Annotated in this window: 46 protein-coding genes (2 of these 46 only partly in view); 33 read left to right on the forward strand and 13 right to left on the reverse strand. The window is 49.1% G+C overall.

The window, feature by feature from the left end:
• A protein-coding gene (locus ACJJI3_RS13535) for a hypothetical protein (RefSeq protein ID WP_444918981.1) crosses the window boundary here: on the forward strand, positions 1 to 84 show its final stretch. It extends 429 nt beyond the left edge of the window; only the last 84 of its 513 coding nucleotides appear in the window; its start codon lies off the left edge, out of view; the stop codon is at positions 82 to 84.
• Positions 85 to 86: 2 nt separating this feature from the next.
• Here the strand turns inward: ACJJI3_RS13535 and ACJJI3_RS13540 are convergent, their stop codons facing one another.
• The 3 genes from ACJJI3_RS13540 to ACJJI3_RS13550 all read right to left on the reverse strand — a co-directional run bounded on the left by ACJJI3_RS13540 (position 87) and on the right by ACJJI3_RS13550 (position 3,201).
• Positions 87 to 1,115, reverse strand: coding sequence for an alpha/beta hydrolase (locus ACJJI3_RS13540; protein ID WP_444940030.1), 1,029 nt, complete (start codon positions 1,113 to 1,115; stop codon positions 87 to 89).
• A 76-nt stretch (positions 1,116 to 1,191) separates the two neighbouring features.
• Complete coding sequence (locus ACJJI3_RS13545) at positions 1,192 to 1,794, reverse strand: Yip1 family protein (RefSeq protein WP_444940031.1); 603 nt, start codon at positions 1,792 to 1,794, stop codon at positions 1,192 to 1,194.
• 342 nt (positions 1,795 to 2,136) lie between these two features.
• On the reverse strand, positions 2,137 to 3,201 hold the full coding sequence (locus ACJJI3_RS13550) for a branched-chain amino acid aminotransferase (RefSeq protein WP_413664378.1): 1,065 nt from the start codon (positions 3,199 to 3,201) through the stop codon (positions 2,137 to 2,139).
• Positions 3,202 to 3,819: 618 nt separating this feature from the next.
• Here ACJJI3_RS13550 and ACJJI3_RS13555 point away from each other — a divergent pair.
• The 16 genes from ACJJI3_RS13555 to glpQ all read left to right on the forward strand — a co-directional run bounded on the left by ACJJI3_RS13555 (position 3,820) and on the right by glpQ (position 22,899).
• Positions 3,820 to 5,118 carry a hypothetical protein gene (locus ACJJI3_RS13555; RefSeq protein WP_413664377.1) on the forward strand — a complete coding sequence of 433 codons (1,299 nt, stop codon included), beginning with the start codon at positions 3,820 to 3,822 and terminating at the stop codon, positions 5,116 to 5,118.
• 554 nt (positions 5,119 to 5,672) lie between these two features.
• Complete coding sequence (locus tag ACJJI3_RS13560) at positions 5,673 to 6,464, forward strand: hypothetical protein (RefSeq protein WP_444940032.1); 792 nt, start codon at positions 5,673 to 5,675, stop codon at positions 6,462 to 6,464.
• Positions 6,465 to 6,481: 17 nt separating this feature from the next.
• Entirely contained in the window at positions 6,482 to 7,702 is a 1,221-nt protein-coding gene (locus tag ACJJI3_RS13565) for a hypothetical protein (protein ID WP_444892784.1), read from the forward strand.
• Positions 7,703 to 7,804: 102 nt separating this feature from the next.
• Positions 7,805 to 9,361: a tetratricopeptide repeat protein gene (locus tag ACJJI3_RS13570; RefSeq protein ID WP_444940033.1), complete on the forward strand. Its 1,557-nt coding sequence runs from the start codon at positions 7,805 to 7,807 to the stop codon at positions 9,359 to 9,361.
• 273 nt (positions 9,362 to 9,634) lie between these two features.
• Entirely contained in the window at positions 9,635 to 11,725 is a 2,091-nt protein-coding gene (locus tag ACJJI3_RS13575; RefSeq protein WP_444940034.1) for a PEGA domain-containing protein, read from the forward strand.
• 9 nt (positions 11,726 to 11,734) lie between these two features.
• Positions 11,735 to 11,944 carry a hypothetical protein gene (locus ACJJI3_RS13580; RefSeq protein WP_413664372.1) on the forward strand — a complete coding sequence of 70 codons (210 nt, stop codon included), beginning with the start codon at positions 11,735 to 11,737 and terminating at the stop codon, positions 11,942 to 11,944.
• A 24-nt stretch (positions 11,945 to 11,968) separates the two neighbouring features.
• On the forward strand, positions 11,969 to 12,763 hold the full coding sequence (locus tag ACJJI3_RS13585) for a MotA/TolQ/ExbB proton channel family protein (protein ID WP_282934287.1): 795 nt from the start codon (positions 11,969 to 11,971) through the stop codon (positions 12,761 to 12,763).
• Positions 12,764 to 12,801: 38 nt separating this feature from the next.
• Entirely contained in the window at positions 12,802 to 14,106 is a 1,305-nt protein-coding gene (locus tag ACJJI3_RS13590) for a hypothetical protein (protein ID WP_444940035.1), read from the forward strand.
• Positions 14,096 to 15,178: a vWA domain-containing protein gene (locus tag ACJJI3_RS13595; protein WP_282934290.1), complete on the forward strand. Its 1,083-nt coding sequence runs from the start codon at positions 14,096 to 14,098 to the stop codon at positions 15,176 to 15,178. Before ACJJI3_RS13590 ends, ACJJI3_RS13595 begins: the two co-directional genes overlap by 11 nt.
• Positions 15,175 to 16,179: a VWA domain-containing protein gene (locus ACJJI3_RS13600; protein WP_413664370.1), complete on the forward strand. Its 1,005-nt coding sequence runs from the start codon at positions 15,175 to 15,177 to the stop codon at positions 16,177 to 16,179. The genes ACJJI3_RS13595 and ACJJI3_RS13600 overlap by 4 nt, the downstream gene beginning before the upstream one ends.
• 23 nt (positions 16,180 to 16,202) lie before the next feature.
• Positions 16,203 to 16,865: a hypothetical protein gene (locus ACJJI3_RS13605; protein ID WP_282934292.1), complete on the forward strand. Its 663-nt coding sequence runs from the start codon at positions 16,203 to 16,205 to the stop codon at positions 16,863 to 16,865.
• Positions 16,866 to 16,877: 12 nt separating this feature from the next.
• The gene (locus ACJJI3_RS13610) at positions 16,878 to 17,540 is read left to right on the forward strand and encodes a hypothetical protein (RefSeq protein WP_444940036.1); all 663 of its coding nucleotides are present in this window, start codon (positions 16,878 to 16,880) and stop codon (positions 17,538 to 17,540) included.
• Positions 17,541 to 17,570: 30 nt separating this feature from the next.
• The gene (locus ACJJI3_RS13615) at positions 17,571 to 19,034 is read left to right on the forward strand and encodes a M48 family metalloprotease (RefSeq protein ID WP_444940037.1); all 1,464 of its coding nucleotides are present in this window, start codon (positions 17,571 to 17,573) and stop codon (positions 19,032 to 19,034) included.
• 100 nt (positions 19,035 to 19,134) lie between these two features.
• A complete protein-coding gene (locus ACJJI3_RS13620) occupies positions 19,135 to 20,766 on the forward strand; it encodes a long-chain fatty acid--CoA ligase (protein WP_444940038.1) in 1,632 nt (543 codons plus the stop codon).
• 459 nt (positions 20,767 to 21,225) lie between these two features.
• Positions 21,226 to 21,645: a hypothetical protein gene (locus ACJJI3_RS13625; RefSeq protein WP_444940039.1), complete on the forward strand. Its 420-nt coding sequence runs from the start codon at positions 21,226 to 21,228 to the stop codon at positions 21,643 to 21,645.
• Between the two features lie 165 nt (positions 21,646 to 21,810).
• Positions 21,811 to 22,899 (forward strand): glycerophosphodiester phosphodiesterase, encoded by a 1,089-nt coding sequence (glpQ, locus tag ACJJI3_RS13630; RefSeq protein WP_444940040.1) that lies wholly within the window; start codon positions 21,811 to 21,813, stop codon positions 22,897 to 22,899.
• A 45-nt stretch (positions 22,900 to 22,944) separates the two neighbouring features.
• Here glpQ and ACJJI3_RS13635 read toward each other — a convergent pair whose 3' ends face one another.
• From ACJJI3_RS13635 to ACJJI3_RS13645, 3 genes are all read right to left on the reverse strand, one after another.
• Entirely contained in the window at positions 22,945 to 23,724 is a 780-nt protein-coding gene (locus ACJJI3_RS13635) for an enoyl-CoA hydratase (RefSeq protein WP_444926660.1), read from the reverse strand.
• A gap of 215 nt (positions 23,725 to 23,939) precedes the next feature.
• On the reverse strand, positions 23,940 to 24,860 hold the full coding sequence (locus ACJJI3_RS13640; protein ID WP_444914776.1) for a dimethylarginine dimethylaminohydrolase family protein: 921 nt from the start codon (positions 24,858 to 24,860) through the stop codon (positions 23,940 to 23,942).
• An 88-nt stretch (positions 24,861 to 24,948) separates the two neighbouring features.
• A complete protein-coding gene (locus tag ACJJI3_RS13645; protein WP_444940041.1) occupies positions 24,949 to 26,196 on the reverse strand; it encodes a Zn-dependent hydrolase in 1,248 nt (415 codons plus the stop codon).
• 129 nt (positions 26,197 to 26,325) lie between these two features.
• Here ACJJI3_RS13645 and ACJJI3_RS13650 point away from each other — a divergent pair, with 129 nt between their 5' ends.
• Positions 26,326 to 27,108: a tryptophan 2,3-dioxygenase gene (locus tag ACJJI3_RS13650; RefSeq protein WP_413664361.1), complete on the forward strand. Its 783-nt coding sequence runs from the start codon at positions 26,326 to 26,328 to the stop codon at positions 27,106 to 27,108.
• 125 nt (positions 27,109 to 27,233) lie between these two features.
• Here ACJJI3_RS13650 and ACJJI3_RS13655 read toward each other — a convergent pair whose 3' ends face one another.
• The gene (locus tag ACJJI3_RS13655; RefSeq protein ID WP_413664360.1) at positions 27,234 to 27,659 is read right to left on the reverse strand and encodes an ExbD/TolR family protein; all 426 of its coding nucleotides are present in this window, start codon (positions 27,657 to 27,659) and stop codon (positions 27,234 to 27,236) included.
• Between the two features lie 185 nt (positions 27,660 to 27,844).
• Positions 27,845 to 28,297 (reverse strand): methylglyoxal synthase, encoded by a 453-nt coding sequence (locus ACJJI3_RS13660; RefSeq protein WP_444940042.1) that lies wholly within the window; start codon positions 28,295 to 28,297, stop codon positions 27,845 to 27,847.
• Positions 28,298 to 28,569: 272 nt separating this feature from the next.
• On the opposite strand from ACJJI3_RS13660, the gene ACJJI3_RS13665 reads away from it, so the two are divergent.
• Entirely contained in the window at positions 28,570 to 28,974 is a 405-nt protein-coding gene (locus ACJJI3_RS13665; RefSeq protein ID WP_444940043.1) for a hypothetical protein, read from the forward strand.
• A gap of 1,184 nt (positions 28,975 to 30,158) precedes the next feature.
• Positions 30,159 to 31,076 (forward strand): hypothetical protein, encoded by a 918-nt coding sequence (locus ACJJI3_RS13670; protein WP_413664357.1) that lies wholly within the window; start codon positions 30,159 to 30,161, stop codon positions 31,074 to 31,076.
• Positions 31,077 to 31,146: 70 nt separating this feature from the next.
• Here the strand turns inward: ACJJI3_RS13670 and ACJJI3_RS13675 are convergent, their stop codons facing one another.
• From ACJJI3_RS13675 to ACJJI3_RS13690, 4 genes are all read right to left on the reverse strand, one after another.
• Positions 31,147 to 32,067, reverse strand: a complete 921-nt coding sequence (locus tag ACJJI3_RS13675; RefSeq protein WP_444940044.1) for a phosphoribulokinase — start codon at positions 32,065 to 32,067, stop codon at positions 31,147 to 31,149.
• Between the two features lie 83 nt (positions 32,068 to 32,150).
• Positions 32,151 to 35,300, reverse strand: coding sequence for an efflux RND transporter permease subunit (locus ACJJI3_RS13680; protein WP_444940045.1), 3,150 nt, complete (start codon positions 35,298 to 35,300; stop codon positions 32,151 to 32,153).
• The gene (locus ACJJI3_RS13685) at positions 35,297 to 36,460 is read right to left on the reverse strand and encodes an efflux RND transporter periplasmic adaptor subunit (RefSeq protein WP_444940046.1); all 1,164 of its coding nucleotides are present in this window, start codon (positions 36,458 to 36,460) and stop codon (positions 35,297 to 35,299) included. Before ACJJI3_RS13685 ends, ACJJI3_RS13680 begins: the two co-directional genes overlap by 4 nt.
• 383 nt (positions 36,461 to 36,843) lie before the next feature.
• Positions 36,844 to 37,554: a Crp/Fnr family transcriptional regulator gene (locus ACJJI3_RS13690; protein ID WP_444940047.1), complete on the reverse strand. Its 711-nt coding sequence runs from the start codon at positions 37,552 to 37,554 to the stop codon at positions 36,844 to 36,846.
• A 345-nt stretch (positions 37,555 to 37,899) separates the two neighbouring features.
• Here ACJJI3_RS13690 and ACJJI3_RS13695 point away from each other — a divergent pair, with 345 nt between their 5' ends.
• The 4 genes from ACJJI3_RS13695 to ACJJI3_RS13710 all read left to right on the forward strand — a co-directional run bounded on the left by ACJJI3_RS13695 (position 37,900) and on the right by ACJJI3_RS13710 (position 45,386).
• Positions 37,900 to 39,114 carry a TonB family protein gene (locus tag ACJJI3_RS13695; RefSeq protein WP_444906431.1) on the forward strand — a complete coding sequence of 405 codons (1,215 nt, stop codon included), beginning with the start codon at positions 37,900 to 37,902 and terminating at the stop codon, positions 39,112 to 39,114.
• A gap of 154 nt (positions 39,115 to 39,268) precedes the next feature.
• Entirely contained in the window at positions 39,269 to 41,332 is a 2,064-nt protein-coding gene (locus ACJJI3_RS13700) for a M13 family metallopeptidase (RefSeq protein ID WP_444940048.1), read from the forward strand.
• A 170-nt stretch (positions 41,333 to 41,502) separates the two neighbouring features.
• On the forward strand, positions 41,503 to 43,389 hold the full coding sequence (locus ACJJI3_RS13705; RefSeq protein WP_444940049.1) for an MFS transporter: 1,887 nt from the start codon (positions 41,503 to 41,505) through the stop codon (positions 43,387 to 43,389).
• 173 nt (positions 43,390 to 43,562) lie between these two features.
• Complete coding sequence (locus ACJJI3_RS13710) at positions 43,563 to 45,386, forward strand: MFS transporter (protein WP_444940050.1); 1,824 nt, start codon at positions 43,563 to 43,565, stop codon at positions 45,384 to 45,386.
• Between the two features lie 57 nt (positions 45,387 to 45,443).
• Here the strand turns inward: ACJJI3_RS13710 and ACJJI3_RS13715 are convergent, their stop codons facing one another.
• Positions 45,444 to 47,375 (reverse strand): cytochrome c/FTR1 family iron permease, encoded by a 1,932-nt coding sequence (locus ACJJI3_RS13715; RefSeq protein ID WP_444940051.1) that lies wholly within the window; start codon positions 47,373 to 47,375, stop codon positions 45,444 to 45,446.
• Positions 47,376 to 47,546: 171 nt separating this feature from the next.
• On the opposite strand from ACJJI3_RS13715, the gene ACJJI3_RS13720 reads away from it, so the two are divergent.
• The 9 genes from ACJJI3_RS13720 to ACJJI3_RS13760 form a co-directional block, all read left to right on the forward strand.
• A complete protein-coding gene (locus ACJJI3_RS13720; protein WP_282934317.1) occupies positions 47,547 to 48,026 on the forward strand; it encodes a glutathione peroxidase in 480 nt (159 codons plus the stop codon).
• Positions 48,026 to 48,505, forward strand: a complete 480-nt coding sequence (locus tag ACJJI3_RS13725; protein WP_444934857.1) for a MarR family winged helix-turn-helix transcriptional regulator — start codon at positions 48,026 to 48,028, stop codon at positions 48,503 to 48,505. The genes ACJJI3_RS13720 and ACJJI3_RS13725 overlap by 1 nt, the downstream gene beginning before the upstream one ends.
• 382 nt (positions 48,506 to 48,887) lie before the next feature.
• The gene (locus ACJJI3_RS13730) at positions 48,888 to 50,423 is read left to right on the forward strand and encodes a 2-isopropylmalate synthase (RefSeq protein WP_444940052.1); all 1,536 of its coding nucleotides are present in this window, start codon (positions 48,888 to 48,890) and stop codon (positions 50,421 to 50,423) included.
• Entirely contained in the window at positions 50,424 to 51,212 is a 789-nt protein-coding gene (locus ACJJI3_RS13735) for a uracil-DNA glycosylase family protein (RefSeq protein WP_444940053.1), read from the forward strand.
• A complete protein-coding gene (rimI, locus tag ACJJI3_RS13740) occupies positions 51,209 to 51,685 on the forward strand; it encodes a ribosomal protein S18-alanine N-acetyltransferase (protein ID WP_444940054.1) in 477 nt (158 codons plus the stop codon). Before ACJJI3_RS13735 ends, rimI begins: the two co-directional genes overlap by 4 nt.
• Positions 51,686 to 51,808: 123 nt before the next feature.
• Complete coding sequence (locus ACJJI3_RS13745; RefSeq protein WP_444940055.1) at positions 51,809 to 53,191, forward strand: MATE family efflux transporter; 1,383 nt, start codon at positions 51,809 to 51,811, stop codon at positions 53,189 to 53,191.
• 202 nt (positions 53,192 to 53,393) lie between these two features.
• A complete protein-coding gene (locus ACJJI3_RS13750) occupies positions 53,394 to 54,704 on the forward strand; it encodes a YHYH protein (protein ID WP_444940056.1) in 1,311 nt (436 codons plus the stop codon).
• Positions 54,705 to 55,145: 441 nt separating this feature from the next.
• Positions 55,146 to 56,510 (forward strand): YHYH protein, encoded by a 1,365-nt coding sequence (locus ACJJI3_RS13755; RefSeq protein WP_444940057.1) that lies wholly within the window; start codon positions 55,146 to 55,148, stop codon positions 56,508 to 56,510.
• A 30-nt stretch (positions 56,511 to 56,540) separates the two neighbouring features.
• Positions 56,541 to 57,671, forward strand: the 5' portion of a protein-coding gene (locus ACJJI3_RS13760) for a YHYH protein (protein ID WP_444940058.1). The gene runs 417 nt beyond the window's last position; only the first 1,131 of its 1,548 coding nucleotides appear in the window; the start codon lies at positions 56,541 to 56,543; its stop codon lies off the right edge, out of view.

The raw sequence follows: 57,671 nt of genomic DNA on the forward strand, positions 1-57,671 counted from the left end.
TCAATAAATTCAGAAGAAATACTAGAGTTTGATAACGGGTATAAATTATCTTACCAGTACTCAATTACAAAAGGAAAGCCGTAAGTTTAGTCATTCAGGAAACTATTCATGCCGGCATAAACTTTTGCGCACTCCCCTTTCACCAAGTCTTCAAGAATCAAAAATGGATGAATCATATCGGAAAAGTGAACATTTTCAGATCTAACACCCACCTCTTCCACTTTCCGGTAGTAAATATCCCCAGTATCCCGGTGCGGGCAAAACTCCACGGTAAAAACTAAGGTTTCAGGAAGAGCTGCCGTAAAATCCATAAAAAGAGGGGATGCTTTTTTTCTACACTGCCCCTCAGCAAAATATTGCCCCAAGTACCAAATTGATTTTCGTGCCTCTAAAAAATAGCCTACCGCATTCTCTTCATGGGACCGTAAATGCATGGTGTAATCGAGAACCGGATAAATTAAAACCTGCTTTTTAATCTTAACGCTGTAGTCAAATTGAGCCAGGTGAGACATTGTGGCGGCCAGAGCGCCACCTGCAGAGTCCCCAGCGACCGACAAACTCGGTTGATAATATAAGCCCAATCTATCCAGTGCCGCCCAAACCCCAACAACTGCGGCATAGCAATCTGTTACTGCGCTCGGATAGCGATTCTCAGGGGCCAACCGGTACTCAGGCGCAACAACAATATGTCGAGTCTCCCGGGCAATCTTTCTGCAAATCGGGTCAAATGAATAAACGTTTCCAGCTACATGACCACCGCCATGAAAATAGACAAGAACAGGTAGAACTTCATCGGGATAGGGGACAAAGACTCTTACCGGTACGTCATATCCAGAGGCATAGATAATGCCATCTTGCACCGAGGCAACATCTGGAATATCGGTCACATACTTATCTATAAACTTTGTGGTCGATTCCCGAACATTGATGGGGTTGAACTCAAAGCCCTTCGAGTAGAGCTCTTTCATAGAGCTGTTGAATTCTTCGAGAAACCCCGAAAGGCGGTCATTTACTTTACGCATTGTCGATACAGCCAGGATAGAAGAGACTTCGCCGTACCCGTGAATATGAGCCCCTTCACCGGGTACGACGTCGATAGCTTGTATCCCCACCACAACAACAGCCCTAAATCTCCTGGCGAAAATGCCTGAAACGACATTTCATCTAGTGATAGCTAGGAGCCCAAACTACTCAAGAGGAGTAAAAGACCGGTGCGGATACATAGCTCCAGAATAGAACTGTAGCAACCATAACAATGACTGCCATGACGAGTGACACCGTAATAATTGCACTGGCAAAAAGGAAGCCACGCTCTTCAGAAACACCCATCACTATAGGAATTCCCAAATAAAGCAGATAGACGGCGTAAGCAACCGCCAGAGTTGCGAGCAGTATGTCCAGCCACAACACAGGGTAAATCCCTGCAATACCCACAATAAAAATAGGCGTGGCAGTGAAACCCGCTACAACAACGCCTTTAAGGGGGTGAGTTTCAGCTCCGTAAGTCTTTGCCATCCAATGGATGAAATAACCAATAGCAGTGACAGCCAAAACCATTGTGCAATAAAATACGGCGACCAATTCCAAAGCACTTTGTCCCGTAATTCTCACCGGGGTACCAGTGCCAATCGTCCAGCCAACTTGTGTCGTGCCAAAATACCACGCAGCTGCAGGAAGTAATGCCAGAACGATGACATAAGGAACCTGTCTACGCAGATTACGTTCAGAGAGACTGCCAATAAGCTGCCACTGTCTACGTGGTTGCAGCATAAGGCCAAGCATATGGGTCAACATCTCGTTATCCTCGACTGTGCAAGGAACTATAAGCGAGACCTATTAGCTCAAATTGATCTTGGAACTGCTGGTCAAAATGAGGTGTACCGCAATCAGGCCACTCTCAAGCTCCAATTTATTTCTTATTTAACCCCTTCACTTTTAGGTGTTAAGGTCGCACAAGTCAACAAACTCAATTAAATTGGCGGGAATGTTTACGCGAGCGTTTCGCTTGGAAACAAGTAAATAGAAAACACTGCTACAAAAAAACCCGCGAAGGATAAAGCAGGATTTATGGTGGGGAAAAGCTGGTTACTAGACCCAGGCAGCCTTGGAAACTGCCCGGGTACGAAGATTCAGTACTTAAACTACAGGCTCAACAGAGTGCATCCACCCGTAAGCATCCTCAGAACGCCCCTCCTGAATATCCAGCAGTGCTTGTCGCAAACGCTCTGCAACAGGACCTGGGGCATCGGCTAGTTCGTACTCCCTATCGCCATCACCGATTACGCTGATAGGACTGATTATTGCAGCAGTACCACAAGCAAAAGCTTCGCTACAGTCTCCAGAAGCTACCTGCTCTAACAGTTCATCAATGGGGATCGCCCGCTCAACAACCTTGTACCCCAATCCCTCCGCAAGCTGGATCAGAGAATATCGGGTGATGCCTTCGAGAATTGAGCCGTTCAACGCTGGGGTATATATAGCGCCATCAATGACCGCAAAAAAATTCATCCCTGACAGCTCATCGATACTCTGCCGATTAGAGGGGCTCAACCAAAGCGACTGATCATAACCTCGCTCTTTAAGGCGGCCGATACTAAGTAGAGAGCTGGCATAATTTCCGCCAACTTTAGCATCCCCAGTTCCCCCTACTGCGGCTCGAGCATCTTCTCTCTCAACCCACAAACGCATATTGCCGGAATGGTAGGCTTCCGAGGGACTAGCTATTACATAAAATTCATAGGCATTACTGGCTGAAACCGTTAGGTCCGGCTGGGTTCCCATTAGGAAAGGACGCAGGTACAGGGACTCACCGCTGTTGCTCGGGAGCAGGCCAGCGCAGTAAGCAGTCACAACACGAACGCCATCCAGGAACAGGGACTCAGGAACCGGAGGCATACATAAGCGCTTCGCTGAATATGCCATTCGTGCAGCATTCATTTCGGGCCGGAACAGTGCAGCTCCCCCCTCGGAAGTTCGATAGGCCTTCATTCCTTCAAAGCATGACTGCGCGTAGTGAAGTACCTTAGCAGCAGGGTCGACGGTCAGAGGCGCATAGGGGATCAACTCTCCACTACTCCAGCAACCATCCTGCCAAATGGCGCGAAACATTACTGGGGCCATGGCGGTTCCAAAGCCCAGCTTCTCGGGTGCTTCATAGCCCCGAAGGCTTACCGCGATCTCTGGATCGATATAGATACTCACTGAGCTCTCCTCTGAATTCGAATCAGCTGATTATGGCGCTTGTTACGCTGCAATCCAAATAGATCAACCTCTGATACAGCAACAGCAGTAATCTAACCCCAAATTCAGCATACTTGTTAGGACGATGATCCACCTATTTAGCTTCCGCCATCCTGATGTGGCACCAGCGCCAACCAAGCCACTCGCTACACTTCGCTGCCAAGTCGCGATATCGGACGTAATCAACAAATTTTTGGCATCTACTTACAGTCCCTCACCCCTAATTTGCACTCCCAACTGCTAAACCAAAAGGGTGGTCACAGGCATGCTGGCGCAATGGGCATTAAGTGGCTGAAGTACCCGCCGCAGCTTCCTTCTTGGCACATAGTGCTAGCTATACTGACTAATACGCGGCCAGGCAGGCATTTATAAGCATCCAGTCGCGCCGTCACTGTGAGCTTGAGGATACCCCCTCAATGCGCTCAGGGTCGAGAGAACCACATTCAGGAGAGAACTTCCGCCGTATTCGCTGTTGCAGTGGGCGAGCGGAAATAAGACCCGAAAACTGACAGGTGCAGGTTCCAACCTCAGCTGTTTGGTATTCGGTGAAGCCAAATATGAAACGGAAGTGGTTCAATCGTGACACAGATAGATACCAGCAATTCCTTTGCTATCGGCTTGATGTTTACAGCCACAGCACTGCTGTGTAATGGCGCCCTGGCCGACGATGGCGCACCTGTGGCAGTCCAAACTAATGCACCTCCAAAAGCCTTTATTGAAGCCGCCTCGAAACCACTCAAGAAAACACCTCGACAGCTAAGGCCCTCCGAGGCTGTAGAAAATTACCGTGAACGTATAGAGGAGCTCGAAGCCCAATATGGTGCTTATGGCGCCGGTATTGATGAACAGCTTTTGGGGCTGGCCACCGCATTACAGAAAGCTGGCGATCATGAGCAGGCTGTCACTGAATTTCGTCGTGCAATGCTGATTAGCAGAGTCAATGAGGGGCTCTATTCACTAAGCCAAATCCCTATGATCAAGCGCTTGATCGAGAGTCAAATAGCGCTCAATCAGTGGGAAGAAGCTAACGACAACCAGCAGTACCTCTACTGGCTCTACCAGAAAAATTACGGCGAAAAAGACCCCCGTATGCTGCCAGTAATCAACAACTTGAGTCGTTGGCATTTACAGGCTTATGTGGAGGAAAAAGGGGACACGCTATTTGAGCATCTAATTAGTGCAACCAATCTTTACAGTTTGGCGGTAGATATTATTACAAAAAACTTTGGCTCCACCGACCTTCGCCTTGTTGATGCCCTGCGCGGATTAAAAGCAACTAACTATTATCTGGCCACCTATAAGGGTGAACCCAACTCTCCAGTTTTTGTTAACGCCAGCTTTGGTGGTAGTGGCCCCGACTCACATCAGCGAACCAAATTAGATCACTACCGGATGAAGAGTTTTAACACCGGGAAAAAAGCCATTACCCGTATCGTTGATGTCTACCAAAGAAACCCCAAGTCCCCCCCGGCAGCCTCAGCCAAAGCCAAAGTTGAACTCGGCGACTGGTACATGATGTTTAACAAGTGGCACTCCGCACGCCAAACCTACGGCGAGGCCTACAAGGCACTTTGGGATAACGGTGCCTCTAACGATGAAATTGAGGACATATTTGGACGGCCTGTGGCTTTACCCGCGCTCCCCGTTTTGGAGTCGGACAGCAAAGCCCTAGCCAATTCCCGGATTACGGTCTCCTATGATGTCACGGCTTTTGGCAAGGCGAGGAATATAAAAATACTCAGGGCTTACCCTTCAGATAAAGTGAAGATCCGCTCAAAAGTTAGAAACATTCTAAAACGCGCTAAATTCAGACCAAGGTTTGAAGATGGAGAGGCGGTGGAAACCCGCGGAATTGTGCAACGCTTTATATTCGACTGAGAAACCTATCACCACTGACACCAGCTCGATGTGGAATCTACGCAAATAATCAAATAACAACTATTTTTAAAGTTCCACATTGAGCATTTTCTAGTACCGGAAAAACACTTCATGTGTCTCACGCGGTCACACCGGCAAACAGTCTAGGAGAGAAAGAGATGACACCTCGAGCAGCGGTAGAAAAAATTCACCGCCACAGCTGTTTGTCAAATGTACTGGTACCAATTGCTTTGGCGGCGATCTTAACCGGTGGGTGCAAGAGCCAACAAACTCAGTCACAGCCACCAGCAATGCCATCTCTACCATCCTCCAGTTCATCTTCCAGTTCTGCATCGCAATCACAATCGCAATCGCAATCGCAATCGCAATCTAGTAGCAGCAGTAGTTCGCAAAGATCTGGCCAATCAACGGCTTCGAGCAGTGGGCAGCCTAGTAGCAGCTCTTCCAGCCAGCCCAGTGCGAATATGCCTACAGCGAGATCAGAACAGAGCCAGTCCTCCAGTAGTGGAAGTAGCGGATCAGAGTCGAGGGATCAAAGTTCACCTGGGGATCAAATGCCGGACCCAAACGGTTCAAATGATCCATCGTCACCAATTTATACGGATCCCGAACAAACCAGCCAAAATGGAGAGAAACCTACTGATCCTTCGTCTGGTGAAGATGGAACGCCTCCCGAAGAAATTGATTTTTCTGAGGAGGAGCAATCATCTTCGTCTTCCAGCGCATCATCTAGTAGCTCAGCTTCTAGCAGCAGCTCATCCAGTAGTAACTCAGAGGCCAGCGGCGCGCCTGCCAGCAGTTCAGCTTCTGGGCAACCCGGCGGTGGTTCGCCACGTTCCGGTAGTGCCCCCAATGAAGCTCCCACTTCATCGGCAGATCGCGTTGCAGAACTTGAGGGCCAGTTTGAATCCACTATGGTCAGCTATGACGGCATGATTTTGCGGGAGCGCGACTTTGTAAGAAACAGACCGGGGTCAGCCTCCGAAGAAAATAAAGAAGAGGCGATGGATGAGGCACCACCAGCAGGGGAATCCCTAGAAGACTTAATTCAATCTGCAGAAGCCGAAATTCCACCTCCCCCCAATGCAGGCCCAACATCAGGTAACGGCCCCAAAAATAATAACTCCAGTGGACAAATAACCGGTCCCGGACTGCCCGCCTCTGGACGTAAAGGTGATTTTAATCACGGTGGTTCACAGGCAGTTGTGCCCGCCGATATACCCAGTGGTACAGATGATGACGTCGTAGCTCGACAGATTCGTGAAGCTGCCACACGCGAGACTGACCCCGAATTGCGCGAAAAGCTTTGGGAAGAGTATCGCAAGTATAAAAGTGCAACGCAGTAGTCTTGGAGAACGCCGATATGTCGACCAACCAAAAAACCCGACCGGTTAAGTATCAGTTCATAACAAGAGTCGCAGCATTTTTTCTAACTCTTGTTGTTATCAATGGTTGTACCACTACCGAAGTCAGAACTACCGCATTTACTCCGCTAACAATCGAAGATAACAATGTTCCCGAAGAGAGACTGCTGGATGTCGGCGTTATTCAATTCAATCCAGGTCTCGATACAGCACAAGCAGATGAAGATGAGCTTGTTTTTCCCGAGCTTCGTCAAGCTGAATCCCGCTATATGGCTGTCACCCTTGCCGATTCATTGCAGTCCAGCCTGGGGTGGGGAGCTGTAAGGGTTATTCCATCGAGCCGCACCAATATTGATGTGACTGTATCCGGGCGTATTTTGCAATCTGATGGAGAAAAGCTGACGGTGGAAATCACCGTATCCGATTCCCGGGGACAGTTGTGGTTTACCAAGCAGTATTCAGAGAACGCTTCCCACTATGCCTACGACCGAAAGCACCCTACTGAAGGAGATGCTTTTCAGGGAATCTATAACCGTATTGCTAACGATATGCTGAATTACCGACAAAAGCTTTCAAATCAGCAAATCGTAGAGCTGCGCACAATTTCTGAGATGCGGTTTGCACGGGATTTTTCTCCCCAGGCATTCAATCGCTATTTAACTCAAAGTGCTGAGGGTGTCTATTTTTTAAGTGCTTTACCCGCAGAGAATGACCCCATGTTGCAGAGGGTAAGAAAAATACGGGAAAGGGATTATCTGTTTGTCGACACTCTGCAGGAGTACTACGGCACCTTCGCCAAAAGTATGGAAGTTCCCTATCAGGAATGGCGAGCCCGCAGCTATGAAGAAGTAAGGGAGATGCGAGAGTTAAAGCGCAAAGCCCGCAATCACACAATTATGGGAGCAGCAGCCATTATTGGAGGTATCGCAGCTGCTGGCGCTGGCACTGGAAGCGCTCAGGCAGCTGGGCAGGTTGGAATCGGTGCCGGGGGCTATCTTGTTAAAAGTGCATTTGACCGAAAATCCGATGCCAAGATGCATTTGGAAGCTCTGCAAGAATTAGGAGACTCCATTGAGGCAGAGGTAGAACCGCAAATTGTTGAGCTGGAAGATCGCACTATTACCCTCACAGGTACTGTTGAAAATCAGTATCGGCAATGGCGGGAAATTTTAAAGGAAATCTATGAAGCCGAAACTGGCGCAGTCAGTAACAGCATTTAAATTACGTTAGAGGTACCCAAAAAGCACGCTAATCAATGTGATTAGTTATTACTGAATACCCAACATCTTCACTGGGTCATTGAATAACACGGCGGAATCACTATGCAGCACCGCGATAACTCCAAGGAAGATACAGTTCATATAGAGCCCGCAGAATTCACATTCGGCGGAGAGGAAAGCTCTAAATCCCCTAAGTCAACGACTGCCAACACTATTCATCAACGGGAGCAAAGGTCCTACTGGCCCGCCGTTCTTGGAGTGATAATGGTAAGCGCACTGGTCGGTGTATTTTGGGGGCTTCCTCAGGTTGTAAAACCACCAAAGCGTTCAGCCGATACAATTGTCTCCGCACAGCCTGGAAACAGCGCAGCTGTGGAGAGCAACCAAAAATCTCCCTATAGCGATGCAGAAATAATGCAGCAGCGCAGGGAGGTTCAAAAGGTTCTCCAGGAAATTCTTGAAATCAAAGAAGAGCTCAAAGATCGAAAGGTAGAAGTATGGGCTTTTGAAGAATTCTATTCTGCTGAAGACTTGGCTCTAAAAGCTGATGAAATTTATCGCAAACGCAATTTCATGGCAGCGCTCGAAAAATACCGGGAATCACTCCAGGCATTAGAGTACCTGAAAGATAGTATTCCCGAGCGCATTGAAACGCATATTAGTGAAGGTAATCGAGCTCTGAGTCAGGGGGATAAGGATTCCGCCAACGATGCTTTCAAGATGGTATTAACCATATCCAATAACCATCCCAGAGGCCTTAAGGGTATTGAGCGAGCCGACAAACTCCCCCTCGCTTGGTGGCACTTAACTCAAGGAACAAAGGCATTTAAACAGGCAAAATTGGACTTAGCTCAGGAACAGCTCAAGAAATCTCTCGCGATCGACTCAGAAACATCCGATGCTCAGGATCTATTGGCAAAGGTTGAGGGTGCAATTACAGAAAGGGATTATCAAAGCGCGATGTCATCTGGCTACGGTGCAATTGCCGAAGAAAAATTTGAATCGGCAAAATCCTATTTTCATCGGGCAAAAAACTTAAAGCCAACAGCAAAAGCCCCCGATATCGGCTTAGCACAAGCACAAAATGAAGCTGACAGAGTACAGATAGAAAAACTCCTCCAACAAGCCCGCATGGAAGAAACCAAGGAAGAATGGCACAGAGCCCTAAAGAGCTATACAGACCTGGTCAAGAAGGACTCTAGCCTGGTGGACGCAATAACAGGCAAGGCTAGAGCTGCTGCCAGAGCAAAGCTGGATGACCAGTTAAAAGACTTAATTCAAGATCCATTAACCCTTGGCGAAGGTAAAAGGAACTATTTTGCCCGACAAGTACTAACAGATGCTCGCAAACTCAATACTAAAACCCCAAGGCTACAAAGACAAATTGAAGATCTTGAAAATGCCCTGACACAAGCCCTGATCCCCTTACCGGTTAAATTCAAGTCAGATCGAACCACCAGTGTCACCATTTACCATGTAGGGAAATTAGGTAATTTTGACCAGAGAGAAATCGCGCTGAAACCTGGGCGCTATATCGCCATTGGTACCAGAGAAGGTTACCGAGACGTTCGCCAAGAGTTTGTTGTAAAACCAGGTAAGCCCACAACGGAAGTTGTTATCCAATGTGCCGAAAGGATAAACGGTGCCAATAATAGTTAAATGAGAGAACCCAGACAGCAGCATAAACTCTAAAAATAAGATTTTCCGTAATGAGCTGCGATGACAACAGACACCTCGTTGAGCTGAGCGAAACGAGGTGTTCTGTGACAAACACCCTATAAATCCCCATGCAGATTACGCCAGCAAGCTAAGCTTTCTGCAGATAGAAAAATGTGTACCCACCTTTGGTCAGGCTGACTGAGCATAAAGCGATGCGTGCCAAACCAATGCCATTGCGAAAAATCTATAAGTACCAGCAATAGGGAAACATAAATGACAGTGAAGGAAGCAGTACCTGTCCAGGATGAAAAGCCGCCAGTTCAGGAACAAAGCCTGATTGAGCCAGTTGGATTCACCCCGGTACAAATAAAATCTACCCGCGCGCGACTCTTTCTTTCTAAGCGAGCATTGATTGTCGCAGGTTGCCTTTTACTCGCTATTTTTGCACTCAGCTATCTGATTATGGCGCGGTCATTAATCTTTGATACCAACCCGGTTGATGCCCGCATCAAAGTCAGTGGGTTCGCCATCCCTCTGGGCGATGGACATTTGGTTTTACCTGGTAATTATCAATTCACGATCAGTGCTGACGGCTATTTACCCCAGAGCGGCGAAGTCGAAGTAAAACGTGACGGGCACAGTCGCCACTCCGTTTCCCTGGAAAAACTTCCAGGCCACCTACAGGTTAAAACAACGCCCCCTGTACCAGTAAAAATTCTTATTAATGGACGGGAAGTGCCCAATAAAAATGGTCTTGTGGAAGCAATCAACGCAGGTCCTATGCGTGTGACTGTCCTATCAGACCGGTACTTGCCGTTCACCCGTGAAATCAATGTTGAGGGGCTAGACAATACCCACACACTGGAGGCCGCACTTCGACCGGCCTGGGCCAATATCACCGTCAGCAGCAACCCTCCCGGGGCCACGGTCACGGTTGAAGGAAAAGTTCTCGGCAGAACACCACTGACCACTGAATTAGTTCAGGGCGACAGAACCGTGTCCATTTCACTGCCGGAACATAAAACTGTCGATATTCCTGTCGCTGTTACAGCCGGTGTCGATCAAACGCTAGCAACCGTCAGCCTGGGACCCGCTGATGGACTCTTACGCGTTGTTACCACCCCAGAGGGAGCGGGAGTGACAGTCAACGGAGAGTTTCGCGGTCATACCCCACTGGAACTGGAATTGGCCTCCGGCCACAGGCATAGACTTCGCTTCTTCAAGGATGGCTACGCCTCTATTGAGCACACAGTTGACCTCGGTGCTGGAACACAGCGGGACCTGAATATAAACCTAAATGCTGTGTACGGCAGGGTTCACGTCAGTAGCGTCCCTCCAGATGCGGAAGTTTACATTGATGGTCAATACGCCGGGAACAGTGGACAAACTTTTAACCTACCAGCTCGCAGCCATAACATTGTCGTACGCAAACAGGGCTACCAGGAATTTGACACTCGCGTCATTCCCAGCACCAAACTGGAGCAAACTGTCAGGGCGGTACTGCTTACATCCGAACAAGCGCGCTGGAGAGAAACCCCATCAACTTTGCGTCACGCAGCTGGCGGCACCATGAAACTCATGCGCCCCAACGCCGTATTTACCATGGGATCATCCCGGCGAGAACAGGGGCGGCGGGCAAACGAGGTTATGCGTCAGGTATCTCTAAATCGGCCTTTCTATATTGGGGCCACTGAAGTTACCAACCGGGAATATCGGCGTTTCAAGCGCCTGCATACCTCAAGCCATGTCAATGGTGTCAGTCTCGACAATGACAATCTGCCAGTTGTAAATGTCAGTTGGGTAGAGGCAGTGCTATTTTGCAATTGGCTCAGTGAAAGAGACGGCCTCACACCGGTCTATTTGACGGAAGCCGGGCGTGTTGTTGGCTTTGATGGCGCAGCCAACGGTTATCGTTTACCGACTGAAGCCGAATGGGCCTGGGTTGCACGATACGATCAAGGCACCATGAAAAAATTCCCTTGGGGAAATGAGCTACCAATAAAGAACAATTCCGGAAACTACGCAGATACTACTGCCACAAAACTAGTTCCTGCAGTCCTTCGCACCTACAGTGATCGTTACGCAGCTACCTCACCGGTAGGTAGCTACAGTCCTAATGCTTTTGGTATTTATGACTTAGGTGGAAATGTCTCTGAATGGATTCACGATCTATACACGATAGGGACCGGGTTATCCCGACGTATCGAAGAAAACCCTGTCGGTCCAGAGGATGGAGACTTCCATGTAATCCGTGGTTCCAGTTGGCGTCATTCGGGGTTGACTGAGTTACGCCTCTCCTACCGTGATTACGGAGAATCCGCTCGTAATGATATTGGCTTTCGCCTTGCCCGCTGGGTGAATTAGGAGACTAGTGTGAAATTTTTATTACTTACTTTACTGCTTCTATTTATCAACTTCGCGTACGCAGAAGATGAAAACAAGCCGGAAGAGAACCAACAAACAGCGGCAGTAATCCCCAAAAAAGAAGCACCAATAACTAGGAATAAAAGTAATTCAGATGACTATAAAGCCTCGGAAGAAATCTCCGAAGACTTATCAGTTTCCTTTCCCGTAGATATATAGAAATAGCTTCTAGCGAGTATTGCCATGAAATTTAAATCATCAGATTTTGTCTTCCAGGTCTTTGCTCTTCTGGGGTCTATTATTTTGGTCCATGCGATTTATGTCGCCATTATTCGCCCTAATGCAGATGCGCTAATTGAGGAGCAACTGGCGAGAGAAGCCGCTGGGGAAACCTACGTTCAACAACGCTCTATCTACATTGTGATGCGCGACTATGAGCAAGAGGCCTGCTTTGTTCTGATGTTGTGGGCAATGGCCATTATGGGACTAAAGGCACAGAGAAGCATTCGCGAGCGAAAATTACTGGACAAAGCTCTACTTAATATCAGCGAGGGAACTCCTATTCTTCCCGAGGATACCCGTGATTTATCCCGCCCGATACAAGCCCTTCCTGAAGAGGAACGACGATATTTAGTTCCCAGGGCACTACTCACCGCCCTGCAGAGATTCGGTTCTACCAAGAATGTCGCCGCCGTTTCCAACTCTGTAAAAGAGGTTTGCGAAACTGAGGGAGACAGACTCGATTCTGAACTGGCAATGGTTCGCTATATTACCTGGGCTATTCCATCTATCGGATTTATTGGCACGGTACGAGGTATTGGCGAAGCATTATCACAGGCGCATAGAGCCGTAGAGGGGGATATAGCTGGCGTGACGGTAAGTCTGGGGGTCGCGTTTAACTCTACCTTTATCGCCCTGGTAATTAGTATCGTCATTATGTTTTTCACTCACCAGCTACAACTCATGCAGGAGCGCCTGGTGTTGGATACACAAAGTTACTGTGACAACCGCTTACTGCGTTTTCTGAAAATCAGCTAGCGGTTTTACCTGAATAAGTCGTAGCGAGGAATAAACCCATGGGACAAGGCGTCCTGGAAATAAATGACTGCGGATTACGTGTATTTTCAAATACTAACGAAGTACTGGAAAGTCCTGGAATTGCAGTTATTGAACACAATAAAATTCATATTGGTACCTCAGCTCAAATGCGTGCCAGGAGCCATCCGACTCAGGTTAACAACCAGTTTTGGAGAAGACTGAGCCTCGAGTCGCTAAAGTCAGAAAATCAACGCTGCCGCCACCATGCCGACTTGGTCTACTGCCACCTTCAGGAAATAGCGGAGCACTGTGACCTTCCCGATGAAATTGTTCTCGCTGTTCCCGGCAATTTTACCCACGAACAACTGGCCTTACTTCTGGGAGTTATTAAAGTCAGCGATATCAATATCGTAGGCATTGTTGATGCAGCAACCGCGTGCCTGGGTAATTTGGCTCCAGCAGGAATCCAACTGCATATCGACCTACAACTCCACCAGACACTGGTAACAAAGATTGCTGTGGATAAGCAAGCCACGGTGAAAACGGTAGAAACTGTTGCCGACGCAGGACTACACAACTTCCAGGAATCCTGGGCTCGCGTATTTACCGATGCATTTATTATGCAGTGCCGATTTGACCCTCTCCATTCAGCTGAATCAGAACAGCAACTCTATGATTTGATGCCCCAGTGGACTGATCGAGCGATGCGTCACGGAGAAGTTCTAGCTGAACTTGATGATCGAACAGCAAAGATCAGCCTGCGGCAGCTTCAAGATGCAACAACCCCTCTCCTTTCTCGTATACGAGTAATGATTGAAAACCTGGAGGAAAGTCAAAGTGTGAGCTTTATCTCCCATCGCTGGGCTGATATCCCAGGGGGAATTCAATTGGCCCAACGTGTACATCTTCTCTCAAGAGACTCCATTGCACATGCCATAAATCATCGCTGGAAAGAATTACGCAGTGATAGCAGTACATTGAAACTGATCAACTCTGTCACTGCCCTCCCCCCCAACGAGGTCAAAGTGCATGTAGAGAAATCCTCAGAAACCGTAGCGACACATTTACTTTTTGGCCACAAGGCACTGGCCGCCCAGGAACCTCTATTCGTTTTCTGGCATGACGAGAAATTTCAAGTCACCCCAACACCACCGGAGCACCCTGCCGCAACAGTCACAAATCATGCCGGCAGACTTGCTTTGCGGGTGGATGCTGGAATTCAGCTCACACTTAATGGAAAAGAGATTGAGTCACCCGTTAATCTCAATGCCGGCGATACAATTGGAGTTGCAGATTATCAAGATGTGATAACTGCGATTAGCGTGGAGCGATATGGGGCGTAAAAAGCGTCGTTTTTCCACATTTAGCCTGTCCTTCCTCGATATCATGTCCTGTGGTTTTGGGGCAGTAGCGTTAATTTTTCTTATTATCAAACACGGCTCCGATCACCAAGTTGAAGTAGAGACTGAAGATCTCACTGCCGAGGTGAACCTTCTGGAAGAGGAGGTGGAATTTGGACAGGAACACTTAGTTCAAGCCAGAAATACTCTGGATGTCGTTAGTGATGAACTGGTTGAGGCTCAAGGGCTTGCCAGACGCATTTTGGAGCAAATAGAGGAAACCAAAGGCAATATCGCTGAAATCGACAGTATCGATGAAGAAGAGGATATCAAGAGGCTACAAGATAAACTCAAAAAACTGGAGCAGGCGAAAAAGAACCTTGAGGAAGAAAATAAAAAGCTGGGAAATAACGTTCGCAAATTTGTCGGTGATGGAGATCGTCAATACCTCACCGGCCTGCGCCTAGGCGGTAATCGCATCCTGATACTATTAGATTCATCGGCGTCTATGCTCGGCGACGAGCTTATTAAAATAATACGCGCCCGTAACATGTCTTCACCGGTAAAACGCAAAACTGAAAAATGGCGCAGGGCCGTCAGCACAGTCTCCTGGCTTACTGCTCAGTTTCCCAGGGATAGCCAATACCAGATCTATACTTTTAATACCTCTTTTCGTGCCGCAATAGCCGGTACAGAAGATCGCTGGCTCAATGTGGATGACCGCGACCAGTTGGACCAGGCTATCAAGGGGCTAGATGAAGTAGTGCCGGAAAATGGTACCAGTCTAGAGAGAGTATTTAACGCTATTAACGCTATGACGCCACTGCCCGACAACATTATTCTCATTACCGATGGGTTACCGACCCAAGGGATGAGTGCGCCCAGAAAACCCACTATTTCGGGTAGAGACAGGCGCAGTCTATTCAAGCGCGCGGTTAAAGTGCTCCCCAAGAATATCCCCATCAATGTCATTCTTGCCCCTATGGAGGGGGACCCATTTGCGGCTAGTGAATTTTGGAAGCTGGCGATGCAAAGCAAAGGCTCTTTCCTTGCACCTTCGAGGGACTGGCCATGATAGGAGCACAAAAAAAGCGTCGCCAGGAGGAGTTCAGCATTTCCTTCCTGGATGTTATCTGCTGCGGATTTGGCGCAATTGTTTTGCTGCTGATGATCGCCAAGACTGCAGAACCGATTGTATTAGAAGAAGCTGAAGTAGACCTCGAAGGGCAGGTATTGGAACTACAGCAACAACTGGCAGAAATCCGTGGTGAGACCACAGTTATCAACCGGGACCTAAATTCCAAGCGAGAACAAATCGATATCGAGCGCAAGAGAATTGCCAACCTGCGCGGTGAATTGGAAGCACTTCAAGCGGAATTTGCCAGTAAAACCGAAGGGCAAAGTGAGGATGGCAAACTCAAAGGTGAGCTGACCATTGCACTACAATCCATCACTGATGAAATGCGTCGCCTACTGGGCGAGAACTACCAGCGTAAAAACAATGTTATTGGCGGAATCCCTGTCGACAGCGAATACATTCTCTTCATTATCGACACCTCCGGCAGTATGTTTAATTACGGCTGGGACCGAATGATGGCGGAGATGGTCAATACTCTAGACCTTTATCCCAATGTTAAAGGTATCCAGGTCATGAATGATATGGGGGACTATATGTTCTTCAATTATCGAAACAAGTGGATACCAGATACCCCTGGGCGCCGCCAAGCGATACTAAAGCGGTTGAAGTCCTGGAATCCTTTTAGTAACTCCAGCCCTGTTGAAGGTATCCAGAAAGCTGTCCGCAGCTTTTATGATCCCAGTAAGAAAATCAGTATTTATGTGCTTGGTGACGAATTTACCGGAAAATCAATCCGCAGGGTTATGTTAGCTGTCGAACGGGTAAATGCTAAGCACGGTGAGGGAAAACGAAATATCAGAATCCATGCAGTAGGATTCCCTGTACAGTTCTCTCGCCCTCCACACCTACAAACCACAGGACTGCGCTTTGCGGCCCTTATGCGCGAACTCACCTATCGAAATGGCGGCACTTTCGTGGGGTTGAATGACTTTCGCTAGTTAAATGATTCAAGGAGGAACATATGAGGTATAGGTCGACTTCCTTTGGACACCTAAAGGTACTTATTCTTGTAAGTTTCTTCCTGGGTGCTTGCAGTCATACAGTACAGGTGGATGGCAATTACCCAGCCCCAATAGGCGATCAATTGCCAATAACAGTAGGCTTCTACCTCAGTGAGGACTTTAAAAGTTTCACTTATAAAGAAGACAGTGAAGATCGTGAAGAATGGAATATAAGCACAGGCAGAGCACAAAAAAATCTGTTTGAAACAGTATTGGGTTCCATGTTTACCGATACCGTATCTCTATCTAGCTATCCACAAGAAGTCCCCGCCAATGTCGAACTGGTGATAGTTCCAGAAGTGCGAGAGCTGCAGTTCACAATGCCCAGGGAGACAAGGGTCAATATTTTTGAGGTATGGATTAAATACAACATGACCGCATTTGACCCCAGTGGCGGACAGGTTGCTAACTGGGTAATAACCGCTTACGGAAAAACCCCTACCGCATTTTTACAATCCCAGGAACAGGCATTAACTCAGGCGATAAATATCGCCCTGCGCGATGCCGGAGCAAATCTCTATACCGGGTTTGGGAAAGTTCCTGAACTACAGGCCTTTCTCTCTGGGAAACGCCGATCGCTATCACTGAGAGAAATCAAGGTGAAAGCCAAAAAGGCTGAATAAGAGGAGTAAATCGTGTTCAAGCCACTTCTAGTTGCAGCGATAATCTTTATTAGCGGTTGTACCACTGTCGTAATTGATGAGTATCGACGCTCCGATGGTGAGCTTGCCGAAGGAGATTCCGTCGTCATCCTGGGCCGCCGTCACTCCAGTGAATATGAAACAGAGCCCGATTTAATTGCCTGTGTTGGTAGAGAACTACACAACCCTGAGTTAGGTGTAAACATTATTCCAGAGCAAGACTTTGTCGATCTTATGTACCCCTGGTTTGAACCCAGGACAGCACCTATGCATGTTCGCTCCCTAGATCGCCTGATGGAAAATGAAAGTGTGCGTGAGCGAATGGAAAACTATGGAGTGAAGTACATCGTCTGGATTGATGGTTCAACAGAGACCACAGCCAGTGCCGGCTCTATCAGCTGTACCATCAGTACCGGCGGTGCAGGGTGCTTTGGCTTTGGGACCTGGGATAAAGAATCTGACTACGAAGCGGCAGTATGGGATTTCAGGGACCGCGAACTATCTGGGAAACTTAGTGCAGATGCCAAAGGAACCTCCTATATGCCCGCGATCGTGGTTCCAATACCACTAATCGCCAGGGTCCAGAATAATGCCTGTAAAGGAATGGCGCTGCAGCTCCAACAATTCTTGATGCCAGCAGTAACACCCAGTTCATAAAAATTAAGACGCTACGGGAGGCCAGGGGTAATGAAATTTATCGAGCGTGCTTTTGCCAGCGCTATCCTAATACTCAGTACAGGCTGTGCATTTAACCCTGCCACCAATAAGCCTGACCTGGTTCTAATGTCAGAGGACAAGGAAATCTCTATCGGTAAAGAGATGCATGAAAAACTGATAGAGAGTACTCCAATCTATAAAGACCCAGTCCTAACCGCTTATGTCAATCATGTCGGCCAAAAAGTGGCCGCCGCCAGCGACAGACCGGATATCAAGTACCAATTTACGATCATCGACAGCCAGGATATCAACGCATTTGCCCTTCCTGGTGGGTATATCTACATCAACCGAGGCCTTCTAACTTACCTGCACTCAGAAGCTGAAATGGCCGCTGTACTAGCTCATGAGATTGGCCATATCACCGCCCGCCATGCGGTAAGGCAAAAAACAGCTGCGACCGGAGCCAGCGTTGTATCAGTATTGTCAGTTTTGGTTACCGGCAGTGGTGTAGTCGGAGATGTTGCAAACTTATATAGCACCGCTGCTGTGAAGGGCTACGGCCGCGAGATGGAACTGGAAGCGGATCGCTTCGGCGCCCAGTATATGTTCAACGCTGGTTATGATCCCCAGGCCATGATCAATGTTATTGGGCTATTAAAGGATCAGGAGACATTTGCCCGGCGCCGTGCCCGTATTGAGGGCAAGAAACCGCAAACTTACCATGGTGTTTTTGCATCTCACCCGAGAAATGACCTTCGCCTACAGGAAGTTGTAAACGCTGCGGGCCAGCTTCCCGAAGATAACAAAGAAACCAAAGTAGAATACTATCGGGAAAAAACAGATGGCCTTGTGTATGGACAAAACACACAGCAGTCCACTAAAAATCGCTACAACCATAAACGGCTGGGTTTCTCCCTTTTATTTCCCGATGGCTGGTTGGTAGAAAATCAACGTTCAGCCATTGTCGGCTCTGCACCTGATAAAAGTGCACAAATTACCATTACAGTTACCCAACGCGATGGCAACCAGCCCGCTGATATGGCTCTGCGCTCAGAGTTCGATCTACGACAACTGGAAAAAGGGGAGAAACTCAATCAATATCGACTTGAAGGTCATACCGGAAAAATTCCACCGCTTGAAAAAGAGGATGCAGATCCAGACAGAATTGCGGTAATTTTTTATGGTAGCAGACAATTTGTACTGCAGGGAAAAGTCACAAATGATGAAGACTCAGATCCAGAAGCTATTGATAAATATGACAATTTATTCCTGACCAGCATTAGAAGCTTCAGGCCGCTACGACAAACTGACATTGTAGAAGAGAAGGACATCAAACGCTTGCGCTACGTCCAGGCCAATGAAAAAACTACTTTTGCCTCCCTGGCAAAACATATGGAAATCGGCGAATATGCAGAGGAGCAATTACGCCTCTTAAATGGTTATTATCCCCGAGGAGAACCCAAGCCCGGAGAATGGATAAAGATCGTTCAATAATTTTATAAGAATCAGCCCCTAATCCTTTTTCTATCACCCCCCAAAATTTTGGAGGGTTAGTGTCTATCTGAAAATAAAAGATAATAATAAGGAGTAAGTGATGAATGGCATGATGATGCAATCCCAGCTCATCCTCACCGGTATTATGAAGCATGCTCTAAGCAACTCACCGGATAGTGAGATTGTTTCAGTTACCTTGGATAACCCCGATTTTCGTTATAGCTATCAACAAGCTTTTGAGCGAGTCTCGCAATTGGCAAATGCACTACAAAAGCTTGGAGCCAATGATGAAGATCGAATTGGTACTCTTGCCTGGAACGATCACCGGCATTTTGAACTCTACTACGCAACTTCTTGCAGCGGGCTCGTTTGCCATACCATTAACCCCCGGCTTTTCCCTGAGCAAATATCTTACATTATTGAGCATGCCGCAGATCGATGGCTGTTTATTGATCCACTATTTATGCCCCTAATCGAATCTCTGGCAGAATATCTAGATTCGATTGAAGGCATCATTGTGCTAACTGATAAAGCACATATGCCCGCCACAAGCCTGAGCAATGTTTACTGCTATGAAACATTGATTGCAGCAGAGCCCACTGAGTTTCAATGGCCTGAATTAGAGGAAGAGAGTGCAGCAGCACTCTGTTATACATCAGGCACAACAGGCAATCCCAAAGGGGTGCTTTATTCCCATCGCTCTCTGATGCTGCATACCTACGGCGTATTGATGCCAGATGTCTTTGCGATTAGAAGGGACGAAGCCATATTGCCTGTTGTTCCCATGTTTCACGTCAACGCCTGGTCAATACCCTATGCGGCACCGGCTGTTGGAGCAAAACTCGTGTTACCTGGCCCCAAAATGGGGTGTGGAGAAACGCTCAGTCAATTAATTCAAAAGGAAGCCGTTACTATCGCTGCCGGCGTTCCAACCGTTTGGCTCGCCCTGCTCAAGTACCTGCGGGAAAGTGAAGAGACCCTACCCAGCTTGAATCGAGTAGTCGTGGGTGGATCGGCTTGCCCCTGGAGTATTATGGAGGAATTCGAGCAAAAGCATGGGGTATATACCCATCACGCCTGGGGCATGACTGAAATGAGCCCGCTGGGAACCTACAATGCCCGCATACCTGAGAACCTCTCTAAAGACGAAGCACAGGCCCTCAGGCTCAAGCAGGGCCGAGCGGGCTTTGGGGTCGAGATGCGTATTGTAGACCCCGAGGGAAATACCTTGGCACAAGACGGGCTGGCTTTTGGAGCCCTTCAAGTGCGTGGTCCCTGGGTCTGTGAGCGCTACTACCAATCCAAAGAGTCAGCACTTACCGAAGACGGCTGGTTTGATACTGGTGACGTTGCCACGATCGATGCTGACGGCTACCTGACAATCACTGATCGCACTAAGGATGTTATCAAGTCCGGCGGCGAGTGGATTTCCTCTATTGAGCTGGAGAATTTTGCTATGACACAGGCGGGAGTAGCCGAAGCCGCTGTTATTGGGGTTGCCCATGAAAAGTGGGCTGAGCGGCCTCTCCTGATCATTGTTCCCGCTGAAAGCAAAACACTAAAAACTGAGGAGATTCTGGCATCCTTTAAAGGGCATTTTGCCAACTGGTGGATTCCCGATGACTGTGTCATTGCCAAGGAAATCCCCCATACGGCTACAGGCAAAGTCAGCAAAAAAGACCTTCGAGAAATCTATGCCGACTATCTATGGTCTCACGAAGCCACTGTGTGAAGGGGATTAAGACGCTTTTGGCAGGCATCATCGCGGCATAGCAAAGCGTTGCACTGTAATAACGCAATTTTACCTGCCTCAAGTCTTGATTAAATTTTGACGGTGCTGAAATAGCGCCGTTTTAGAATGCTTAACTTCCTGTTAATACCTAAACCAGCGGTTCCTCTGTAGGCGACAATCTTTGCTTGCTGACTATTAACCCTTATCGATTCATGGTTTCCGGGCTGACTGGATATCGGTTTATCTTCTATTGACTTACCTAGGCGCACTAGCCAACCAGAATTGTCTAGAATTATCTTGAGTAGAAGTATCTGACTGTGGATATCCTGGAATATCTCAGTCCATGTGAGAGGGAATAGGGAATTTACACTTCCTTGCGTTGGATGGCACTGGCTTACAATCTAGCCATTATCATACTCCTCACAGCAACAGCATTTACTCATTAACGAGGAAGTCACAATGAAGAAATTATTCAGTTTGGTAATCGCTGCAATAATTACCATTTCTGCAAATACCCTAGCTTGGGCAGATAATGACCATGCCGCACAACTTGCGGAGCGCTTAGAGGCAACTAAAGCCAAGCTTAACCTCTCTGATGAGCAGGTAGAAAAAATAAAGCCAATCCTGGAATCAGCCAATGAACAACGCCGCCAAGTGCTTGCAAAATACGGCGTTAACATAGAAAGTCCCTCTGGCGCTATCCAAAAGATGAGCTTTCGTGAGAAGCGCCAGTTAGGCAAAGAAATGGCCGCTATCAGAAAATCTACGCTCAGTGAAATGTCCACCGTACTGACGGATCAACAATTAGCAGAGTTCAAAAAACTTCAAGAAGAAAATCGAGCAGCCTTCAAAGCCAAGCTTCAAGAGAGAAGAAATTAGAGTGTCCAGGGTTCATAATGCCTATCAGATAGACGAAGCCGCGCTGAATAGCTCTACGCTCGCTCTGCGAAAGCCTCGCCCCGACGGGGCTCTCGTATTCAGTTATATCCCTGTCATATTTCTCTGCTAGAAAGTGCCCCACAATTCATCACGGGCCTTTATCACATGTTAAAAAACCTTCTATCAGTAGTGTTGATTGGCTTTTCTGTAGCCGCAACACTAACCTGCGCGGACAACTTTGATCAGAGAAATAAACAAACTATTGTGGTAGCTCATAGAGGTGCCTCTGCCTACCTACCTGAACACACCCTCGAATCCAAAGCGCTAGCTTACGGTATGCGTCCAGACTATATCGAGCAAGACTTGGTACTCAGCAAAGATGATCACTTGATCGTAATGCACGATATTTATCTAGATAGTGTAACTAATGTCGCCGACGTTTTTCCCCAGCGCGCTCGCGATGATGGTCACTTTTACACTATCGATTTTACCCTGAGCGAACTTAAGCAGCTTCAGGTATCAGAGCCCTTCATAGATAGTGAGGATGGACTTCAAGCAAAATACCCTGAAAGATTTCCAATATGGAAATCTAGCTTTAAGCTGTCCACCTTTGAGGAAGAACTGGAATTGATCCAGGGGCTTAACCGATCCCTGGGCTACGATATTGGCATCTACCCGGAGATTAAAAAACCCTACTTCCATCACTGGGAAGGAAAAGATATTGCCTCTATAGCCTTGCAATCACTCAAGAAATACGGCTATACCGATCGCGATCACAAAGTTTTTTTCCAATGCTTTGACGCAGAAGAGCTCCAGCGAGTTAAATTTGAGCTGATGCCCTCCATGGGGATGGATCTATCATTAGTTCAATTGATCGCCGCTACCGACTGGGGGGAAAAATTGGTCGAAGTGAATGGAGAAATTGAAAAGTACAATTATGACTGGATGCTGCAACAGGGGGGCTTGCGCAAAATCGCCACCTACGCAGATGGGATTGGCCCCTGGTATCCTATGTTAATGGAAGTAACGGATGGCCAACCAAGAGCTAACAGTGTTGTCCGCCGGGCACACCGCAGACAGCTAGAAGTTCACCCCTATACCTTCCGCGCGGATACAGGCAAGGTTCCCGAAGAATTTGAAAGCTTCGAGGACTTCCTGCATTTCGCTGTATATCAGCTGCGCATTGACGGTCTCTTTACCGACCACCCCGACAGAGCCGTTAACTATCTTTCCCGGGGACATAGGGATCGTTAAAAAATGAAATCAGAAAAAAGGCCGCATAGTGCGGCCTTTTTTTACTTAATCAAACTTGGAGAAGTCCGCTGGTCTCTTCTCCATAAAGGCCATAGCAGCCTCTTTAAACTCATCAGAGGCGAGGCGCTCCTTAAAGTAACGGCCTTCGTCTTGAATAAACTCTAACCCTTTCTCTAGAGTTGCTCTGCGCAAAAGCTGTTTAGTTAAACGGAGGGCAGCCGGAGCTTTCCTCGCTAACTCAGCTGCAGCTTCACGTGCGCGAACAATGGCCTGTTCTGGCGCCACTGCGGCATTACAGATACCAATCTCAACGGCTTCCTGAGCACTAAAACGCTTGCTCAACAATAACAGTTCAGAAGCTTTGGCATGGCCGGCGATCCTGGGCAACAAGTAGCTGGAGCCATACTCTGGACACAGCCCCAGGTCCACAAATGGCATCTGGAACATGGCGTCGTCTCCAGCAAAAGACAGGTCGCAATGCAACAGCATGGTTGTACCAATACCTACTGCAGGGCCATTAACGGCTGCAACTACCGGCTTGGGGAAGTGGTAAAGAGCACTCATAAACTGGAAAACCGGAGACTCCTCCCCTTCGGCAGAGCCGCCCAGGAAATCTGTCAGGTCGTTACCACTGGTGAATATGCCCTCAGCACCGGTAATAATCGCGACGCGAACATCCGGGTTTGTAGCTGCGCTATTCAATAACCCTGCCATCGCGGTATACATGGCCATAGTCAGAGCATTTTTGCGCCCGGGTCGATTAATCGTAATCTCGAGGATGCGGTCCTTAAGCTGAGCCTGAATTTCAGCGCATTCGCTTTGCATATTGTTCTCCGGGGTAAGAAGTAGATTGGGCTACTCTCAGTAGCCTAATTATGGAACCCCAACGGAAGCCACTTTTAATCCGCTGTAGGCCATCTATTTAGGAGATTCATATTAACCGCTACTCCCAGAGGTTCGAGTTCCTAATCAACCACTTTCGTTGACGGGATTAACCCGGTCACCAGTGACCGGGCCCTCTAGGTAACCAGCAACAGTAATCAAACTTTATTGGCTGAATCCCGGCGCAGAGGTTGGCACATACAATGAACGCCACCGCCCCCCGGAGTGATCATAGAAATATCCGGGTCGATAACTTCCAAACCATGTGCGCGACACTTCTCCGCCAGTCCGGTATTGGCCTTAGGCAGCATCACTCGATCATTCCCCAGGGCAACGACATTCACTCCAAGCTCCAATACCTGCGGGAAGGGAATATCGATAATCTCTATATTTCGGCTTTTAAACCACTGCACCAGCTCCGGCTCAACGGCATCAACGCAAATTGCTGCCAGCTTTTCCGCGAGCATGGCTACCATCACATCAATATGCAGGAAGAATGGATCGAACTGGTAGCCTTTAACTTCCCAGCCCTCTTTTTCTACCCAACTTTTCATCTGCTCAAACCCTTGCGGGCTGGTGCGTTCGCCGGAGTAGCCACACAGAATGACACCGGGCTCTAACACCATAAAATCACCGCCCTCCAGAGAGCCTGCGGTGATAATGTCGTAAATAGGGATATCCAGCTCTGCATATTTTTTCACTATGGGCGCCCACTCACCACGGCGCCAAGGGCTGAACATCTGTGTCACGATAGGCCCCCAAGGGGTCATTACCGAAGAGTCGCGACCGTAAATTTGGTAGGGCAATGTGCTGTCCGCTGGAATTAGGTGCGTATTCACTCCGGCGTGGCGGTAGGCATCGAGCATCTCTCCATGCTGTGCCACTGCCACCTTATGATCAAACTTCATTCCGAGGCGCTCAGCACGTCGTGCGCTCGCGTTACCAGTGCGCCAACTGAAGTTATCCACAGGCCCAATCAAAACATCCCGCAGTACACCGTATTCCGAATCCATCCCCCACTCACTCAGGGGTGCCGTACCGCCGTTATCCTGACGGTGCTTCAAAGTAAAATTACTCATTCGCCTAAATTCCAACTTGTTATCAACTATGCCAAAACAAAGACAGTGCAACGCCGACAGTTGACAGAAGCACTTGTTTTACCGCTACTTAAGCCTGCTCCGCACTGTTTAGCATTGCGTGGAGCAACACATTACAACCCGCCTCAAGATGATCCGGCTCCGCCGATTCTGCTTCATTGTGCGACAGTCCTCCTTCACAGGGCACAAAGATCATAGAGACAGGGGCGACTCGGGAAACATATACGGAATCGTGCCCAGCACCTGAAACCATCTTGCGATTGCTATATCCCAAGGTCTGCACAGCACTGCTAACCGAATCAATGCAATGCTTATCAAAGGCGACGGGAGGTGAATACCACTCTTCCCGAATATCGACTCTGGTACCTGTCTCTTCCTGTACTTTTTCAGCCGCCCTATACAAGGCTTTATGCAGATGGTTTAACCCTTCAGGTAACGGGTGACGGAGGTCCAGCGCCAGCACAACCTCTTCAGGAACTGTATTTCGGCTGCCCGGCGCCGCCCTTAAATCCCCACAGGTCATGCGCGCATCTTCTGAATACTCCCGGACTTCGCGATACATACGCTCGCACAGAATAGACATTGCTTGGACCGGATCGCGGCGGTCCTCCATCGGAGTTGGACCCGCATGGCAAGGCGTTCCGTAAAAAGTTACGTCATACCAGCGAATACCCTGTACACCGGTGACAACACCAATTACCTGATCCTGTTTTTCGAGGATCGGGCCCTGCTCGATATGCGCTTCAAATGAAGCCTTAATAGCCCTCGGCTGAGCGGGCTCAGTACCGAGATAACCGATCCGCTCCAACTCTTCACCGATGGTGATGCCCGATTTATCCGCGCGGCTGTGCCCATACTCCAAGCTAAATTCACCAGCCCAAACTCCGGAGCCCACCATTGCAGGAGAGAAGCGCGCACCCTCTTCATTAGTCCATACAACCACCTCTAATGGGGCCTTGGTCCTGATACCCTGATCCTCTAGAGTGCGAAGAACTTCCAGGCCGGCAAGTACGCCATATACACCGTCAAATTTGCCACCTGTGGGCTGGGTATCCAAATGAGAACCAGTCACTACCGCAGGCAAGCTGTTATCTGCTCCCGGTCGGCGGGCAAAAATGTTGCCCATCTGGTCCACTCTGACCTCACAGCCTATATCTCGGCACCAGCGCACGAAAAGGTCGCGCCCTTCACGGTCTTCATCTGTCAGGGCTTGTCGATTGCATCCGCCCGCTGGGGTCGCGCCTATCTCAGCAATTTCCATCAGGCTATCCCAAAGGCGAGAGCCATTGACACGTAGGTTTTGCGCTGGGTTTTCCATTCAAAGAGCTCCGGGCTTTATAATGGGTCCAATATAAATCACTTTGCCGTAATTTTTGTTTTGATCCACACCGGCTAAAGAGAGCATTATTTTGTAACTGGTCAAAACACACTCAGGAAGCAGCTGACTATGACAATAACTTATAGCTCTTACCTAAAAGTAGATGAGCTTTTGCAGTGCCAGAAACCCCTTTCCGATGGTCCCGAGCACGACGAACTACTTTTCATTACTATTCATCAAAGCTACGAGCTCTGGTTCAAGCAAATGTTGCATGAACTGGATTTCCTGGTGCGACTGTTCAACGCAGGGGAACGCAATCGCGCTTTGCATACACTTAAACGTGTCGACACGATTTATCGCACTTTGATTCAACAGGTCGATATCCTGGAAACCCTCACCCCACTGGAGTTTATGTCTTTCCGCGATCGACTATCCACAGCCAGTGGTTTTCAGTCGTACCAGTTTCGCGAGTTGGAATTTCTTTACGGAGCCAAGGACCCGAAAAAATTGGAAAACTATACCCCTGGCTCAGAGCACTACCAGCGCTTGATGAAGCGCCTTGAGGCGCCGACCCTTTGGGATGCTTTCCTAAACTTTTTGGTTCACGAGGGGCATAAGGTACCCGCTAATGAGCTTGAAAGGGATTTTAGCCAAGTTGCGGAGCCTTCTTCAGCCGTCCAGAAAATACTGATCGATATCTATCGCAATGATCCACTGGTAAGTGAAATCTGTGAGGCTTTGGTCGACATCGATACTTCGTTACAACAGTGGCGTTACCGACATGTAAAAATGGTCGAGCGAACAATTGGCAGGAAAATGGGGACTGGTGGATCGAGCGGGGTAGGTTATTTACAGGGAACCCTATTTAGACCGGTTTTCCCTGACCTCTGGGCAATTCGTTCAGAATTCTGATACCGGATTTCATTTGAGGGGTACTTAAGTACCCCTCAATTTGTGACCAGTTCAAAACCATAATTCACAAATGAAAAAAGCCAGCAATATGCTGGCTTTTTAAGCGCGGGTAACTCACCGGGAACTTAGTCCTCGTAAGGTACCAGGGAGACCTGAATACCCAGGCTCACTTCCTTCGCGGCATCCGCAATCTGTACATAAGTATCCGCACTAGACTTGTTGTGTGCACGCACAATCACCATTGCCTGCGGGTTCTCCGCATACATCTGGGCGATACGGGCCCGTACAGCACGGCTGTCAATACGGCTGCCATCCGCCATGGTGATTTCATCATTTGCGCTAACCATCAACAGAATATTCTGCTTGGTAGGATCTGGCTCAGCATTGCTGGTCTCATTCGGATCAGGCACATTCACATCCAGCGCCTTCTCTTTAACAAATGAAGCAGTCACGATAAAGAAGATCAACATGATAAACACAACGTCCAACATGGGCGTCAGGTCGATATCTGCCTTTTCTTCTTCTACGGCCTTTCCGCGTCGTCTACTCATAAAACACCGTGCAATTTTCAAATATCAGGGGTGCCGGATTGACCGGTCTAATCTGGTGGGCAAGATTGCCGCGATTTCGCAAGCATTGCAAGTGCGAGCGATAACAGAGATAAATAAACTTTAAAAATCAATAAGTTACAGAATCGAGCCGACAGAAAAGATCAAATTTTAAGCAAAAATTCCGACTAACGTCCTGCTAGATAGCTGTGATAGTCAGGCACCTCATGCTCGAAGGATTGGTCCATCAATGGTGACTGTACCACCATATCTGCACTGCTCTGGTTGCAAGCCACTGGGATATTCCACGCTGCAGCAATACGCAGTAGTGCCTTGACGTCTGGGTCATGGGGCATGGGCTCAAAGGGGTCCCAGAAGAATATCAGTAAGTCCACCTGCCCCTCGCTAATCCTCGCTCCGAGCTGCTGATCACCTCCCAGAGGGCCACTTAAGAGCTTTTCGACACTTAAACCCGTCGCATCTTCAATTTTTCCACCAGTAGTCCCCGTAGCCAATAACTGGTGTTGTTTGAGCAGATTGTGATGTCTGAGACACCACTGAATCATGGCATCTTTACGGTTGTCATGGGCTACCAGAGCCACTCGCTTTGTCGCCGGCAGTGCTTTAGCAATAAATTCCATTTGAACCTCAATATCAAGAGTCTCTTCTATAGTATCTCAAATAAGCACCGACAGATTTGATTTTCCCGTAGGTTTAGTCCCTGTTATCGCAACCCAACTCCTTTATAAAGACTTCCAAAATTACTACAAAACGATTCATTAGATTCGAAGAAGTAATGTGGATTAATTCAAAGACCTCTTTATTCATTGTTATCTAGAGTAAGATCCCCCTGAACACAGCCCCCCTCGCTATAATGCAACAGCAAGAAACCGGACCTTTATAAGGAGTAAGTATGAGCGTAGGAGCCTGGGAGCCACAGGTAAGTGGCCCACAAAATGAAACCAGTGAAGAATTCAACCGGGAGCAGTTGCTCAGACTTATCGAAATTGCAGAGTCAGATAAACCTTTTACAGAATCAGTAGGAGCGTTTGAAAAAGTACCCTCCACACTTATTCGCCTTCCCTTCCAACACTGGATTGAAGAGAGCGAACATTGGAACAGTGCCCAGCTATGGCAACTGATCCGCTTCTTTACCTTGGCAGAAATGAAACTGCCAGGCTGGGACGCCGGCGCTGAGTCTGCAGTAATTCCCCTCGCCAAAGTACTCAAGCAACGCTCGACGCCATTAACAAAAGAACAACTGTTATGGATTCGCCAGAATTCCAACAATCGTTATTTGCCCTACGGGCCACTATAAAGCTACACGATTGACTCCATATCACCCCAGTGACAGAGATATTCTGTTACTGGGTCAGTCCTCTCCCCCTCTCCCATTGCAAAACTCATAAGGTTGCCTTTGGTAAGAGCAGCCACTCCAAAGCAGAAGCATTGCCCATAAAAATATCATTAAGATTGTTGATCAACGTACGGATAATCAGGACTGCATTCAAATAGCTTCTGGTATTACTTGCCTCTGAATAACTGCCCTCTACTCCTTTTATGACTAGCAGGGATGTCACGTGATAGCAAAACAAATGACTGGAGACCAAGCGCTCGCTTTCTCGGTAATTAAAAAGACCTCGACTGAAGAGCACAAACTAATACAGTTCCGTCCCATTATATACATGGTTATAACTAGATTTATCACTGGTTTACTTTCCGCCATGTAAAAGTAAACCTCGCAGCAGTAATGGCAGATCCCGGCAGCCAAGACCCCAAATACCCCAACCGCTTGGTACTTATATACGGGGCGCTAGATCCCGTACATGAGTGTGAGTTCTCCCCCAGTTTTTAATTCCTTACTAAATATCAGGGTACGGCAATAGGACTCAAGCTGTCTCTGACATCTTGACACTTGCCAACTTTCCGCAATTTGAATATCACACTTCAATACGCAAGGTTACACAACCAGCTATGGAGGTTACCCGCTAATTGACGCAGGCAAAAGCTCGCAGTTAAGTTTTGTTAATCCGGCTCTCTGTTAATTGATGAACAGAAACTATCTGCCACCATCAAAATCCAACTATAAAAGCCAAAACAACTAAACCAACAGGTTCATAAAGCTTACAAAATTACTCAACTATTTAACGCCACTGATACTGACTTGATACAAAGAATATTGAAGTTAAAGAATCACCAGTAATGAGTGCTTTCAAGTTCCCAAAAAGATCAAAAACACAGTTCAAACGGCCCGCAATTGAAAAATATGTAAAAAAAAGCCATTTTTTTTACATTAAATAGAAAAAAACCATCTAAAGGACTTGCAATTAGGTATACAAATAAGCTGCAATTAGCGCCGCTAGCTTGGGGGGACTCACTATCAATTGTTTTCTGCCGAAAACATGCATCTTGGACGGTGCCTAATTCCGTTAAAGATGGCTGAGAATAATTGATAGGAATGCCCCCACTTACTAAAACAATTCATTTTGCAGGGATATTTAAATGGCTACTAAAAAAGCTGCTCAAGTCGCTACCAGCGACGTCGCAAAAATGGAAGCGGAGCTACGCTCCCTTACCGCTAAACTGGAAACTGCCCGCCTTAAGCAGGAAAAAGACCTGACTGTCAAAGCCGAGAAATTGGCAAACAGTGCCAAGAAGGCTGCCGCTAAAGCAAAAACTACTCAAGATAAAGTAGCGACTGTTAGAGCTAAGAAAAAGACTGCTGCTCAACAGCAACAGCTGAAAAAAGCACGTGAAGCCGCCGCTGCAGCTAAAACTGCTGCAACTGAAGCCAAAACTGCCGCAACTGAAGCCAAAGATGCACTGGCTGAAATCAAAGCCGCCAACAAGCTGGCTTCTCAGGTAGCTAAGATCGTCGCTAAAGAAGAAGCTGCTGTAGCTAAGAAACTGGCTGCTGCTGAAAAGAAAAAAGCCGCTGCCGAAGCGAAGAAAACTGCTGCTGCCGCTAAAAAAGCCGCTGCTGCTGACAAGAAGAAAGCCACCGCAGCTAAGAAAAAGCCCGGCCGCCCAGCTAAAACTGAAGAAGCCAAGAAGAAGCCTGGCCGTCCCGCTAAGACCGAAGAAGCTAAGAAAAAGCCTGGCCGTCCCAAAAAAGACGCCACTGAAGCCAAGAAGAAGCCCGGTCGCCCAGCAAAAACTGAAGCCGCTAAGAAAAAGCCCGGCCGCCCCAAAAAAGCAGAGACCGCAGCCGCCGCAGCAACTGATGCTGCTCCTGTAAAACGCGGTCGTGGCCGCCCACCTAAGGCAGAATCCGCACAAAAGAAGCCCGGTCGCCCAGCAAAAGCGGAAGCCGCTAAGAAAAAGCCAGGGCGCCCCAAAAAAGCAGAAGCCACAGCCGCAGCAGCAACTGAAGCTGCTCCTGTAAAGCGCGGTCGCGGTCGTCCGCCCAAGGCTAAGTAAGCCAGCGCTTAAGTAAAACTGATTTATTCAGTTAGTTTAAACCCTGGCCTCGCCAGGGTTTAAACAGATCTTACTGCATCCGCAAGCCCTTCACCTGATGGTCCTCCCCCAACTCAATAACACAATCTGCCCAACCCGGCATATCCTCTAGCAAGCTCCGCGTCACTCTTTCGTAGTGTTGTACAAACTGAACAATTTGTTGATCTGTCATCCCCATTCCGGAGCGAACCCTGAGTTTATGTTCCTGTAATTTACGCCACTCAACGATACATTCCATACTCGGCGCTTTGAGCATCACCCATACATTGATAAGCGAAAAAAGATCTCGATAAGAATCTTCCAACTGTTGATTAACAAAATTTCGCCATTCGCCAGTACTATCTTCCCTGCACTCCAGTTCATTGAGCGATCCTTCATACCCTTCTGAAGGCTTGGCTCCTAGGCACCATCCTTCGAAGATAACAACATCAACTTGCCCCCTGAATACGGGCCACAAGTGCTTAGGGATCCGATCATCACGTCCTTTATCAAACCTAGGTAATGCGATAGCGGAATCACTACTGGATGCACACAGGGCCTTGAGCGTGCTGATCCCCAAGCCAATATCATGGGTTCCCGGCACACCGCGAGTTTCGAGTAAAGGGTGTACCTGTGTAGCCAGCTTGCGGCGCTGTTCCAGAGTTAAATAGATATCATCCAGAGACAAAACACAGCAGCGATAGCCCATCGCCTGGTAAATACATTGCCACACATCCGCCAGGGTCGACTTGCCGGTACCCTGCCCCCCACTAACCCCAATTATTAATGGATTACTGCGCTTATGGCGAGTCAGTACCCAAACTCCGAGGGGAAGAAAAATTTGTTCGAGCACCAGGAGGAAATCGCATGGTAATTGATGCTCACGCAACAGCTCCTTAAAAGGTCCCGATAAACTCTCCTTAAGCTGTCCACTACGCTCTAAAACTTCATTCGGCCATTTAGCCTTATTCATAAATTCCCCGCTATAAAAACGGGGGCCTAAGCCCCCGAACTTTGTGATCACTAATTATGATTACAGTACTTATATAGCCGTCACTAACTTGTTACCGACTCAATAACCCCCTCTGGATTACCCCTCTTCTTGGAGCGGCCCGGTAGTACTAACATAATGGGTGTAACCAATAACGTCAGCAAAGTGGAAAAGGTAAGCCCGTAAACAATTGCACTGGCTAGCTTCACCCAAAAAGAGGCTATCACTCCATCGACAACAATATTGCGCCCGACCATATCCACACTGACGCCTAGCGCCAGGGGCAACAACCCGAGGATAGTTGTTGCCGTTGTCAAAAAGACCGGTCTCAGCCTCTGTGTCGATGCCTTTACTGCTGCTTCCGTTGGTGTGAGGCTCGGCTCATTCTTACGCACGAAATTATAGGTATCTATCAGTACAATATTATTGTTCACCACGATTCCAGCCAGCGCCACAATACCCACTCCAGTCATAATCACACTGAAGGTGCTTTGTGTTATTAGCAGGCCAAACATCACTCCCAAAGTGGACATAATCACAGATGAAAGTACCAATAAAGACTGATAGAAGCTGTTGAACTGTGTTACTAACAGGATAAACATTAAAAACAGAGCCAGGAGGAAGGCTATGCCTAGGAATTGAAAAGACTCATTCTGCTCCTCGTCCGCCCCACGGAATAGCAGCTCAACCCGGTTATCCACCGGATTAGTCTGCAACCACTTCCTTATTTCCTTCACTTTGTCATCCGGCAGAATCCCCTCTTGCGCATCAGCCTTAATTTGCATGCGAGTAATTCCGTCGATTCGCTCAATCTTATCGACCTTGGGCATGGCTTCCGTATGTACGAAACTGCTAATCGGAACGGTACCCTGCACGGTATTAACTTTTAGCTGATCGAGCGCGGCTATGCCTCTGGCACTTCTGGGGTACCTGATACGTATATCTACTTCTTCATCCGTATCATCGGGTCGATATTCTGCAACCCGGACGCCATTGGTAACCAACTGCACCGCCCTGCCAACTTCAGTTAGATCGGCACCATATAGGGCTGCCTTGGCTCGATCGACTTTCACTTCCCACTCGATGCCAGGTAGTGGTGCGGTGTTTACAATATCTCGCAACCCGCCAATTTCCTCCATTGCACGGTGTAGTCGCCAGGTTTCCAGCAGTAGCTGCTCATAGTTCTGACTGCGCAACTCCAGAACAATATCCTTGCCTACCGGCGGTCCTCCCTCCATTACATTTGCGGTTACTTTAATTCCGGCAAAATCTGAGGTGCGGGAACGGATATCGGCAAAAATGTCGCGGCTCCGTCGCTCACGTTCCTCTGCGGGATAAAGCTCCACTAACATATTGGCGATTTGATCTGGGGAACGATCAGAATTTCCAGAAATTCCGCCAGAACCAATTGTAGTGTGAGCTATTCGAACCTCAGGCACACTAAGCACGGCTCTTTCCACTTGCACCACCAGGGCTTTTTTCTCCTCCATGGACAAATTGCCCTGGGCCCTAATTTCTACATTGCCGTATTGCTCTTCTGTATCCGTGAAAAATTCAACACCCGCACCAAAATTGACAAAGCCAATAAAGATGGCAACCAGAATGGCAATAGTGGTTAAGAACCCACCCAATGGGCGCTGCAGAACCTTCTCAAGAATACGCGCATACCAGCCGGTAATTCCAGGCAGGGCTCGAGGTAAGCCATCCTCTAACTGGCTCAGGTAGTTACGAGTAGAGGCATCCATTGCGCTTTTGCCAAACAGTGAACCCAGCACAGGAGCAAAAAACAGGGCGTACAAGAGTGACCCCGCCAATACTGCAAATACTGTAACGGGCAGGTAACGCATGAAGTCTCCCACCACTCCAGGCCACAGCATAATCGGCAAAAATGCTGCAAGGGTAGTCGCCGTTGAGGCAACTACCGGCCAGAACATCCGACTGACTGATGCAACATATGACTCCCTTGCTGACAAGCCTTCAGCCATTTTCCGATCGGCAAACTCGGTAATCACAATGGAACCATCAATTAACATACCGAGGGCCAGCAACATTCCGAACATCACCATAAAGTTAAACGAATAACCCAGATACCAGGTGATGATGGAACCAAACAGCAAAGAGAAGGGCACTCCCAGTCCCACCAGAATTCCCGAGCGAAAGCCGAGCGCGGCAACGACAATAATCATTACCAATAGCATCGCGGTCAGGATGTTTCCCTGCATCTCACTGACCATATCCCGCGCAAAATCAGATTGGTCAAAAACAAACTCAACCGTAATTCCCTGCGGCAAAACACCAAATTCAGCCTGAACGACTTCCCGGACTCGATCCGCGACATCGACAGAGCTGGCATCGTTGCGCTTTTCAACATTAATAGCGAGCCCCGGGCGACCATTGATACTGGTGTAGCTCACTGCATCTTTGAAGGTTCTGCGAATATCTGTAACAGCACCCAAGGTTACAACTCCATCGCGTGACTTCTTGAGCGGAATTTCATAAACATCCTGAGCGGTCTCAATCAACCCAGGGACTTTCACTGAAAAACGGCCCCGATTGGTTTCCAGCTCCCCTGCAGGAATTAACAGATTGTTCCCCAATACCGCGTTGATTAACTCCGCACTGGTGATTTGATAGTGCTCCAGTCGCACCGGATCAATCACTGCCTCAACAACCTCCTCCCTATTACCGTGGAGATCTGCACCTAGCACCTCAGGGATACTCTCTATCTTCCGCTTAAGCAATTCAGCCGAGCGCAGTAAAACCCGTTCATTCACTTGCTCGCCGGATAGGGTAACGACAATGGTGGGGAAAGGTTGAGCGGATACTTCCTCCACGGTAGGCTCGTCGGCACCCCGGGGCAGCTCAGCCCTGGCCCGCTCTACAGCATTGCGAATATCATCGACGGCATCATCTACACCAATGGCAGAGTCAAATTCAATCACGATATATGCAAGGGATTCCCGGGCGACAGCAATCACCTCGACAACCCCTTCCACCGCACGAATTTCCTTCTCCAGAGGGCGGACCAACAGGCGTACACCATCCTCTGGGGAAATTCCCTCGTGAGTGACCTGTACAATTACAAATGGGGGGTTCACCTCAGGACTTGATTCAATTGTCATCGCTGCGCGAGCAACTATGCCAATTAAAACAATCAGCAGCATCAGGCATATTGTGCTGCGATTTCTCTGAATAGCGCTTTCCAACAGCTTCATCGCGAATCCCCCTCGGGAATCACTGAAGTTTCGGATACCGGAGTCACCTCAGCGGAATCTACTGGGGAAGCTTCCTTCGCTTGGTTCTCCCGGGAAAACTCTTCCCCAGTTTTCAGTATTTCTGCACGAACCAAATCTCCCGTAGTGACATATTCTTGTCCCACAGTAATCAGAGTCACTGTGTCGGGCAGTCCAGAAACCCAGACGCCGCCATCACCATCCCCAACCAGTGAAACATTAATAAATTGCACTCGGTTTTTATCATTGAGAGTCCGCACCCCCAATTCACCGCTATCATCCAGCGTGAGTAGAGATGCATTAATATGGTGGGCCGTAATTTCACCGGTCGGGAGGACCAGCTGACCACTCAAGCCTCCGGGAAGTTGATTACCTGGATTATCTACTGCTACCTCCACTCGGTAAGCCCGAGTAATTTCCTGCGCCTGTTGACTGATATAACGAAGGTATCCGTCTACTAACAGTCCTCTTTGTAATTGGGCTCTCGCCGGCCCGCCCTCAACAAGGCTCCCCACTTGATCCTCTGAAACTTCGCCAACAATTAGGATGGGATCCAAGTCAAGAATGGTCGCGCATTCCTCTCCCCGGCGAATAAAATCCCCCAGCTCCACCGCTCGGCTATTCACTACTCCAGCAAATGGTGCACGAATTTGTAGTTTCTCTACCGTCACTTTGGCACGTGTGTACTCCGCCTTGGTTCGGGCAAGCTCAACTTGCTGCTGGGCCATTGCGGTATCCGACTGCAGTCCTTTTTTCTTAAGTTTCTCGGCACCGGCAAAGTCTATTTCTGCTTTGCGTTTTGCCGCTTCAGCTAATGCCAGTTGCTCAATACGATCTTCAGCCTCGATTTCGCAAATGACATCCCCTTGTCTAACTGTCTGCCCTTCCGCAACTGGAAGTGCAGCAATAATGCCATCCAGTTCAGCGCGCAGACGTACATGCCGGTTAGCCTCAGTGCGCCCATTCACTAGTATCTGAGTGGCGTATGGGCTGGACTCAATGATTTGGGCTTGAATTCGCAATTCAGGCTCTGGCTTCTTGGCAGTTACCTCTTTAGATTCTGACTGCTCATCCTCTGCACCGGAGAATAACTGCCCACTCAGCAGCCATAAAATAGCGATCACCGAAACAATAATTGCCATTCGGTAATTGCGCCTTGACCAGATTGATGCCAATACATTCATAACTTTCTAAACCTGTTGGGCAATGATGCGCCATCGCAAAAGCGGGTCTTAAATCCAATCGAAGGGATCTGCGATAACAACTGAAGCTAAGCGATTTTTACACAATCACAGCGACTTATAAAAAGCTCCGCTGTGTCCTACTCGAATTCTGTCAATAAATACGTGGTTAATGTCGGGCAAATGAAATATCCGAGTGATCTACAAATTTAGACTGGAATCAGCAGATAGTCCCACCTTAAGAAAGGTGTACACATGTGCCAATAAAAATAAGTACAAAGAGGAGGGAGAGCAGTCAGGAGCGAGAAAATAATTCTCTCGCCCTTGGTTTGAACGGGAAATCTTTACGACAGCATAGATTCCAGAAATCCAAGCATGTCGGATTCATCATCAACCAGCTCACCAGAACCAAACTCCGCATTCCAGTCGAGCAGAATTTGAGCCAAAGCTTTCGCCTGTTCCGCTAAGGCAATTAACTCTTCCCGGCTATTTTTTAGTCCCGTATAAAGTTTCAGCTTTCTATGGCTATTCGCCAACTGATGCCCCGGATACTTGGATCTATAGACCTCCAGTTTCCAACGCAATGAATGCACCATATTGCGATAGAAAACCAGTTTTGCTGGCAACTGTAAAAGTGATAAGTCTTCCAGGTCACCAAACAGCGTACAATCAACGCCTAGAACCTGAGTATCCTGGCTATTATTCGCGGCAAATACATCGGCACTGCGGGGCTCCGCCAATAGCATCGACAAATCACCAAATAACTCACCTGGACGTATTACCGCCAAAGGACGTTCATTTCCCGGAGCCTCCTCAGCTGCGGGACTATTCACCTTCACATGTAACTCACCGCGTAACAAGAAGTAGACCCATTGATCCACATCCCCTGCACGCAGCAGCTGTTCACCCGACTGAAGGCTGACCAGCCGGGAGCGCTTTAGCAATACATCGTATTGCCACTCACTCGAGGCACGAATATCCCGAAATAGATGGATGACATTGAGAAGACGATCCACAGCATCCCGTGGATACTCGCTTAGAGGTTTAATTTCCATGCACAATTCAAATTTAGTGAAAACTATTCCATTTTCCTGAAAAGAGTGGCCTAAGCCACTCTGCAAAGTGCCATTCTAAACGATATCGACCTAGCACACCTGTTTCTAAGTGTGACAATCGTTTCCTTACCAACCCTTTATCTTGGGCGAATGAGGACAGTCTGACCTTATCAGGCTTGAACTCCGTTCCAGTTACAGTAGAGTTAGGTGTAGTGAGTAGTACATTGTACTCTCACAAGCTTTGGGCGCGCACTTTTTAATCTGACTTGTGTGCATTGGGGTTGGGGCCCCTGAATTCTTACTTAGCGGAACATTTTGCTCCTGCTACTGAGACACCGTAGAACAATGAAATCGATAAAAATTGTCCTCTCTTTTTGGGTGTTTACATTTGCTCTCACTGCGAAAGCTGCACCACTTTTAAACGGTCTTGCACTAGAAAAACAATTTAATAAAGACATTTATATCGCTGCAATATACTCGGAAAATCTAACCCGGGATTCCAGCACACTACTCGATAACAATATTCCTCGGCGCTTGGAGGTTCGTGTTATCACCAAAAGTCTGCCGGCACGGCGACTCCGCAATCAATGGATGGAAGCCATTGCGATTAACAACCGCGGAGATACGCTCAGCAGTCAGGCAGAAAACATGGTGACCTTTGCCAATCTGTTTAAGGGGCGCTTTGCTCACGGTGATCAATTGAGTATCGAGTTCGCCGCCGATACCGGCTCGACAACAATCTCCCTTAACAGTATTCGACTTGGAGAGATTGCTGATCCCGACTTCTTCAATACCTTGCTACGAGCCTGGATTGGTTCTGTCCCCCCCTCTACTGACTTTAAAGATGGGTTGCTTTCCGCCGGCCAAGTGTCAGGTAGCCTGGTAACTACATTCGAGTCCCTGGCCCCAACAAGCGAGAGAGTTGCCGAATTACAACTCAAGCAAATAAGCCAGGAAGAGGCCACTGCTGCCGAAGAGGCGCCAACTGAAGCCACTAAACCTAAACCGGCTATTGAAATTGCTGATCTTCCGCCTCCAACTCTAGCCCTAGCCGCAACCGCTCCCGCAGCAGCGGTTGTAACTGAGGCTGATAGCATTCAAGGGGACAGTGAACAGGGACCTCAACCGGAAGGGGCCGTTCCAGCACAAGCTGAGGATGAGATTGAGCTTATTACGGTACCTCCTGAGGATGGCCCACTCCTGGCTGCAGATGCCGAAGATATGATGGAAGAGGAGGAAGAGGCTCCCCTGACGGCTGATATGATTCTGGCACGCCAGATCTACCACTCCAGCTTGCTGCGTCACACGTTCCGCTACATTCGCTACCCCAAACGAGCCCAAGAGCGGGGCCATGAAGGTAGTGTACGCCTCAATGTGACTATTGATTCTCAAGGCCAGGTACAAGATATCCAACCGGTACAGGAATCCCGTCATGCCAGCCTTAACCGGGAGGCCCAAGCTGCTGTACGCAGAGCTGGACCCTACCCTGGAGTCCCTGCGCAGCTAGGTACAGATACTTATAACTTTTCTATCCCTATCACTTTCCGCCTGCCAGATTAAATAGCTACTCAACTTGTACCAAAAGCCTCGCGATGCGGGGCTTTTGGTTAAACTCACTCCAACGCAACTTATCCCCGGCTAGGCGCAGCCCTCTTGCCCCAGCTCACCCCCTGCTTTTAGTATGCTCGGCGGATATTCAGCCAAAAGAGCAAAAATGAAAAAGTTACTATTACCACTCGCTATTGCCGGTACCCTGGCGGGAACCCAGTTCCCTCTGTTTGCTGTCGCTCACGACCACTCCACCGGTAGTAAAGCTACCGCTGAGCAGGTTCAGCTTTCCTCAGGTATCGACCTGGGCGCTATGGATACCAGTGTACGGCCTCAAGACGACTTCTTTGCTTATGTAAACGGCACTTGGCTGAAGAATACTAAAATCCCTGCGGACAAGTCCCGCTGGGGTGGTTTCTCTATTCTGAGAGACCAAAGTACCGAGCAAGTCAAAGCTCTGATTATGGAAGCCAGCCAGGGAGCCAAGAGCGCCGATGCCAAGCAAATTGGAGATCTCTACAACAGCTTTATGGATAAAAAGCTGATCGAGAAAAAAGGGCTCTCCGCGGTTTCCGGCGAACTCGCCAAAGTCGATGCAATTAAAAACCGCAAGGATCTTACCGATTTCTTCGCCTATGCGGATACCGTCGGCTACGATGTACCATTTGGTGGAAGCATCTGGCAGGACCTGAAGCAAGTAGAAAACTACATGACTTTCCTGTGGCAGGCAGGCCTTGGACTCCCTGATCGCGACTACTACTTCGAGAACACTGAGAAGAGTAAGAAACTCCGCGAAGCCTATGTAACCTACCTCGCTGATCTTCAAGGCCTCGCAGGACTTAAAGAGGCTGAAGACTTTGCCAACAAGATCTTCAAACTTGAGGAGAGTTTGGCAAAACACCATCGCAGCCGCGTTGATAACCGGGACCCGGAAAAGTACTACAACAAGAAAACTGTTGCTGAACTTAAAGAGCTAATGCCCGTTGTAGATTGGGACAGCTACCTAGCCAAAGCCCAATTGAAGAAAGCAGATAGTTTTATTGTCGGCCAGCCTGAATACCTGGAAGCGGCCAATGAGATTATTGCCAATACTGAGCTGGCAACCTGGAAGCGCTACCTGAAGGTCAAAGTGCTTAATGCAATGGCGCCCTACATGCATGACGAAATCGCACAACTGCGCTTCGACTTCTACGGCACCACCGTTCACGGTATTGAACAAATGGAACCCCGCTGGAAGCGCGGCGTGCAATTCGTCAATGGTTCTGTAGGCGAGCTGGTCGGTAAGCGCTACGTAGAAAAGCACTTCCCGCCTGAAGCTAAAGAGCGAATGGTTGTACTTGTGGACAATCTGAAGGCCGCCTACCGGGAATCCATCGAATCCCTCGAGTGGATGGGCGAAGATACCAAAAAGCAGGCTCTGTTTAAGCTAAGCAATTTTTCCACCAAAATCGGCTACCCAGACAAGTGGCGTGACTACAGTAACTTGACAGTTAAATCCGATGACCTGATTGGCAACGTTCTGGCAGCTAACTTGTTTGAGTCCTCATACGATCGCAATAAGCTGGGCAAGCCGATTGATCGCGATGAGTGGGGCATGAGCCCACAGACTGTGAATGCTTACTACAACCCAGCCATGAATGAAATCGTATTCCCTGCAGCGATTCTGCAACCACCATTCTTTAATATGAATGCGGATGATGCAGTCAACTACGGCGGTATCGGCGGTGTAATCGGCCACGAGATTGGACACGGGTTCGATGATAAAGGCAGTAAATTTGATGGACGCGGCTATCTCAACAACTGGTGGACCGACTCCGACCGTAACAATTTTGAGCAGCTGACCAGCAAGCTCGTATCCCAGTACAACGCCTACGAGCCGCTTGAGGGTGAACACATCAACGGCGAGCTGACCCTGGGCGAGAATATCGGCGATTTATCAGGCCTGGGAATTGCCTATAAAGCTTATAAAATGTCTCTAGATGGAGAAGAGGCACCTGTTATTGACGGCTTTACCGGCGATCAGAGGGTCTTTATGGGCTGGGCTCAGGTGTGGCGCAGCAAGATGCGCGATAAAGCCCTCAGTGGACGTTTGAAGGTAGATAGTCACTCTCCCGCTGAATATCGTGTGAAAGGCGTACTACCAAATATCGATGCTTTCTACGAAGCATTCGATATTAAGGAAGGCGACGGCATGTACCTGCCTGAAGAGGAACGGGTAACTGTCTGGTAAACCGGTACCCTCACCTGGCCGCCCACGCGGCCGGGTTTCCCCCCGACCAATTCTACCTCTCTTCCAACAACCCCTAATCTATCGTACCAATTTCCCCACTATCACGGGGGATACCTCCCGTCGGCAGTATGACTTACCATTAGCTCACTTAAATAAGAAGAGAGTTGCCAATGGCTAACCAGTCTCAGTTTCATCTTCTCACTAGCCGCCGCTTTTTACCGTTCTTCAGCACCCAGTTCCTGGGCGCCTTCAATGACAATGTTTATAAAAATGCCCTAATTGTCATGATCGCCTTTCGCCTGGTGGAAAGTGAAGCGAACGCACTAATTAACCTGGCTGCTGGTTTGTTTATTCTTCCCTTTTTCTTATTTTCTGCCTCCGCCGGTCAGATCGCAGACAAATACGACAAGGGGAGGTTAATACGCTGGATTAAGCTAGGAGAGATCGGAATCGGTGCACTGGGTGTTTTCGCCCTTTTTAGCGGAAGCAACGCACTCTGTTTAACTGTGCTCTTTCTCCTGGGCATACAGTCCGCCTTTTTTGGCCCTGTGAAGTACGCGATTATCCCTCAACACTTGAAGCGTTCCGAACTGATAGGGGGCAATGCTCTGGTGGAAATGGGGACATTTGTGGCCATTTTGACGGGAACGATTGTCGGTAGCCTACTCGCAGGCCTCACAGGTCATGGGCAACAGGGAATCCTCTACTTAGGCCTGGTAATTATGGGTGCAGCTACCCTGGGATATCTGGCCAGCCGCTCAATCCCCGCAGCGCCAGCCCCCACACCCAATCTCAAAATAAACCCTAACCCCATTACTCAAACCCATAAAATACTCCGTGCCAGCGCGAATACTCCCTCAATTTTCTACTCCATTATTGGAATATCTTGGTTTTGGTTAATGGGGGCGGCCTATCTGACACAAATTCCCAGTTTTACCAAGAATGTCCTAGGTGGCAGTGAATCAGTGGTTACATTACTGCTGTGCAGTTTTACCATTGGTATTGCCATTGGCTCCTTGATCTGCGAGCGCCTCTCCAGTGGATTTATTGAACTTGGCCTGGTGCCTGTTGGCGCGGCTGGACTCACCATAAGTGGGATCGCCCTGGGTATTGTCGGGGGAAACTTTGCAGAACTCCATGAAGCCAGCTTTACCGCATTTCTAAGTACCGATGGCGCATACTCTCTTCTCAGTTGTCTGGTGCTGCTGGGGATGTTTGGGGGTCTTTACATCGTTCCTCTGTACACCATGATCCAGGACCGATCCGACCCAGCAATTCGTGCACAAATCATCTCCGTAAACAATATTTTAAACGCCCTCTTTATGGTGGCTTCGGCTCTACTTGGAATTCTGTTCCTCAATATGCTGGACGCGACCATACCGCAGTTCTTTCTTGTAATTGCCCTTATGAATGCGGCGGTCGCCATTTTTGTGTTCGCCAAAGTGCCAGAATTTGCTATGCGCTTTTTGATCTGGGCCCTTTCCCACACCATGTACCGGGTAAAGCACCAAGGGCTTGAACAGATACCCACAGAGGGACCAGCCCTAATCGCTTGCAATCATGTGAGTTATGTCGACGCACTATTACTCGCCGGCGCTGTCCGCCGTCCTATCCGCTTTATTATGTACAAGCCCATTTATGAAATTCCAATTTTGCACTTCGTCTTCAAAACAGGCAGGGCAATTCCAATTTGCTCCAAGCAGAAAGACCCTGAAGGGTATGAACAGGCTTTTCAAGCCATTGAGGACGGGCTAAAAGATGGAGATCTTCTCTGCATATTCCCCGAAGGTCAGTTGACGAAAGACGGAGAACTACAGCCATTTAAAGCAGGCATAGAAAAAATTCTGGAGAGAACCCCTGTCCCTGTAATCCCTATGGCCCTCCAAGGTCTCTGGGGAAGCTTTTTCAGTCATAAAGGCGGTCATGCCTTCACTACATTGCCCAAGCGTTTTTGGTCGCGGGTGAGCGTCGTTGCCGGCAGGCCTGTCGAAGCAGCCGGTGCCAAGGCAGAGGCTCTATATCGCCAGGTGCTGGGCTTGCGCGGAGAGAAACGCTAGCCTCTCCTTTTTCTTGACCAACAAGGATATGTGCCTACTTCACTGGTAGGCACATAAATTCTTCTCCTCCCTCACGATGCCAGCCCCTCCTTAAATCATTCCGATCACCTATTCTGATAGCGAGAATAGAAATACATAGCTGCTAAGGGCGGCACAGGGACGAAGGCCTAACCATGGCTCAAAGCAACCAGTTCAAGCTCCTCGCCAGTCGCCGCTTTATGCCACTGTTTCTCTCACTGTTAAGCAGCGTTTTTAATGACAACCTGTTTAAAAACTCCCTGCTAGTCATACTGGCATTTCATTTAGCCAAAGCAGAAGCCAATACACTAATTAATCTCGCCAGTAGCCTTTATGTCATACCGTATTTTCTATTTTCACTCGCCGCTGGACAATTAGCTGACAAGTATGAAAAGGGTCGAGTCATAAGAATTATTAAAGCCGCCGAAATACTAATCGGTATCCTCGGGGCCATTGCGCTACTCACTGATGACCGAGTTTTAAGTTTTATCGTATTGATACTTTTTGCCACCCACACAGCTTTCTTTAGCCCTGTCAGATATGCCATCTTACCTCAGCACCTAAAGCAATCAGAATTGCTTGGAGGAAATGGTTTAGCCCAAGTTGCATCCTTTTCCGGAGTACTCGTTGGAACAATTGTCGGCACCCTCCTAGCCGGTGATGTGGGCCAGGGAAAACCTGGGCTGTTATATCTGAGCTTGGTGATGGTCACTGTCGCCGTACTAGGCTATCTCGCCAGTAGGGCAATCCCTCCGGCTCCTTCCTCAGCCCCCATTTTAAAAATAGATTGGAACCCCATCAGCCAAACGCTGAGAATTATGCGGGAAGTGATTAAAACACCCACCGTTTTTTACGCAATTATTGCAAACTCCTGGTTCTGGTTATTTAGCACGGCATACCTAACCCAGGTTCCCAGCTTTGTAAGAAATGTGCTTGGCGCCAGTGAACCAATAATCACGATTCTACTCTGCTGCCTAACTGTTGGCGTTGCTATAGGCTCACTAATGTGTGAGAGCTTGTCTCGCGGGCGTATTGAACTGGGCTTGGTGGCAGCCGGCGGGCTGGGAATGACGGTGGCGGGACTTTGGTTGGGCATCCTATCGGGAAACTATCAGATGCTCTCCAACGCATCCCTTAACCAATTTCTACAGAGTGATGGTGGACTGACCATCTTATTTATCACGACTTTTATCGGTGTTGCTGGCGGTATTTTTATCGTACCGCTATACACCATTATTCAGGAAAGAACAGCAGAACAAATTCGCGCGCAGGTTATCTCTGTAAATAATGTCCTTAATGCCGTATTTGTAGTCATTATTTCTTTTTCTATTATTGGGCTACTCGGGCCTGTGGGAATGACAATTCCCCAGGTATTTACCCTGCTGGCCATACTAAATTTCGCTCTTTTAGTACTCCTGCTTTTTCGAATGCCGGAAATGTTATTTGACACCCTTTCTTGGCTTACCTATATCCTGCCCAGGCGCACGAAATACGAGGGGATTGAGCAAATCCCTAGCGAAGGTTCAGCACTTCTAATTGCCCGCTACTCTAACCTGCTAACCCCATTTATTGTTAGCGGGGCAACGCAACGCAAGGTTCGCTTTATCCCCAGCGACGCCATTACTAACAGCCCTAGGCTTCACGCACTTTTACGCAAAAGTGACTATTTCCCCAAAAACTACTATGAAATCGAAGCTTCAGAGCTCAAGAGAAAGCACAATGCGATTCATGAGGCAGAGGCAAACAGGGATCTTCTGTGCATCCTGATTGAAGAAAACAGCAGGAAAGAAATTACAGAGCTTGTCACTCTGCTCAAGGAAAATTTTCAAAGCGCATCATTGCCACTTATCCCTCTATCGATCCAAGGTTCGCTTAGCTATAAACGAAACCTAAAGACAACAGTACAGGTTGGCAGCCCAATACCGCTTGCAGAAATTTCTCCAGAACTGCTATTCGATAACCTGAAGGGTGCCGAATAAAGAGGGGCGGCTATTAAAAATAGGGTACCCACAGAGTTGCGGGTACCCGAAAGCCATTTAGGCCGCTTTAGCGGAACTGGAATCTGAGCGGCTGCCTTTCAGTAGCAACCACAGAGCGACAACCAGTATTGCCCCCTGAATACCAACACCTTGCCAAGTCGGGTAGATACCCAACCAGTCAAAGCTGAGATTTACCGGCAGCGGGGAAATCGCAATCCACGCCGCTTCTTGCAGTGCCGCGACTGCCTTGCCCGCAAGAACAAATGACAACGCCAACAGTAAATAGGTTGTCATGGAGAAGAACTTGCCTATCGGCAAGCGAGCAGAGAAGCGCACAAAGGCAATGCCCAACACAACCAGTAATATCGCACCGGCAGCGAGGCCACCCCATAGGGCGCTGTACTGACTAGAAGCTGTTTGCACCAATAGGGCCTGGTAGAACAGGATGGTTTCAAAAATTTCGCGGTACACAGCGACAAATGCGAGACCAGCAATGCCCCACAGGGCGCCAGCGCTAAGGCTGCGGTTGATGCTGTTCTGGATATATTGCTGCCACTGATCCGCCTGGGTCTTACTGTGCATCCAGAAACCCACATAGAAGAGCACAACTGCGGCCAGAAGCGCTGCGACCCCTTCCATAACTTCCCGGCTGGCGCCACTGATGGAAACCAAACTCTGTGCGGCAACCCAAGTAACAACACCTGCGACCGCGGCGCTGATCCAACCGAAGTGAACAAATTTCAACGCATCGCGACGACCGGTTTTTACCAGAATCGTTGTCAGTGCAATCACTACCAGCAGCGCCTCGAGACCTTCGCGCAGAAGAATCACCAAGCTGGCAATAAATAGTGCACCCGCAGAGAGAGTTGTCTCCTGCATTAAAGATTTGGCGCGCCCGAGTTGCTCAAGAATTACCTGTACCTGAGCCCTGACTTGCTCGGGGTTACTATCGGCATTCAGCTGACTGCGCAGCCCGAGCAGCTCCCGTTCAGTGGCTTTACGCAGATCGGCGTCGAGGGAATCCAGAGAGCTCTCCGCCATCTCAAAACCGTCCAGGTAGGCACTAATAGCCAGGGTGCGAGCGTGATCGTAGTTACCTTCCTGGTAGGCCACCAGGGACTTTTCCAGTTGCGCACGGGCTATTTCAATCGGCTGGGCGCCGAGGCTCTCTTCACCAGCAAAGAAGGGGGTGGGGTCGGCACGCAGGGAAGCAACTGCCGCGCCGGACAGTTCCGGGCGATCACTCTGCAGCACATTGGGGCTGTACATCACGATATCCTGCAAGCTCGGCTCAACGCCTTTGCCCTCCCCCACTTCACCTTGGAAAGCCAGGCCGCCAACATAAAATGCCAGGGACCAGCGCTGCTGCTCATTCAAGTTTTTGAAGGCGGTCATTGCAGTGCCATCGATACCGTCACTGATAGCATCGTAAATGCCCAGCAGGGAGCGATTTTCAGCGCGCTCCAACTCGTAGAAGTTTGTCGGCGCCGGCTCCAACTGTGCCGCTAAGGGGCCATCCCCTTTACCCTCGATACCATGGCAGGTAACACACTGCGCCTGGTAGATAGCGCGACTCTCATCCACATTCAGCAATGCAGTGGGCAAAGATAGCGCGGGGGCGATAGACAGTAGCCCCTGACGCAACTTGGCGGTATGTGCTTGCACTTCCTGCACACTGGCCTTGCGAAGAATCGCCGCTTGCAGCGCATCCCCCTCGGTGCGGATCATCGCCGCTTCGGGCGACTCTTGCAGTTGTGCGCCGCGATCGATCAGTACCGAGGCGAACTCCTGCATCTCTGCAAACTCATCGTCACTAATGATCTCCCCGTCTGCCACCGCTTCCGGGTAATCCACACCGATGTACTCTGCCATCTGCATCAGCTGGCGCAATTCCTGCTCTGAAAGACCGGAGGCCTGGGCTTGGACGGGTAGAACCGTAATGGCCAGTAGCGCCACTAGCAGGCGGGCCAAGTGTAAGGTGAGGCGCATGGAGAATCCTTTACTGTTATTGCAAAAGGGTTTTATCAATCTGGCGCATAATATAATTGGTAATCATTCTCACAATAAAGCCTGCAAAAGGGCTACTCCCAAATAAAGCGATTGCAAAAAAGGTTGCGCACAACTAAATTTAGCAAAATACAAACCGTCGAGGCTCTCCCAATGACCGATCTCTACTCAATTCCCGTGCAAACCGCTGATGGACAAAAAACCACTCTGGCCGATTACAAAGACAAGGTGGTGCTAGTTGTTAACACGGCCAGTAAGTGTGGCTTCACCAAGCAATACGCGGGTCTGGAGGATTTATACAAAAAATACAAAGACCGTGGATTTACCGTCCTGGGCTTTCCCTGCAATCAATTTGGCAAGCAGGAACCCGGTAGCGATGAGGAAATTCAGGAGTTTTGTGAACTGAACTTTGGAGTCAGCTTCCCCGTCTACGCCAAGCTGGACGTCAATGGCGATGAAGCTCACCCGCTGTTTGTGGAGCTCAAGAAACGTGCGCCGGGCCTATTGGGAACCGAGGGCATTAAGTGGAATTTCACTAAGTTCTTGATCGGTAAGAATGGCGAGAATGTTAAACGCTACGCGCCAAAGGATGCACCGGCATCCCTGGAGACAGAAATCGAGCGTATGCTCTGATGGTTGTCTGTGATGACGATTCCGGCGAGCTAGCACTGAACCGCCAGCTATGTTTTGCCCTCTACGCCGCATCCCGAGCCATGACCCGCGCCTACCAGCCGATGCTAAAGGAATTGGGGATCACCTATCCGCAATATCTGGTTTTAATGGTTCTGTGGGAGTGGGCCAACACCAAGGCGCCATCGGAAGAAGAGCAGAGCGTCAGTGCACTGGGGCAGAGGCTGATGCTGGATTCCGGCACCTTGACCCCGCTGCTTAAGCGGATGGAGCAAAACGGCCTGGTCAAGCGTCGCCGCAGCAATCAGGATGAACGGATAACCCTGATCACTGTGACAGAGGAAGGCCTTGCCCTTAAACCAAGAGCCAGAGAGTGGGTGACAGCACAGCTGGACAACAGCCGTATCAGCCGCAGCGAGGTAGAGCAACTACACGGAGACTTGTGGCAGTTTCTGCATAAATTGACCGATACCACCCCTTAAAAGCGGACCCCATTGAAACCCTCAGTGGGGCAGCCCTTCAAAAGAAGGATATAAACACTAAAAAACAGCCAGCAACGAAAATAATATAACAAAATAATAAAATAGTACGCCAATATTAGGATATACATTGACCTTCCGATTGATTCCGCTTCATAATGCCCTGAATCCGACCTAATGCGGAAACTGTTGTATATGAAGACTCCATTTATCACTCAGCGCCAGTCTTTTCTTGCCCTAGCTTTCTCGCTACGACTGCCCCTGCGCGGCATATAATTTTTCTCCCCCCCACCCCCAACAGAATTCCAAACTTTATTTGAGCGATGCATAGACAGCGGCAAGGCCCCCTGTTTAGCCTCAAAGCAAATAAGGAGAACAAACGAAAATGAGCACTAAAAAAGATAAGTTAGTCATTTTTGATACCACTCTGCGCGATGGTGAGCAGAGCCCTGGCGCCTCTATGACGAGAGAGGAAAAAATTCGTATCGCCCGCATGCTCGAGAGAATGCGTGTCGATGTCATTGAGGCTGGATTCGCGATTGCCAGTCCCGGGGACTTCGAGTCGGTCAAGGCCGTCGCTGAAGCCGTTACCGAATCACGGGTTTGCAGCCTTGCCCGAGCGGTCAATGCCGATATCGTGCGCGCCGGCGAAGCCCTGAAGAATGCTAACGCCTCGCGTATCCACACATTTATTGCCACTTCTCCAATCCATATGAAATACAAGCTGCAAATGGAACCGGAAGCGGTGTTGCAGCGGGCAGTAAAAGCGGTTCAAACAGCGCGCAACTTTACCGACGATGTGGAATTCTCCCTCGAGGATGGCAGCCGCTCCGAGCCGGAATTTATGTATCGCATCATCGAAGCGGTTATTGCGGCAGGAGCCGGCACTATCAATATTCCCGACACCGTTGGTTACGGAGAGCCGGAAGAATATGGGGCTATGTTCCGCCGCGTTATCGAAAACGTTCCCAACTCCGACAAAGCCATCTTTTCGACCCACTGTCACAACGACCTGGGCCTCGCCGTTGCCAACTCCCTGTCGGCCGTGATGAACGGTGTGCGCCAAGTGGAATGCACCATCAATGGCTTGGGAGAGCGCGCCGGTAATGCCTCCCTGGAAGAAATCGTTATGGCAGTACAAACCCGCCAGGATCTCTACCCGGTAGAAACAGGGCTGGATACCAGCCACATCGTACCCACTTCGAGAATGGTGTCGTCGATTACCGGCTTCCCGGTACAGCCCAACAAGGCCATTGTCGGCGCTAATGCCTTTGCCCATGAGTCCGGTATTCACCAGGACGGTGTTCTGAAACACCGCGAGACCTACGAAATCATGCGCGCTGAAGATGTAGGCTGGGGTCAAAACCGTCTGGTTCTCGGTAAACACTCCGGCCGGGCTGCCGTCCGCGCCCGTTACGAAGAGCTGGGGGTAGATTTCGCCGATACCGAAGAATTCCAGCAGGTATTTGCTCGCTTTAAAGACCTCGCCGATAAGAAGCATGAGATCTTTGACGAAGATCTGCACTCTCTGGTGAGCGGAGGCGAGTCCCCAGTGGAACGGTTCCAGTTGAGCGATCTGGATGTGCGCACCAAAATAGGCTCAGCCCCCCAGGCCTTTGTCAGCCTCACCATTGACGGAGAGCCCCGACAGACTGAAGCCAGCGGTGGCGGCCCCGTAGATGCCACCTTCAAAGCTATTGAACAGCTGGTAAACAGCGGCGCCGACTTAAAACTTTATTCTGTAAATGCGGTCACCCAGGGAACAGACTCCCAAGGATCCGTTACAGTGCGCCTGGAAAAGGACGGCCGCCTGGTCAACGGCGTTGGCGCGGATACAGATATCCTGATTGCCTCAGCACAAGCCTACATGGATGCGTTAAACTTACTCGCCAGCAGTGAGAGTAAGAAACAGGGCGTATAAGTGAACGAGCTTCAGCGAGCGGAATATTTATCAGTACTTGGGGTTCCAAGCTATGTGCCCCGATTCGTATTGCCGCTCGCACCCGATCCTCGCCAAGCCGAACTGCCTCCCGCCGAAGAAGCTGCTGGGACTCAGCAGCCTCCGGTTGCAAGTGGAATAGCTCAAAACCCACTGCCCCACTCAGCAGGTCAGATAATCACCCAGCCGGTGCAAAGTCCGGAGCGCAACGCCCGTGTGCTAGATGAAATAAGTGCTCTCACCGGCCAGACAAAACGCCCACAAGAGACGGTGGCAGTGACACCGGCTCCTGTTGCCCCCCCCCAGCACAGTGTTAAACCTTTTGTTTTGAACTGCTGGCGTATTGGGGAGGAACTCCTGGCCGTGGACAGCCACGAGCCCGGTGCAGCTCTTCCCCTGGAAGCCCTGTTCAACAATATTCTCCGCGCTTTGCACTGGCACCAGCTCCCCCGGCAACAGGAGCGCCTGCAATGGCCTTTAACAGAAAATCGCTTTGGTCCAGCCGAAGACGCCTCACAGGCTCGCGATACATTCTCCAGCTGGTTGGAGGCCTCTTATTCTCGTATGCCGGTTAAATCCATCTGGCTGATGGGCAGTGAAGCTCAAGACTTTTGCACTCCAATCCCTTTGGAAAGCCAGGTGGTCGAATGGCAGAAGGCCCGCTTAATTAGTATGCCCAGCCTCTCGCAACTACTGCGAGCCCCCGAACTAAAACGCCCCCTGTGGAATCTGTTGCGCACTAGTTACCCGACTGAAACCCGCGCAGAATGACCCATTTAAATTACACTGAGCTACAGTTGCGCTCCGCCCTTGCCGACGACTGTGCATCTCTGGCCCAGTTGGCAAAAAGTGCCCACAGTCATCCATGGAGTGAAGCCCAATACCAGCAGAGTCTCAGCGCCGGCCACTACTGCTGGGTCCTGATCCAAGGCGATGACATTATCGCCTGTTGCGTGATCAGTAGCCTGTTTGACCAGGCAGAAATCCTGGACATTGCCGTATCCCCAGCGCAACGCCGACAGGGCCTCGCTGAGGCACTGCTGAACAGCGTGAAAACGGAATTACCCAGCGAAGTTAAGCGAATTTTGCTCGAGGTGCGGGTATCCAATCTCGCTGCGCGCTCCCTCTATCGCAAACTGGGTTTCTCTGAAGACGGGATACGCAAAAATTATTACCCCGCGCAAAACGGAATGCGCGAGGACGCTGTACTCATGAGTCTCGCTCTGAATGACACTCAGTCGTAGAATGAGCCCATCGTTCGGAATTCCCGCCTTATCGACAAGGCCTTGAACGGCAGGCAGCCACTCCTGCTCTGTAACACTATTCCCGACTTCCCAACCCCCTCGTTGGATTGACAAGAGTTATACATGTCTCTATCAAAAAGCAGCCCATCACTGCTGGAAGGCTCAGTTTCCAGTCACTTACAGAGACTGGCACTACCCATGGTCTGGGGAATTCTCGCCGCCATGTCCTTTAATATCGCCGATACCTATTTTGTCTCCCAGCTGGGCGATGGCCCCCTGGCAGCGATGAGTTTTACCTTTCCGGTAGTGATGGCCATAAACAGCTTTGCTATCGGCCTCGGCGCAGGTACCTCTTCGGCCGTGGCCCGGGTTTACGGCGCAGGGGATATAAAGAACGTTCGCCGCCTGGTAACTGACGCGTCTGTACTGGCACTGCTGATTGCTATTGTGATTACTGCAATCGGCCTGGCCACCATGCGCCCTCTATTTGAGCTGCTGGGCGCCGGCCCCGATATGCTTCCGCTTATTGCCGATTACATGATCCCCTGGTATCTGGGAACCATCTTTGTCATTGTCCCGACCGTCGCGCTCGCTGCTCTTCGCGCCATTGGTAACAGCGCGGTAACCGGCCGTATTATGGTGGCGGTAGCCCTACTGAACCTGATTCTCGACCCCATTTTGATTTTTGGGCTTTTCGGCTTTCCCCGGCTTGAGCTCCAGGGAGCAGCTATCGCTACGATTATCGTGCGCGCCCTGAGCTTTATTGCTGCACTTTACTTCATCATCAAAAAAGAACACCTAATGACAGCCCCACAATGGCGGCTGAGCGGCCTACTCGAATCCTGGCGCAAAGTGTTGGCTGTCGGGCTTCCCGCTGTGCTCACCAATGTCATTATTCCCGTATCCGGAGGTGTTGTCGTTGCACTCGTTGCCGTGCACGGCGAAGATGCCGTCGCGGGCCTGGGAGTCGCACTCCGAGTAGAACCCCTGGCACTCATTGTGTTTTACGCACTTTCCTCTGTGGTCGGCCCCTTTATGGGACAGAACGCCGGGGCGGAAAAGACCGACCGCCTGCGGGAAACCGTGAGCGTACTGGCAAGATTCTGCCTGGTATTTGGAGCGGGACTGGCTGTGCTTCTCTACTTTGTTGCAGAACCTATCGTAAGTCTGTTCAGTGATTCCACTGAGGTTCTCGCCGTCGCTGTTGCCTACCTGACCCTGGTACCTCTCAGCTATGCCGGCTACGGCTTTGTGATGTCTGCCAATGCCGCATTCAATGGACTCGGGAAACCGCTGCCTGCAACTGTCATTTCTTTCCTGCGGGTACTGGGCCTATACCTACCCCTGGCCTGGATTGGAAACAGCCTGTGGGGCATGACCGGCCTGTTTGTCGCTACAGCAGCATCCAACCTGATTCTCGGCTTTGTTTCCTGGTGGTGGCTGCGCCGCGATACGCACCAGCGCACAGCAGAGACAACATCCAGCCCCGAGCTGTCAACCAACTGATCAATCTATGGGCCGAATCACTCCTGATTGGGCCCATATCTATCCCCCCCCCTAAAAACACAACACAAGGAAATCAGTGCCTTAACGGGCGGCGTACACATTACTTGCCATTTTTGCCGATAACTTCAAATTCCTCCAAACCCCGGCAGACAGCAGCATAGCCCGCCTTCTTCTCTTACTGCGAAACATGGATGGTGATTCGATGAGGCTTCAGGAGATTTCCCCCCTTCAAACCCGCACCCTATTAATCAGCGCACTGACAATACTTCTGGTTTGTATACCTTTAACAGGGTGCGACAATGACGATTCAGACCCACCCCCATCAGACGACGATACTGGCGATGACAGCAGCCCCTGGGTGCTAAATACCGACGATGAACGGGCGCCTTACATCTACGAAAGCAACAGTAATGAGCAGGTCCTGGTCAATGTACAAAGCATCGAAACCGTCACTGTCGACGGCAGGGAATACACTCAAGTCACTGCATCCGGCATCCCGGATTATGAAATTGAAATCACCACCGCTATCTACGACGAGCTAATCAATCGCCCCAAGGCGAGCACCGACTTTGTCTACGGCAGCCCCACGGTACAAATTGGCGATATCGTGAGTTTTGGTCAGGATATCGGCTTTAGCAGCAATCCTCATACCTGCTACGCCGAAGCGGGTTTTGGATTCTGGCCGCCGGGCCCTGTCTGCCCAGAAAATGTTTCCCACAACAGCTATTTTCCAACTGAGCCAGAGGTCTCAGAAGAAGCTTGTGAAAGTGGACTCGGACCACAGGGCTATTGGGTCAACGGCACCTCTATCTACCAGTGGAGCGATGGACAGTCCGTGAATGGTACCTGGCATACTCTGGCACCGGTCGCAGAGATGTACGATGTTGATATCTGTGGTGGACACGCTGCTCGGGGAGACTATCACCACCACTTCTACAGCGATTGCCTGGCCGACTTGGTTGGAGACACTGGAGATAGCCACTCCCCCGTCTATGGGTTTACCGCTGATGGCTATCCCATTTATGGCCCTTGGGAGGCCGGTGGTGTACTTGTAGTAAGTAGCTGGGTCACTAGAGACTATGACGATGCCGACTCTACCAGCGGCTGCAGGATTGCCGGTGAGCGCAGTTGTTTACTGGTAGATGAATACGATTTATCACAGGGCACAAATACACTTGCCCAATCCGGCCCCAGTACCAGCGATACTTTTACGTCCCTATCAGGCAATCTTTTTCAAACCACCAGCGGTTTTTTTTACGAAGACTATTACTGGGACTCCAATTTGACCAGTCAGGAGGGCGCTTATCTGGATCAATACAATGGGCACAGTGACAGCGAGCGTGGTTATCACTACCACCTAACGGTAGAGCTGAATGATGAAGGGCAGCTGACACCATCATTTCCCTATACCTTTGGGCCCCGCTTTTACGGCAAACTCGATGACCAGACAATTGTGAATATTTGCTCCGATGAAGTCGGCGGAGGTTTTCCCCCTGGCCCACCGCCCATGTAGCTAGGCCAGCAGAAAACAGCTTACCTATATCACCTATAAATCATTGATAAAGCCCCACGCCAGCCTGGAACCGGTCAAAGCTTCCAGACTGGCGACTCTCCCAAATACAGTCTCAGAATCCAGGCCTCTGTTTTCAGTAGCTGGCTTCACTAGATACAGCCAGCCAACTACTAGACCTTTAAGTCAAAAAAATATCGAAAGAATAATATTTTATTTAAATTAAATAAAAAGAAAGTCATTAACGAGATAAGTAATTTTCCAGCAAATAACTTTTTAACTGTTGATACCGAAAGAAAAGCCATCCTTTTGAACTTACGCACAAACTAGGCAGAAATAGAGAGCCAATTTAACCCTTTGCAAATTAGGTTAATATTTATCCACATTTTCTCCACTTTTATCCGCTAATTTCTGGACTAACCCCCATCTAGTTCACGGTGTGCTATGAAATTAACGGAAATTTTTGACACGGACCGAAAGTCCATTTTGCCTTATGTAATATCTCTGGTATTGCTTTCAGGCGTACTCCAAGCATGCGGTGGAGGCGGCAGCTCTTCATCTGATTCAGATTCGTCATCTGAAGATACTAGTGACAGCGGCTCAGATTCCGGTGACGATAATGACGATGACGATTCATCAGATGATAGTGACAGCTCAGACTCGAGCACCGATAGCGGGGTTTGGATTCTAAATACTGATGATGAGCGCGCACCCTATATCTATGAAAGTAACAGCAATGAACAAGTACTAGTAAATGTTCAGAGTGTTGAATCTGAAACTGTCGACGGTAAAGAATACACTGTTGTATCAGCAACCGGCATTCCAAATTACACTATCGAAATTACGCAAACTGTTCTCGATGCACTCCTGGAACGTCCAAAAGCATCCTCTGACTTTTTAACCGGCAGCCCCTATGTCAGCGTTGGCGATATTGTCAGTTTTGGGCAGGACATTGGATATAAAAGTAATTCGTCCTGTGGTGCAGAAGCTGGTTATGGCTTTTGGCCACCGGGGCCTGTCTGTCCTGAAAATGTTTCCCATGTTGGCTATTTTCCCGTTGAACCTGAACCTGCAACTGACAGTTGTGAAACTGGTTTAGGGGTACAGGGCTACTGGGTAAATGGAACCTCTATTTATCAATGGAGTGACGGGATGAGTGTTGATAATACATGGCATACACTCGCCCCCCTAGCTGAAGTCTACGACGTTGATATTTGCGGTGGTCACGCAGCAAACGGTGATTATCACCACCATTTTTACAGTGAATGCCTCGCAGATATGGTCGGCGATATTGGTGACGACCACTCTCCAATTTATGGCTACACCGCCGACGGCTATGCAATTTATGGCCCTTGGGAAAGTGAGGGTGAATTAGCGGAAAGTAGTTGGGCTGTTCGAGATTACGATGATGCCTCATCCGAAAGTGGTTGTGGTGTCGCCGGCGAGCGCAGCTGCTTATTAATCGATGAATATGATATTTCCCAAGGCGTGGAAACTACTTCTAATACTGGCCCAACTACAAGTGATTCATATACCTCCGCGTCCGGAAATGAATTTGAAACAGCTGCTGGTTTTTTCTACGAAGATTATTATTGGGACGAAGAACTTACAGCTCAAGGTGGAGTCTATTTAGATCAGTACAATGGCCATTCGGATGATGAGCGAGGATACCATTATCATCTTACCGTCACTGTCGATAGCGATGGACAATTAATCCCCGCCTTTCCCTTCACTTTTGGACCGCGCTTTTACGGAAAATTGGATGACCAAACTGTTGTCAGCCGATGCTCAACAACCGTGGGGCGGTAACCAATAAAGATAAATTGAGGTAACCTTCTCGTGAAAATTAACGGGTACTTTCTTGCCGGCTCATTAGCCTGGCTAACTGCAGCCAGTGTTGTGGCTCAACCTAATCCCAACTCTGGGCATAACAACGATCAACGTTCGGTTAGGGAAGTACCTGTTCGCAATAGCAATGGAAGAAACTGGCAAAACAACAATTCGATAAATTCAGAAAACACTAGAAATAACACTGCAGATTCCTCCACCGACTCAAACAGCAATACAGTTGAAGAGGAAAGTCCAACAGATACTACGGTAGATAATCCAACAGAAACAACTACCGACGAAACAAGCAATACATCGAATAATAACGAGGACACTTCTTCGGACGTTAACGAAGAGAATTCCGGCTCCTCAGATAATTCGACCATTTCAGGTAACGAGGAAGGCTCGGTAACAGAGAGCTCCGGTACTACCTGGATTATCAATTCAACTAACGAACGCGCCCCCTATATTTACGAAAGTAACAGTAATCAGCAGGTTCTGGTTAATGTGCAAAGTGTTGAATCTGTAACCGTTGCCGGAAAAGAATATACCCGCGTATCTGCTACCGGTATCCCGGACTACCAGATTGAAATAACCCAGGAAATACTAGACGCACTCATCAGCCGTCCAAAAGCCTCTACAGACTTCGTCAATGGCTACCCCTTGGTACAAACTGGTGAGGTTGTTAGCTTCGGCCAGGACATCGGCTATCGCAGTAATTCCAGTTGCGGCTCAGAAGCTGGTTATGGCTTCTGGCCCCCAGGTCCCGTGTGCCCCGAAAACGTCGACCATGTAGGCTATATTCCTGCTGAGCCTGAGGCATCCACTGAGAGCTGTGAAACTGGGCTCGGTGTACAGGGTTACTGGGTAAATGGAACCTCAATTTACCAGTGGAGTGACGGGCAGTCAGTAAATAACACTTGGCATACCCTGGCTCCCATGGCAGAAGTCTATGACGTAGATATCTGTGGCGGCCATGCAGCTAACGGCGATTATCACCATCACTTTTACAGTAATTGCCTGGCTGAAATTGCCGGGGACACCGCCGATGGCCACTCCCCTATCTACGGTTATACCGCCGATGGCTACGCAATTTACGGTCCATGGGAAAGCACAGGTGTGCTAGCTAAAAGCAGCTGGGCA

This window comes from Microbulbifer maximicatervae (SeqCode) (genome assembly GCF_052466985.1).

What these genes read in the sequence shown, in the direction of transcription:
- ACJJI3_RS13545 (WP_444940031.1), bottom strand. Translation starts at nt 1,794, where the DNA reads ATGTTGACCCATATGCTTGGCCTTATGCTGCAACCACGTAGACAGTGG.
- ACJJI3_RS13560 (WP_444940032.1), top strand. Translation starts at nt 5,673, where the DNA reads ATGCCGGACCCAAACGGTTCAAATGATCCATCGTCACCAATTTATACG.
- ACJJI3_RS13565 (WP_444892784.1), top strand. Translation starts at nt 6,482, where the DNA reads ATGTCGACCAACCAAAAAACCCGACCGGTTAAGTATCAGTTCATAACA.
- ACJJI3_RS13570 (WP_444940033.1), top strand. Translation starts at nt 7,805, where the DNA reads ATGCAGCACCGCGATAACTCCAAGGAAGATACAGTTCATATAGAGCCC.
- ACJJI3_RS13575 (WP_444940034.1), top strand. Translation starts at nt 9,635, where the DNA reads ATGACAGTGAAGGAAGCAGTACCTGTCCAGGATGAAAAGCCGCCAGTT.
- ACJJI3_RS13585 (WP_282934287.1), top strand. Translation starts at nt 11,969, where the DNA reads ATGAAATTTAAATCATCAGATTTTGTCTTCCAGGTCTTTGCTCTTCTG.
- ACJJI3_RS13590 (WP_444940035.1), top strand. Translation starts at nt 12,802, where the DNA reads ATGGGACAAGGCGTCCTGGAAATAAATGACTGCGGATTACGTGTATTT.
- ACJJI3_RS13595 (WP_282934290.1), top strand. Translation starts at nt 14,096, where the DNA reads ATGGGGCGTAAAAAGCGTCGTTTTTCCACATTTAGCCTGTCCTTCCTC.
- ACJJI3_RS13600 (WP_413664370.1), top strand. Translation starts at nt 15,175, where the DNA reads ATGATAGGAGCACAAAAAAAGCGTCGCCAGGAGGAGTTCAGCATTTCC.
- ACJJI3_RS13605 (WP_282934292.1), top strand. Translation starts at nt 16,203, where the DNA reads ATGAGGTATAGGTCGACTTCCTTTGGACACCTAAAGGTACTTATTCTT.
- ACJJI3_RS13615 (WP_444940037.1), top strand. Translation starts at nt 17,571, where the DNA reads ATGAAATTTATCGAGCGTGCTTTTGCCAGCGCTATCCTAATACTCAGT.
- ACJJI3_RS13620 (WP_444940038.1), top strand. Translation starts at nt 19,135, where the DNA reads ATGAATGGCATGATGATGCAATCCCAGCTCATCCTCACCGGTATTATG.
- ACJJI3_RS13625 (WP_444940039.1), top strand. Translation starts at nt 21,226, where the DNA reads ATGAAGAAATTATTCAGTTTGGTAATCGCTGCAATAATTACCATTTCT.
- glpQ (WP_444940040.1), top strand. Translation starts at nt 21,811, where the DNA reads ATGTTAAAAAACCTTCTATCAGTAGTGTTGATTGGCTTTTCTGTAGCC.
- ACJJI3_RS13635 (WP_444926660.1), bottom strand. Translation starts at nt 23,724, where the DNA reads ATGCAAAGCGAATGCGCTGAAATTCAGGCTCAGCTTAAGGACCGCATC.
- ACJJI3_RS13640 (WP_444914776.1), bottom strand. Translation starts at nt 24,860, where the DNA reads ATGAGTAATTTTACTTTGAAGCACCGTCAGGATAACGGCGGTACGGCA.
- ACJJI3_RS13645 (WP_444940041.1), bottom strand. Translation starts at nt 26,196, where the DNA reads ATGGAAAACCCAGCGCAAAACCTACGTGTCAATGGCTCTCGCCTTTGG.
- ACJJI3_RS13650 (WP_413664361.1), top strand. Translation starts at nt 26,326, where the DNA reads ATGACAATAACTTATAGCTCTTACCTAAAAGTAGATGAGCTTTTGCAG.
- ACJJI3_RS13655 (WP_413664360.1), bottom strand. Translation starts at nt 27,659, where the DNA reads ATGAGTAGACGACGCGGAAAGGCCGTAGAAGAAGAAAAGGCAGATATC.
- ACJJI3_RS13660 (WP_444940042.1), bottom strand. Translation starts at nt 28,297, where the DNA reads ATGGAATTTATTGCTAAAGCACTGCCGGCGACAAAGCGAGTGGCTCTG.
- ACJJI3_RS13665 (WP_444940043.1), top strand. Translation starts at nt 28,570, where the DNA reads ATGAGCGTAGGAGCCTGGGAGCCACAGGTAAGTGGCCCACAAAATGAA.
- ACJJI3_RS13670 (WP_413664357.1), top strand. Translation starts at nt 30,159, where the DNA reads ATGGCTACTAAAAAAGCTGCTCAAGTCGCTACCAGCGACGTCGCAAAA.
- ACJJI3_RS13675 (WP_444940044.1), bottom strand. Translation starts at nt 32,067, where the DNA reads ATGAATAAGGCTAAATGGCCGAATGAAGTTTTAGAGCGTAGTGGACAG.
- ACJJI3_RS13680 (WP_444940045.1), bottom strand. Translation starts at nt 35,300, where the DNA reads ATGAAGCTGTTGGAAAGCGCTATTCAGAGAAATCGCAGCACAATATGC.
- ACJJI3_RS13685 (WP_444940046.1), bottom strand. Translation starts at nt 36,460, where the DNA reads ATGGCAATTATTGTTTCGGTGATCGCTATTTTATGGCTGCTGAGTGGG.
- ACJJI3_RS13690 (WP_444940047.1), bottom strand. Translation starts at nt 37,554, where the DNA reads ATGGAAATTAAACCTCTAAGCGAGTATCCACGGGATGCTGTGGATCGT.
- ACJJI3_RS13695 (WP_444906431.1), top strand. Translation starts at nt 37,900, where the DNA reads ATGAAATCGATAAAAATTGTCCTCTCTTTTTGGGTGTTTACATTTGCT.
- ACJJI3_RS13700 (WP_444940048.1), top strand. Translation starts at nt 39,269, where the DNA reads ATGAAAAAGTTACTATTACCACTCGCTATTGCCGGTACCCTGGCGGGA.
- ACJJI3_RS13705 (WP_444940049.1), top strand. Translation starts at nt 41,503, where the DNA reads ATGGCTAACCAGTCTCAGTTTCATCTTCTCACTAGCCGCCGCTTTTTA.
- ACJJI3_RS13710 (WP_444940050.1), top strand. Translation starts at nt 43,563, where the DNA reads ATGGCTCAAAGCAACCAGTTCAAGCTCCTCGCCAGTCGCCGCTTTATG.
- ACJJI3_RS13715 (WP_444940051.1), bottom strand. Translation starts at nt 47,375, where the DNA reads ATGCGCCTCACCTTACACTTGGCCCGCCTGCTAGTGGCGCTACTGGCC.
- ACJJI3_RS13720 (WP_282934317.1), top strand. Translation starts at nt 47,547, where the DNA reads ATGACCGATCTCTACTCAATTCCCGTGCAAACCGCTGATGGACAAAAA.
- ACJJI3_RS13725 (WP_444934857.1), top strand. Translation starts at nt 48,026, where the DNA reads ATGGTTGTCTGTGATGACGATTCCGGCGAGCTAGCACTGAACCGCCAG.
- ACJJI3_RS13730 (WP_444940052.1), top strand. Translation starts at nt 48,888, where the DNA reads ATGAGCACTAAAAAAGATAAGTTAGTCATTTTTGATACCACTCTGCGC.
- rimI (WP_444940054.1), top strand. Translation starts at nt 51,209, where the DNA reads ATGACCCATTTAAATTACACTGAGCTACAGTTGCGCTCCGCCCTTGCC.
- ACJJI3_RS13745 (WP_444940055.1), top strand. Translation starts at nt 51,809, where the DNA reads ATGTCTCTATCAAAAAGCAGCCCATCACTGCTGGAAGGCTCAGTTTCC.
- ACJJI3_RS13750 (WP_444940056.1), top strand. Translation starts at nt 53,394, where the DNA reads ATGAGGCTTCAGGAGATTTCCCCCCTTCAAACCCGCACCCTATTAATC.
- ACJJI3_RS13755 (WP_444940057.1), top strand. Translation starts at nt 55,146, where the DNA reads ATGAAATTAACGGAAATTTTTGACACGGACCGAAAGTCCATTTTGCCT.